This is a genomic window from Streptomyces formicae (genome assembly GCF_002556545.1).
Taxonomy (GTDB): Bacteria; Actinomycetota; Actinomycetes; order Streptomycetales; family Streptomycetaceae; genus Streptomyces; species Streptomyces formicae_A.
The window spans coordinates 114853-170344 of sequence record NZ_CP022685.1 but is presented as its reverse complement, the minus strand read 5'-3'; the positions used below and the strand labels follow the sequence as shown (position 1 = coordinate 170344).

54 protein-coding genes and 2 pseudogenes (2 of these 56 running past the window's edge) are annotated in these 55492 nt (G+C 71.9%); 37 read left to right on the top strand and 19 right to left on the bottom strand.

All coding sequences use genetic code 11. From position 1 onward, the window contains the following. The 4 genes in view from KY5_RS00760 to KY5_RS00745 are tightly spaced (at most 7 nt apart) and all read left to right on the top strand, a layout consistent with a single transcriptional unit that may run on beyond the window. Positions 1 to 782, top strand: the 3' portion of a protein-coding gene (locus KY5_RS00760) for a glycosyltransferase family 2 protein (protein ID WP_098240315.1). The gene continues 166 nt to the left of window position 1, outside the view; the window shows 782 of its 948 coding nt (coding positions 167–948); its start codon lies beyond the left edge, outside the window; its stop codon occupies positions 780 to 782. Next, entirely contained in the window at positions 779 to 2023 is a 1245-nt protein-coding gene (locus tag KY5_RS00755; RefSeq protein ID WP_098240314.1) for a polysaccharide pyruvyl transferase family protein, read from the top strand. Before KY5_RS00760 ends, KY5_RS00755 begins: the two co-directional genes overlap by 4 nt. Beyond that, entirely contained in the window at positions 2020 to 2571 is a 552-nt protein-coding gene (gene rfbC / locus KY5_RS00750) for a dTDP-4-dehydrorhamnose 3,5-epimerase (protein ID WP_098240313.1), read from the top strand. The genes KY5_RS00755 and rfbC overlap by 4 nt, the downstream gene beginning before the upstream one ends. Before the next feature lie 7 nt (positions 2572 to 2578). After that, on the top strand, positions 2579 to 3931 hold the full coding sequence (locus tag KY5_RS00745; protein WP_098240312.1) for a glutamate-1-semialdehyde 2,1-aminomutase: 1353 nt from the start codon (positions 2579 to 2581) through the stop codon (positions 3929 to 3931). Between the two features lie 48 nt (positions 3932 to 3979). Here the strand turns inward: KY5_RS00745 and KY5_RS00740 are convergent, their stop codons facing one another. Beyond that, positions 3980 to 4654 (bottom strand): phosphatase PAP2 family protein, encoded by a 675-nt coding sequence (locus KY5_RS00740; RefSeq protein WP_098240311.1) that lies wholly within the window; start codon positions 4652 to 4654, stop codon positions 3980 to 3982. 239 nt (positions 4655 to 4893) lie between these two features. Here KY5_RS00740 and KY5_RS00735 point away from each other — a divergent pair, with 239 nt between their 5' ends. Genes KY5_RS00735 through KY5_RS00725 form a run of 3 tightly spaced genes read left to right on the top strand, consistent with a single transcriptional unit; the run spans position 4894 to position 6611 of the window. After that, positions 4894 to 5349, top strand: a complete 456-nt coding sequence (locus tag KY5_RS00735) for a hypothetical protein (RefSeq protein WP_098240310.1) — start codon at positions 4894 to 4896, stop codon at positions 5347 to 5349. Further along, complete coding sequence (locus KY5_RS00730; RefSeq protein WP_098240309.1) at positions 5346 to 6128, top strand: 2-phosphosulfolactate phosphatase; 783 nt, start codon at positions 5346 to 5348, stop codon at positions 6126 to 6128. Before KY5_RS00735 ends, KY5_RS00730 begins: the two co-directional genes overlap by 4 nt. A gap of 9 nt (positions 6129 to 6137) precedes the next feature. Further along, complete coding sequence (locus KY5_RS00725; protein ID WP_098240308.1) at positions 6138 to 6611, top strand: NUDIX hydrolase; 474 nt, start codon at positions 6138 to 6140, stop codon at positions 6609 to 6611. Between the two features lie 32 nt (positions 6612 to 6643). On the opposite strand, the gene KY5_RS00720 is transcribed toward KY5_RS00725, so the two are convergent. The 4 genes and pseudogenes from KY5_RS00720 to KY5_RS00710 form a co-directional block, all read right to left on the bottom strand. Continuing rightward, a complete protein-coding gene (locus tag KY5_RS00720; RefSeq protein ID WP_098240307.1) occupies positions 6644 to 7165 on the bottom strand; it encodes a GNAT family N-acetyltransferase in 522 nt (173 codons plus the stop codon). 62 nt (positions 7166 to 7227) lie between these two features. Beyond that, positions 7228 to 8763: pseudogene (locus KY5_RS42395) on the bottom strand (response regulator); the annotation flags it as partial. 66 nt (positions 8764 to 8829) lie between these two features. Further along, positions 8830 to 10614 (bottom strand): annotated as a pseudogene (locus tag KY5_RS43030) (serine protease); the annotation flags it as partial. A 5-nt stretch (positions 10615 to 10619) separates the two neighbouring features. Continuing rightward, positions 10620 to 10940: a CU044_2847 family protein gene (locus tag KY5_RS00710; RefSeq protein ID WP_098240305.1), complete on the bottom strand. Its 321-nt coding sequence runs from the start codon at positions 10938 to 10940 to the stop codon at positions 10620 to 10622. 893 nt (positions 10941 to 11833) lie between these two features. On the opposite strand from KY5_RS00710, the gene KY5_RS00705 reads away from it, so the two are divergent. The 4 genes from KY5_RS00705 to KY5_RS00690 all read left to right on the top strand — a co-directional run bounded on the left by KY5_RS00705 (position 11834) and on the right by KY5_RS00690 (position 15911). Beyond that, positions 11834 to 12694, top strand: a complete 861-nt coding sequence (locus KY5_RS00705; RefSeq protein ID WP_098240304.1) for a helix-turn-helix domain-containing protein — start codon at positions 11834 to 11836, stop codon at positions 12692 to 12694. Next, complete coding sequence (locus KY5_RS00700) at positions 12681 to 13541, top strand: oxidoreductase (RefSeq protein WP_098240303.1); 861 nt, start codon at positions 12681 to 12683, stop codon at positions 13539 to 13541. Before KY5_RS00705 ends, KY5_RS00700 begins: the two co-directional genes overlap by 14 nt. A 173-nt stretch (positions 13542 to 13714) precedes the next feature. Further along, the gene (locus tag KY5_RS00695; RefSeq protein WP_098240302.1) at positions 13715 to 14587 is read left to right on the top strand and encodes an NmrA family NAD(P)-binding protein; all 873 of its coding nucleotides are present in this window, start codon (positions 13715 to 13717) and stop codon (positions 14585 to 14587) included. A 37-nt stretch (positions 14588 to 14624) separates the two neighbouring features. Continuing rightward, entirely contained in the window at positions 14625 to 15911 is a 1287-nt protein-coding gene (locus tag KY5_RS00690) for a cytochrome P450 family protein (protein WP_098246987.1), read from the top strand. 9 nt (positions 15912 to 15920) lie between these two features. Here the strand turns inward: KY5_RS00690 and KY5_RS00685 are convergent, their stop codons facing one another. Beyond that, the gene (locus KY5_RS00685; protein WP_098240301.1) at positions 15921 to 16739 is read right to left on the bottom strand and encodes a maleylpyruvate isomerase family mycothiol-dependent enzyme; all 819 of its coding nucleotides are present in this window, start codon (positions 16737 to 16739) and stop codon (positions 15921 to 15923) included. 40 nt (positions 16740 to 16779) lie between these two features. Here KY5_RS00685 and KY5_RS00680 point away from each other — a divergent pair, with 40 nt between their 5' ends. The 3 genes from KY5_RS00680 (at position 16780) to KY5_RS00670 (ending at position 18860) form a co-directional block, all read left to right on the top strand. Further along, the gene (locus KY5_RS00680; protein WP_234362567.1) at positions 16780 to 17697 is read left to right on the top strand and encodes a MerR family transcriptional regulator; all 918 of its coding nucleotides are present in this window, start codon (positions 16780 to 16782) and stop codon (positions 17695 to 17697) included. A 35-nt stretch (positions 17698 to 17732) separates the two neighbouring features. Continuing rightward, complete coding sequence (locus tag KY5_RS00675; protein WP_098240300.1) at positions 17733 to 18347, top strand: ElyC/SanA/YdcF family protein; 615 nt, start codon at positions 17733 to 17735, stop codon at positions 18345 to 18347. 147 nt (positions 18348 to 18494) lie between these two features. Continuing rightward, the gene (locus tag KY5_RS00670) at positions 18495 to 18860 is read left to right on the top strand and encodes an ANTAR domain-containing protein (RefSeq protein WP_234362566.1); all 366 of its coding nucleotides are present in this window, start codon (positions 18495 to 18497) and stop codon (positions 18858 to 18860) included. 150 nt (positions 18861 to 19010) lie between these two features. On the opposite strand, the gene KY5_RS00665 is transcribed toward KY5_RS00670, so the two are convergent. After that, complete coding sequence (locus KY5_RS00665) at positions 19011 to 19940, bottom strand: MBL fold metallo-hydrolase (RefSeq protein WP_098240299.1); 930 nt, start codon at positions 19938 to 19940, stop codon at positions 19011 to 19013. A 108-nt stretch (positions 19941 to 20048) separates the two neighbouring features. Here KY5_RS00665 and KY5_RS00660 point away from each other — a divergent pair, with 108 nt between their 5' ends. The 5 genes from KY5_RS00660 to KY5_RS00640 all read left to right on the top strand — a co-directional run bounded on the left by KY5_RS00660 (position 20049) and on the right by KY5_RS00640 (position 24213). After that, complete coding sequence (locus KY5_RS00660) at positions 20049 to 20258, top strand: hypothetical protein (protein ID WP_098240298.1); 210 nt, start codon at positions 20049 to 20051, stop codon at positions 20256 to 20258. Beyond that, positions 20245 to 21648: an amidase gene (locus KY5_RS00655; RefSeq protein ID WP_098240297.1), complete on the top strand. Its 1404-nt coding sequence runs from the start codon at positions 20245 to 20247 to the stop codon at positions 21646 to 21648. Before KY5_RS00660 ends, KY5_RS00655 begins: the two co-directional genes overlap by 14 nt. 69 nt (positions 21649 to 21717) lie before the next feature. Further along, positions 21718 to 22281, top strand: a complete 564-nt coding sequence (locus KY5_RS00650) for a TetR/AcrR family transcriptional regulator (RefSeq protein WP_098240296.1) — start codon at positions 21718 to 21720, stop codon at positions 22279 to 22281. A gap of 181 nt (positions 22282 to 22462) precedes the next feature. Further along, positions 22463 to 23404 (top strand): ATP-binding cassette domain-containing protein, encoded by a 942-nt coding sequence (locus KY5_RS00645; RefSeq protein ID WP_234362565.1) that lies wholly within the window; start codon positions 22463 to 22465, stop codon positions 23402 to 23404. Between the two features lie 26 nt (positions 23405 to 23430). Next, on the top strand, positions 23431 to 24213 hold the full coding sequence (locus KY5_RS00640) for an ABC transporter permease (RefSeq protein WP_098246984.1): 783 nt from the start codon (positions 23431 to 23433) through the stop codon (positions 24211 to 24213). On the opposite strand, the gene KY5_RS00635 is transcribed toward KY5_RS00640, so the two are convergent. Next, the gene (locus KY5_RS00635; RefSeq protein ID WP_098240294.1) at positions 24194 to 27415 is read right to left on the bottom strand and encodes an ATP-binding protein; all 3222 of its coding nucleotides are present in this window, start codon (positions 27413 to 27415) and stop codon (positions 24194 to 24196) included. The genes KY5_RS00640 and KY5_RS00635 overlap by 20 nt on opposite strands. 54 nt (positions 27416 to 27469) lie before the next feature. Then, a complete protein-coding gene (locus KY5_RS00630) occupies positions 27470 to 28177 on the bottom strand; it encodes an HPP family protein (protein WP_234362564.1) in 708 nt (235 codons plus the stop codon). 186 nt (positions 28178 to 28363) lie between these two features. On the opposite strand from KY5_RS00630, the gene KY5_RS00625 reads away from it, so the two are divergent. After that, positions 28364 to 29257, top strand: a complete 894-nt coding sequence (locus KY5_RS00625; RefSeq protein ID WP_098240293.1) for a universal stress protein — start codon at positions 28364 to 28366, stop codon at positions 29255 to 29257. Between the two features lie 46 nt (positions 29258 to 29303). Here the strand turns inward: KY5_RS00625 and KY5_RS00620 are convergent, their stop codons facing one another. After that, positions 29304 to 30701, bottom strand: coding sequence for an amino acid permease (locus KY5_RS00620; protein WP_098240292.1), 1398 nt, complete (start codon positions 30699 to 30701; stop codon positions 29304 to 29306). A 278-nt stretch (positions 30702 to 30979) separates the two neighbouring features. Between KY5_RS00620 and KY5_RS00615 the strand changes: the two genes are divergently transcribed. After that, positions 30980 to 31525, top strand: a complete 546-nt coding sequence (locus KY5_RS00615; RefSeq protein ID WP_098240291.1) for a ferritin-like domain-containing protein — start codon at positions 30980 to 30982, stop codon at positions 31523 to 31525. A gap of 74 nt (positions 31526 to 31599) precedes the next feature. Here KY5_RS00615 and KY5_RS00610 read toward each other — a convergent pair whose 3' ends face one another. Next, positions 31600 to 31971, bottom strand: coding sequence for a hypothetical protein (locus KY5_RS00610; protein ID WP_098240290.1), 372 nt, complete (start codon positions 31969 to 31971; stop codon positions 31600 to 31602). 46 nt (positions 31972 to 32017) lie between these two features. Continuing rightward, positions 32018 to 32332 carry a hypothetical protein gene (locus KY5_RS00605; protein ID WP_098240289.1) on the bottom strand — a complete coding sequence of 105 codons (315 nt, stop codon included), beginning with the start codon at positions 32330 to 32332 and terminating at the stop codon, positions 32018 to 32020. A 178-nt stretch (positions 32333 to 32510) separates the two neighbouring features. Between KY5_RS00605 and KY5_RS00600 the strand changes: the two genes are divergently transcribed. The 3 genes from KY5_RS00600 to KY5_RS00590 all read left to right on the top strand — a co-directional run bounded on the left by KY5_RS00600 (position 32511) and on the right by KY5_RS00590 (position 35530). Beyond that, entirely contained in the window at positions 32511 to 33689 is a 1179-nt protein-coding gene (locus KY5_RS00600) for a PP2C family protein-serine/threonine phosphatase (protein WP_234362563.1), read from the top strand. Positions 33690 to 33953: 264 nt separating this feature from the next. Then, positions 33954 to 34361: a YciI family protein gene (locus KY5_RS00595; protein ID WP_098240287.1), complete on the top strand. Its 408-nt coding sequence runs from the start codon at positions 33954 to 33956 to the stop codon at positions 34359 to 34361. Positions 34362 to 34381: 20 nt separating this feature from the next. Beyond that, positions 34382 to 35530, top strand: a complete 1149-nt coding sequence (locus KY5_RS00590; RefSeq protein WP_098246982.1) for an RNA polymerase sigma factor — start codon at positions 34382 to 34384, stop codon at positions 35528 to 35530. 28 nt (positions 35531 to 35558) lie between these two features. On the opposite strand, the gene KY5_RS00585 is transcribed toward KY5_RS00590, so the two are convergent. Next, on the bottom strand, positions 35559 to 36299 hold the full coding sequence (locus KY5_RS00585; RefSeq protein WP_098240286.1) for a class I SAM-dependent methyltransferase: 741 nt from the start codon (positions 36297 to 36299) through the stop codon (positions 35559 to 35561). A gap of 257 nt (positions 36300 to 36556) precedes the next feature. On the opposite strand from KY5_RS00585, the gene KY5_RS00580 reads away from it, so the two are divergent. Both KY5_RS00580 and KY5_RS00575 read left to right on the top strand, forming a co-directional pair. Further along, complete coding sequence (locus KY5_RS00580; protein ID WP_098240285.1) at positions 36557 to 37150, top strand: TetR/AcrR family transcriptional regulator; 594 nt, start codon at positions 36557 to 36559, stop codon at positions 37148 to 37150. Next, positions 37147 to 38103, top strand: coding sequence for an alpha/beta fold hydrolase (locus KY5_RS00575; RefSeq protein WP_098240284.1), 957 nt, complete (start codon positions 37147 to 37149; stop codon positions 38101 to 38103). The genes KY5_RS00580 and KY5_RS00575 overlap by 4 nt, the downstream gene beginning before the upstream one ends. 298 nt (positions 38104 to 38401) lie before the next feature. On the opposite strand, the gene KY5_RS41670 is transcribed toward KY5_RS00575, so the two are convergent. Beyond that, entirely contained in the window at positions 38402 to 38545 is a 144-nt protein-coding gene (locus KY5_RS41670) for a hypothetical protein (protein WP_157877684.1), read from the bottom strand. A 203-nt stretch (positions 38546 to 38748) separates the two neighbouring features. Between KY5_RS41670 and KY5_RS00570 the strand changes: the two genes are divergently transcribed. From KY5_RS00570 to KY5_RS00560, 3 genes are all read left to right on the top strand, one after another. After that, on the top strand, positions 38749 to 41907 hold the full coding sequence (locus tag KY5_RS00570; protein ID WP_159072447.1) for a lantibiotic dehydratase: 3159 nt from the start codon (positions 38749 to 38751) through the stop codon (positions 41905 to 41907). Further along, complete coding sequence (locus KY5_RS00565) at positions 41904 to 43199, top strand: lanthionine synthetase C family protein (protein WP_098240282.1); 1296 nt, start codon at positions 41904 to 41906, stop codon at positions 43197 to 43199. Before KY5_RS00570 ends, KY5_RS00565 begins: the two co-directional genes overlap by 4 nt. A gap of 197 nt (positions 43200 to 43396) precedes the next feature. Next, positions 43397 to 44179 carry a hypothetical protein gene (locus KY5_RS00560; protein WP_098240281.1) on the top strand — a complete coding sequence of 261 codons (783 nt, stop codon included), beginning with the start codon at positions 43397 to 43399 and terminating at the stop codon, positions 44177 to 44179. A gap of 7 nt (positions 44180 to 44186) precedes the next feature. On the opposite strand, the gene KY5_RS00555 is transcribed toward KY5_RS00560, so the two are convergent. After that, positions 44187 to 45344, bottom strand: coding sequence for an FAD-dependent monooxygenase (locus KY5_RS00555; protein WP_098240280.1), 1158 nt, complete (start codon positions 45342 to 45344; stop codon positions 44187 to 44189). Positions 45345 to 45428: 84 nt separating this feature from the next. Between KY5_RS00555 and KY5_RS00550 the strand changes: the two genes are divergently transcribed. Then, on the top strand, positions 45429 to 46001 hold the full coding sequence (locus KY5_RS00550; protein WP_098240279.1) for a TetR/AcrR family transcriptional regulator: 573 nt from the start codon (positions 45429 to 45431) through the stop codon (positions 45999 to 46001). A gap of 80 nt (positions 46002 to 46081) precedes the next feature. On the opposite strand, the gene KY5_RS00545 is transcribed toward KY5_RS00550, so the two are convergent. Continuing rightward, the gene (locus KY5_RS00545; protein ID WP_098240278.1) at positions 46082 to 47044 is read right to left on the bottom strand and encodes a phosphotransferase family protein; all 963 of its coding nucleotides are present in this window, start codon (positions 47042 to 47044) and stop codon (positions 46082 to 46084) included. Positions 47045 to 47162: 118 nt separating this feature from the next. Between KY5_RS00545 and arr the strand changes: the two genes are divergently transcribed. Then, on the top strand, positions 47163 to 47576 hold the full coding sequence (arr, locus tag KY5_RS00540) for an NAD(+)--rifampin ADP-ribosyltransferase (protein ID WP_418952859.1): 414 nt from the start codon (positions 47163 to 47165) through the stop codon (positions 47574 to 47576). 77 nt (positions 47577 to 47653) lie between these two features. On the opposite strand, the gene KY5_RS00535 is transcribed toward arr, so the two are convergent. Next, a complete protein-coding gene (locus KY5_RS00535; protein WP_098240276.1) occupies positions 47654 to 48103 on the bottom strand; it encodes a carboxymuconolactone decarboxylase family protein in 450 nt (149 codons plus the stop codon). Positions 48104 to 48185: 82 nt separating this feature from the next. Between KY5_RS00535 and KY5_RS00530 the strand changes: the two genes are divergently transcribed. Further along, positions 48186 to 49076, top strand: coding sequence for a sigma-70 family RNA polymerase sigma factor (locus tag KY5_RS00530; protein ID WP_098240275.1), 891 nt, complete (start codon positions 48186 to 48188; stop codon positions 49074 to 49076). A gap of 12 nt (positions 49077 to 49088) precedes the next feature. On the opposite strand, the gene KY5_RS00525 is transcribed toward KY5_RS00530, so the two are convergent. Beyond that, positions 49089 to 49319: a DUF7489 domain-containing protein gene (locus KY5_RS00525; RefSeq protein WP_098240274.1), complete on the bottom strand. Its 231-nt coding sequence runs from the start codon at positions 49317 to 49319 to the stop codon at positions 49089 to 49091. Between the two features lie 90 nt (positions 49320 to 49409). On the opposite strand from KY5_RS00525, the gene KY5_RS00520 reads away from it, so the two are divergent. From KY5_RS00520 to KY5_RS00505, 4 genes are all read left to right on the top strand, one after another. Next, a complete protein-coding gene (locus KY5_RS00520; protein WP_199842870.1) occupies positions 49410 to 50021 on the top strand; it encodes a DinB family protein in 612 nt (203 codons plus the stop codon). Positions 50022 to 50095: 74 nt separating this feature from the next. Continuing rightward, positions 50096 to 50359 carry a GlsB/YeaQ/YmgE family stress response membrane protein gene (locus KY5_RS00515; protein WP_098240273.1) on the top strand — a complete coding sequence of 88 codons (264 nt, stop codon included), beginning with the start codon at positions 50096 to 50098 and terminating at the stop codon, positions 50357 to 50359. Between the two features lie 213 nt (positions 50360 to 50572). Next, positions 50573 to 51673 carry an alpha/beta hydrolase gene (locus KY5_RS00510; RefSeq protein ID WP_098240272.1) on the top strand — a complete coding sequence of 367 codons (1101 nt, stop codon included), beginning with the start codon at positions 50573 to 50575 and terminating at the stop codon, positions 51671 to 51673. Between the two features lies 1 nt (position 51674). Then, entirely contained in the window at positions 51675 to 54092 is a 2418-nt protein-coding gene (locus KY5_RS00505; protein WP_098240271.1) for a GMC oxidoreductase, read from the top strand. Positions 54093 to 54127: 35 nt separating this feature from the next. Here KY5_RS00505 and KY5_RS00500 read toward each other — a convergent pair whose 3' ends face one another. After that, the gene (locus tag KY5_RS00500) at positions 54128 to 54823 is read right to left on the bottom strand and encodes a response regulator transcription factor (protein WP_098240270.1); all 696 of its coding nucleotides are present in this window, start codon (positions 54821 to 54823) and stop codon (positions 54128 to 54130) included. A gap of 87 nt (positions 54824 to 54910) precedes the next feature. Here KY5_RS00500 and KY5_RS00495 point away from each other — a divergent pair, with 87 nt between their 5' ends. After that, positions 54911 to 55492 carry the 5' portion of a M15 family metallopeptidase gene (locus tag KY5_RS00495; protein ID WP_098240269.1) on the top strand. 84 nt of this gene lie beyond the right edge of the window, so 582 of the gene's 666 nt are visible here — the first part of the coding sequence; its start codon is at positions 54911 to 54913; the stop codon falls past the right edge of the window.

Genomic DNA, 55492 nt, shown 5'->3' with positions numbered 1-55492 from the left:
CCGCCCAGGACGCACGCGTGCGGTACATCAAGCTGCGCAAGAACATCGGCGCCGCACCGAACCACAACTACGTGTTCACCCAGTGCAGGGGCGAGCTGTTCAAGTGGGCGTCGCACGACGACCTGTACGCCAGGGACCTGCTGCGACGCTGCGTCGAGGCGCTCGACGAGCGTCCCGACGTGGTCCTCGCGCACTCCGGGCAGGCCGTCATCGACGAGGAGGCCCAGGTGAAGGTCCCCTACGAGTACGGGATCGCCACCGACTCGCCCCGCGCGCCCGAGCGCTTCCGCAGCTTCCTCTTCGAGCCCGGTGGCGACGACTTCTACGGGGTGATGCGCTCCGACATGCTGCGCCGGGTGAAGCCGCACGACAGCTACCACCACGCGGACCGCACGTTCGTCGCCGAGATCGTCCTGCACGGGCCCTTCCACCAGGTGCCCGAGCTGCTGTACTTCCGCCGCGACCACCCCACCCGCGCCGAGCGGGCGAACCCCTCCAAGCGCTCCCGGTGCGTCAACCTTGACCCGCGCAGGGCGGGCCCGCTGCACCCGACGCCCCGGCTGCTCGCCGAGTACGTCGGGGGCTTCGTCTCGGCCATCCGCCGGGCGCCGCTGTCCGCCGCCGACCGGCGTGCGTGCTACGGCCACCTCGCCGCCTGGATGACCAGCAGGGCCCGCCCCGGCGCCGGTGAGCGGGTCGAGGACCGGGCCCCGGTCGACCCCGCAGGGCTCGACGTCTCCGTCGACGCCCTCGTCGCCGGACGCGAGGGGAGGCAGGCGTGAGAGCCGCACGCGAAACCCCGGTGCGCGTCGGGGTGTTCGGCCTGCTCGGCTCCGGCAACCTCGGCAACGACGGGTCGCTGGAAGCCGTGCTCGGCTACCTCCGCGCCGAGCATCCGGACGCGGCCGTGGACGCGCTGTGCGGCGGCCCCGAGGCCGTCGCCGCCCGGTACCGGATCCCCGCGACGCGGCTGCACTGGTACCGGGGCGAGTACCGGACCGCGTCGCGTGCGGGCGCGATCGTGGGGAAGGGCCTCGGCAAACTCGTCGACGTCTTCCGCACCGCCGCCTGGGTGCGCCGCCACGACGTGGTGATCGTGCCGGGCATGGGCGTCCTGGAGGCCACGCTGCCGCTGCGGCCGTGGGGCTTCCCGTACGCACTGTTCCTGCTCTGCGCGTCAGGACGCCTGTTCGGCACCCGGGTCGCGCTGGTCGGCGTCGGCGCCGCACCGATCGGCAGCAGGCCGACCAGGGCCCTGGTGCGCCTTTCGGCCCGGCTCGCCACCTACCGCTCGTACCGGGACGCCCTGTCCCGCGATGCCATACGGGCGATGGGCGTGGACACCACGCGCGACGAGGTCTACCCGGACCTCGCGTTCGCCCTGCCGACGCCCTCGGCGAGCGCAGCCTCCGACGCTCAGGGCCTGGTCTGCGTCGGCGTCATGGACTTCCACGGCGGTGACGACGACCGCGCCCGCGCCGACGAGATCCACCGCCGCTACCTCGAAGGGACGACTCGCTTCGTCCGCGCGCTGGTCGACGCGGGCAGGCCCGTCCGGCTGCTCACCGGCGACGAGTGCGACGCCCCTGTGGTCGCCTCGATCCTCGACGCGGTGGACTCGCCCCTGGTCACGGCAGCGGACACGGCCTCGCTCGCCGACCTGATGAAGGAGACGGCGGCCGCCGACTCCGTGGTGGCCACCCGCTACCACAACCTGATCTGCGCGCTGAAGGCCGGCACCCCGACGCTCGCCCTCAGCTACGCGGCCAAGAGCGACGCGCTCATGGAGCGGATGGGTCTCGGCGCGTACCGCCACCCGGCCCGCGAGGTCGACGCCGACCGGCTGCTCGAACAGTTCCGTGAGCTGGAAGGGCGATCGACGGAGCTGCGGGCCACGCTCGCCGAGCGCAACCGGGTCGCCACCCGCCAACTGGAGCACCAGTTCACCGCCTTGACCGCGGCCCTGTTCCCCGCGGCCGCCCACGCCCACGCCCATGACCACGCCCTGCGGGAGATCCGATGAAAGCGACCGAAGTCCCGGCGATCCTCGGCGCGTACCTCTTCGAACCGACGCCGTACGCCGACGAACGCGGCTTCTTCTGCCGCACCTTCGACGCCGACGTGGTCCGCTCGGTGGGCCTCGACCCGGACGCCTTCATCCAGGACAGCCTGTCCCGCTCGGTCCGGGGCGTGGTGCGCGGGCTGCACCTGCGCTCGGGGGCGGGCGAGGCCAAGCTGGTGCGGTGCTCGTACGGCAAGGTCTTCGACGTCGTCGTGGACCTGCGCCAGGACTCGCCGACCTACCGCAACGTGGCCGTCTTCGAGCTGTCCGGCGATACGCAGGTGACCCTGTACATCCCCGCGGGGTGCGCGCACGGCTTCCAGGCACTGACCGAGACCGCCGACACCTCGTACCGGATCGACCGCCCGCACGATCCGGCCGAGGACGTGACGATCGCCTTCGACGACCCGGAGCTCGCCATTCCGTGGCCGCTGCCCGTCACGTCGATGTCCCAGCGGGACCGCGAGGCACCGAGCCTCGCCGAGGTCCTGAAGCACAAGGAGAAGTGAGGTCGCCGTGGACACCGAACACACCCAAGAGGCCGGGGCGGCCGAGGAGTTGGAGCTGCCCCGGTCGCGGACGGCGAACGAGCGGCTGCACGCCCTGATCCCCGGCGGCGCCCACACCTACGCCAAGGGCGACGACCAGTACCCCGAGGACCTCGCCCCGGTCATCAGCCACGGCCGAGGCGCCCACGTGTGGGACGTCGACGGGAACCGGTACGTCGAGTACGGCTCAGGACTCCGCTCCGTCAGCCTCGGCCACGCCCACCCGCGCGTCACCGAGGCGGTGCGGCGGGAGATCGACCGGGGCAGCAACTTCGTCCGGCCCTCCATCGTGGAGGTCGAGGCCGCGGAGCGCTTCCTGGCCACGGTGCCGACCGCCGAGATGGTGAAGTTCGCGAAGAACGGCTCCGACGCCACCACCGCCGCGGTGCGCCTGGCCCGCGCCGTCACCGGACGTCCCCGGGTGGCCGTCTGCGGCGACCACCCCTTCTTCTCCGTCGACGACTGGTTCATCGGCACCACGCCGATGTCCGCCGGTATCCCGGCGGCTACCACCGAGCTCACGGTGGCGTTCCCGTACGGGGACCTGGCCGCCACGGAGGAGTTGCTGAGCCGGTACCAGGACGAGATCGCGTGCCTGATCCTCGAACCGGCCGGGCACACCGAGCCTCCCGCCGGGTACCTCGCCGCGCTGCGCGAACTGGCCGACCGGCACGGCTGCGTGCTGATCTTCGACGAGATGATCACCGGCTTCCGCTGGTCGGAGGCGGGCGCCCAGGGCCTGTACGGCGTCGTCCCCGACCTCTCCACGTTCGGCAAGGCGCTCGGCAACGGGTTCGCCGTCTCCGCCCTCGCGGGGCGCCGAGAGCTGATGGAGCGGGGCGGACTTCGTCACTCCGGCGAGCGGGTGTTCCTGCTGTCCACCACGCACGGAGCGGAGACGCACTCGCTGGCCGCCGCGATGGCCGTGCAGCGCACCTACGCCGAGGAGGGCATCACCGACCGACTGCACGCCCTCGGCGAGCGGTTGGCCGCAGGGGTCCGTGACGTGGCGGCCGGGATGGGCGTCGGCGACCACGTCGTCGTCAGGGGCCGGGCCAGCAACCTGGTCTTCGCCACCCTCGACGAGAACGGGCAGCCGTCGCAGGGGTACCGCACCCTGTTCCTGCGCCGACTCCTCGCGGGCGGCGTGCTCGCCCCGTCGTTCGTGGTGAGCAGCGCGCTCAGCGAGGCCGACATCGACCACACCATTGACGCGGTGGCCCAGGCATGTGCCGTCTACCGGAAGGCGCTGGATGCCGCCGACCCCACGCCGTGGCTGGCGGGGAGGCCGGTGAAGCCGGTGTTCCGCCGCTTGGCGTGAGCCGAGCCCGATACGGGATGGCGCGCCGCGGGCCGACGTGAGGTGACGTCAGCGGCGCTCCGACCGACCGGCGTCGGCCCGGCAGTCGACCAGCCGGTCGACCAGCCATGCGGTCGACGGCACCACCGCGAGCGCGGTGCACCAGCCGCCGAGGACGTCGGTCGGATAGTGCGCGCCCAGGGCGACCTGCGCCCAGCCCATGGCGGCGCCCGCCACCAGCGCCGCACCGAGCACGAGCGAGGCGCCCGCCGTCCTGCCGAGGCCGAGCCGCCCGGTCGCGAGCAGGGCCGCCACCAGGGCGAGCGCGGTGAGGAAGGCGGTGTGCCCGCTCGGGTAGGAGAGGTTGTCGGCGCCGTGGATGGTGCGCCCCACCAGGGACTTGAGGAGCGTCGCCGTCACCACGGTGAGGCCGACCCCGGCAACGACGAACACCGCCGCGCGACGGCCGAGCCACAGCAGACAGCCCGCCACGGCGGCCACGACAAGCGTCGCCGATCCGGCGGGCTCGCCCAGGAAGTCCGTGGCCAGAGCGGGGCGCCGCCACGGCGGCCGCACACTGTCCGCCGTCGGATCGACGAACCACCTGTCGACGGTGCCGGGCTCGCTGTGACCGGCGTACAGGACCCCGAGCGCGACGACCACCAACGCGGCGAGCACGGCGACGAGACCCAGCCACGCGCGCAGGGTTCGGGGGAGCGCCGTGGGCGCGGGTCGGCCGGTCACGCGCCCACCGGACCGTGCGGGACGAGCATCCCGTCGTGCACCAACTGGCGTAAACCGACGCCCGGTTCCGCTCCGGCCAGACGATCCAACGCGAGCCCCTCCACCGTGTCGAACTCCAGCCTCTTCGTGTCACCCTAACCAACAATCCGTCCGTGGTCGCGGGGAACCACCATCACACCCCACCGACAAGACGACGGTGACCAAGGGGAGTTGTGGGAAAGGCGGACTAGAGTGAACCGGTGACCTCCTCCCTGCCAGAAGACCTGCCGACAGCGATCGGCGACGAGGACCGCGACGCGGCGGAGCGAGCTCACCTCGGCGCTGTCGTCGCTCCGGCGGAGAAGCCGGGAACCACGACCACGACCGGCGCCGCCAGCGGTCGGATCAAGCGGCGCGGGGCGTGGCAGGTCCCGCGGACCCTCAAGGTCGCCTCCGCCTACGGACGCGCGCGGCTGGGCCTGTCGCGGGTGGTCATCGAGCACCCGGCGATCGACATCGAGCTGGCGCTCGGCACCGGCAGAGCGAAGATCATCGTGCCGCGCGACGCGATCGTGCTCCTCGACGACCTGCAGACGGGCTGGAAGGACTACCGCTACCGACCTCCGCGACGGTCAAGCGACCCCGGTGGCCCGGAGATCCGCATCTCGGGGACGATGGGCTTCGGACGCCTCACGGCCCGTCACGCGCGCCGATGAGCCACCCACACCTGCAGTCGGGCCACGGCGTCCGCTTCGAATGGGGACCCACCGGCGCGCAGCGGCTGGCACCGCATGTGAGCTGCGTCGTGATCGTCGATGTGCTGTCGTTCACCACCGCAGTGACCGTCGTGGCCGACGCCGGGACACGTGTCTTCCCCTACCGCTGGCGGGACGAGACCGCCGCCGTGTTCGCCGCCGAGCACGAGGCGAGCCTCGCTGTGGGACGCCGGGCGGCGAACGCCGCGTCTCCGTGGTCACTCTCGCCCGCTGCCCTGCGCGATGCCCCCTTCACACCGCGACTCGTCCTTCCTTCCCCCAACGGCTCCGCGATCGCGGCCGGCGCCGGGGGAACGCCGGTGGTCGCGGGTGCCTTGCGGAACGCGACAGCCGTCGGGAACTGGCTGGCCCGCCACGGTTACGGAACGCCTGACCGGCCCGTCGCGCTGATCGCCGCGGGCGAGCGCTGGCCCGACGACAGCCTGCGGCCCGCCCTGGAGGACCTGATCGGATCGGGCGCCATCGTCACCGCTCTCCGCGAACACGTCGGCGACGTGCTGTCTCTCGAGGCCGCCGTCGCCGCGTCCGCGTTCCACACGACGCGGGACGTCGCAGCCGCCGTAGCTGACAGCGCCTCCGGGCGAGAACTCGTCGAGGGCGGATTCGCGCAGGACGTCGTCATCGCCACCGAGTTGGATGCCAGTAGCACGGTCCCCGTCCTGACGGAGGGCGCGTTCCGGGACGGGGTGGCCGGGCGGCCGGGCCGGATGTCCGGATAGCCTCGCGGGATGGATCTGCGACTGGCGGCGTACGCCGTGTGCATCGAGGAGGGGCGGGTGCTGCTCGCGCACTCCGTGAAGCCCGACGGCACGAAGACCTGGACGCTGCCCGGTGGCAGGGTCGAGCACGCGGAGGACCCCTTCGAGGCGGTGATCCGGGAGGTCGCCGAGGAGACCGGGCTTGACGCCGTGGTCGAGCGGCTGCTGGGTGTGGACTCCAGGGTGGTCCCGGCCGAGGAGCGCCGCGTGCCCGGTCGGCCCGAGCTTCAGAACGTCGGCGTCTTCTACCGGGTCCGTATCACCGGCGGTCGGCTCCGCCCCGAACCCAACGGCGAGACCGCCGAGTCGGTCTGGACCCCGATCCCCGACGTCACCCGCCTCGCCCGCTCCTCGCTGCTCGACATCGGCCTGTCCCTGGCCCTGACCACACCGGCGACGGGCCATGTGGCTCCCGTTCCTGTGGGCGGACTGATCCGGCACTGAGAGGGTGCGGATCAGAGCGCGGCGCGCGCGTCTCACATCGGCAAGGAATGCAGCCGCGCCTCGCCCGTCGGCCATCTCGCGCCCTTGCCCAGCGGTGTCCACATCGCGCGCAACGGCATGGGGACCGGGCCGTCGGCAGCGGGCTGTTCGACCCGTATGCCGTCGTCCAGAACGCGCCATCCCATGCGGCCGTAGAGCGCGGTGAGCTTCGGCAGGCAGAAGAGGAGGCCGTGTGCCAAGTCGCCCGCGTCGCGGGCGTGTTCCATGGCCGCCGTCACCACCAGGCGCGCGAGCCCCTGCCCTCTGAGGTCGGGTGCCACGGCGACGCCACCGAGACCGGCCGCGTGCCACCGTTCGGAACCCGCCGAGAGCGGCACCCGCACCCATCCGGCGTGCGCCACGAGACGGCCCTGCCGCCTGAGGCCGAAGTGCACGTCCTTGTCGCGCCACGTCAGCCCGGCCGAAGCCACGCCGAAGGGGTCGGCGCCACCGCCGGTGATCTCATCGCGCTCCGCCAGGGTGTAGTGCGGGAGCCGTACGACTGCGTCTGTCATGGGGATCACTTTCGCACCCCGCCCCCCCCGCCTCACACACCTGTCGTCGGCTGTCGTCGGCGTCACACGAGCCAACGCCGCAGCACGGTGAGCAGTTCCTCGGGCTCCACCGGTTTCGCCACGTAGTCGGAGGCGCCGGACTCCAGCGCCTTCTCGCGGTCGTACCTCATGGCCTTCGCGGTGAGCGCGATGATGGGGAGACCGGCGAACCGCGGCTTCTTGCGGATGGCCGCCGTCGTCTCGTAGCCGTCCATGTCCGGCATCATCGTGTCCATGAGGACGAGTGCAACCTCGGCGTGCTGTTCCAGGACGTCGATGGCCTCGCCGCCGTCCTCCGCGTACAGGACCACCAACCCGCGATGCTCCAGCAGGCTGGTGAGAGCGAACACGTTCCGGATGTCGTCGTCGACCACCAGCACGCACTCGCCGTGGAACATGAGGGACGTGTCGGGGTCGAGAGGGCTGTCCGCGACGGGTTGCGACCAGAGCGGTGGTTCGGGGAGGGGCGCCGCGGCCGGGTGAGGCGCGCCGGGGTGGTGCAGCGGGAGGTAGAGCGTGAAGGCGGATCCCCGGCCCAGTTCGCTCTCCGCGTGGATCTCGCCGCCGAGCAGATGCGCGATCTCCCGGCTGATGGACAGGCCGAGACCGGTACCGCCGTACTTCCTGCTGGTCGTGCCGTCCGCCTGTTTGAACGCGTCGAAGATCACCTGCATCTTGTCGGCAGGGACACCGATGCCGGTGTCCGTCACGGAGAAGGCGAGCAGTTCGGATTCGAGTTGCTGCAACGACCCGGCTTCGTGCAGGTACTCGCGGATCGCGGGCGGCACGCCGGAACCGGCGAGGGCCACGGCAAGTTCGACGGCCCCGGTGTCGGTGAACTTCACGGCGTTGGACAGCAGGTTCCGCAGCACCTGAAGGAGGCGTTGCTCGTCCGTGGGGACGGTAGGGGGCAGGTCGGGGGAGAGGTGGAAGGAGAGGTCGAGGCCCTTCTCCGTCGTGAGCGGACGGAACGTGGCGGCGACGTAGTCGAGGAGTTCCTCCAGGTTCACAGGCCGCGGCGACACGTCCATCTTGCCCGCCTCGACCCGGGAGAGATCGAGGATGTCGTTGATCAACACGAGCAGATCGGACCCCGCGCCGTGAATCGTCTCGGCGAACTGCACCTGCTGCTCCGTGAGATTGGCCTCCGCGTTGTCGGAGAGCATCTTCGAGAGGATCAGCATGGACTGGAGAGGCGTGCGCAGCTCGTGGGACATGTTGGCGAGGAACTCCGCCTTGTAGCTCATGGAGTAGGCGAGCTGCTCGTTGCGTTCCTCCAGCACCTGCCGGGCTTCCTCGATCTCGACCGTCTTGGCCTCGAGTTTCCTGTTGGATTCGCGCAGGGCCTCCTGATGGCGTTCGAGCTCCGCGGAGCGGGCGCGCAGCTGCTCGGTCAACGCCTGTGACTGGCTGAGCTGTTGTTGGGTCTGCTGCTGTTTGACCACCTCCGCGCTGCTGTGCTCGATCAGGTCGGCGACCTCGGAGGGAACGTCGGTCCTGCGTTCGGCGAGCCAGTGCTGCGCCTCCGCCACACGGGTGGCGGACAGCAGGTCCTTCTCCTTGCCCTGCGCCCGCTCCTCCATGAGCGTCAGCCACTGCTGGAAGTCCGCGTCGGCCTCGACCCAGGTGGCCAGGCGGCCCCATTCGCGGATGAGGGCCTCGTGCGCGATCTCGGCCGTGTCCGGCCCCTCGGGACCCAGGATCACCAGGCGACGCTCGGGGTCGGCGAGGAGCTGCGCGATCGACCAGTCGCTGCCCAGGTGGGAGCGGTGGGCCGTGACGCGCACCGCGCTGGAGGCGCCACCGCGGGCCCTGACCATGGTCAACAGGGCCCGCCTGATGCGGGGTTCGTCGAGCCCGAGCTGCTCGGAGAGCCAGATGTAGACCTTCTCCGCATGCTGATTGAGCGCTCCGGAGACACCGCCGAGACCGTGATAGCTGTCGAAGCTGATCCGGCGGTCGTGCTGCATGGGCCACAACTCGGTCAGGGTGAATTCGAGCAGTGGCAGGCTTCCCGCGGCCTTGCTGGCCTCGCAGGCGATCTGCTCGGCGAGCCCCGGAGTGAAGGAGACGCCCGCCAGCTGGGCCGGTTCGACGATGACCCGCGTCAACGCGCCCTCGTCCAGCGGGGAGACGTTCAGCTGACGGTCCTGGAGGCGCGGGCCCAGGTCGGGGAGTTCGAGCAGTTCGGGCAGGAAGTCCGAGCGCAGCGTGCACACCAGTCGTACGCGCGGATCCTGGACGGCGTCCGGCGGCGGCAGCAACTGCTGCAGATACTCCAGCGGCTTCTCGCCGTCCGATCCGACGCTGAGGATCTCCTCGAACTGGTCGCCGATCAGGGCGAGTCGCTGGCCGGTGAGTACCGCGACCCGGGAGGCCACGGGCCAGAAGCCGTTCTCCCGCACCGCTCGTGCCCGGTGCTCCAACTGCTCGAGCGAGTGGTCCCCGCCCGGGTGTTCCAGATCGAGCAGGGCCCGCGCCACCGACTCGTACGGCATCACACCGGGGCGGAAGGACACCACGCTCCAGCCGTCGGCCGACAGGGCGGGTTGCAGACCGGCGGCGACCAGGGAGGACTTCCCGACCCCCGAGGGGCCGGTGACCATGACGAAGGGCTGTGCCTTCACCATGTCGCGCAGCCGGTCGACCTCGCGCTCCCTGCCGACGAACACCCCGGTCCGCGCGTCCGCCGCGGTGAAGGCCCGCAGTCCGCGATAGGGGCAGGGCGGCAGCACGGTACGGCCCAGGATCTCGGGCCAGGCCGCGGCGACCTCGGTCATCGGCACCGCGTACGCGTCCTGAGCGCCACCACCACGACCGGCGACGGCGAGCATGCCGAGGACGGCGTCCCCCCACCGGTCGGTCGCGACGACCGGTGCCCCGCTGTACCCGGGCTGGGCCCGCAGCGCCGACTCCGCGCCGGAGTCCAGCTGGATCAGCCCTCCGCCGACGGCACCGCGCAGCACGCACGTGCTCCAGGCCCCGTTAGCCTTCCGGTCCGGCACGCCCGCGTACCCGAACACCGACACGGGCGCGTCACCCACCAGACCCACCCGCGCGTCCAGCAATCGGGCGGGACCGGCACCGACCGGCAAGGTGTCCCCGCCCACCAGGATCAGACCCGCCACGTCCCGCCCGGGACACCCGGCGTACGGCGGCGGATCCCAGGCGGCGACCCGGCAGTGCCGCAGCGGCGCGCCCTCGGCATCCCCCAGCAGTACGAACTCGACCTGCACGCGCGCCGTGTCGGCGGGCCGGTCGCGCACGGTCCTGTCCCGGCCGAGCGCGGCGTTGACCACGTGGGCGCAGGTGACGATGTGCCGCTCGCCGACGACGAAGCCGACCCCGACGGGGGCGTCCGATGTGGCGACCCGGATCTTGACGATGAGCCCTTCGCGCTGGGCACGCACCGGAATCAGCCGCTCTTCCAGACCACCCGAATCGCGAAGTTGACCTCTGCCGTCCCCTTGGCGATGATCACTCCGGTCTCACCGCCCATCTTGAGACCGAACTGGATCTCCGTCTCGTCGGGCTTCAACTCCCGTACGGTCTGCGCGACATGGGCGAGTGTCGGCCGCACCTGGTCGAGCGCCTCCTGAAGCGTCAAGTGCGCCCTGGCCACGACGCCGTCTCCACCGGCTGCCAGATCCAGATCCGAGCCGAGTTGTTCGCCGTCCACCTCGAAGACGGCGGTCGCCCCGTCGTCGTTCCCCAGCGCCATCACGAGTTCTGCCACGATGCCCCTTGCATCCGCGTCCGCCGGCAGATCACCGGTACTCCCCAATCCTGGAGTACGGCGCGGGCGCGGCGCAGGCGTTCCCGGGGATGTCCGTGCCGCGCCCGCGACTCACCAGGCGTCGTGCTCGCGGCGCAGTAAGTGACCGAGTCTGAAGGGCAGTTGCTGCCCCGTGCCGTCGATCGCCTTGAGCCGCGGCGGGGCCCGGTGGGCCTCGGCCGCGCGGTGGGCGGCACGCGCTTGTTCGAGGAGCCGTTCGCCGGGGCGGCCGCGCAGGAGGTGCTGCGCGGGGCGAGGGGCAGGGAGGTGTGGGCCGGGTTGTCGTCGGGGGACAGCACCGCCCCTACGGCGTCCAGGAGTTCGGAGTGCTCGCTCGGCGTCAGTTGGCTGGCGAGGCTCAGCCGGGTGACCAGACGCACGAGCCGTGAGCGGACCGGGGCCGTGGCGTGCGGATGGGGCAGGAGCGTCAGGGGGGGGCGAGGGAGTGCAGCTTCGGCTGCGGATCGCGTCGGCGCTGCTCCAGGAGGACCAGCAGGAGTCTGCGCTGGCTCGCCGGATGCTCGGCCTTGTGCGAGCCGCGCTGTGCGGGGCGCGGGCGAGGGTGGTCCAGTAGCCCCTTGGCGGTCCAGGTGTTGATCAGCCGCTCGGTGACGTCTGGGTAACCCGCTTCGCGCGCGTCGAGGAGGAGGTCGTCGATGGTGACGGTGTGTGTGCGTCTGTCGAAAGGCCGATGGGCACTGTTGTGAACTACCGGCCAACGCGCCCTGAAATAAAGGTGTTGCCCGTCCGGGTGCTCCTTCCCAGGCCGGTACGCGGGCTTCCGCTCGCGCTCCCGTCAGGGTGGGTGTGACAGGGCCACCCGGACAACGGTGCGGGCCCCTACGTTGACGGGCATGGACAAGAACCGGCTCAGTGACTTCCTGCGGGCCCGACGCGCGCTGGTGCGCCCCGAGGACCACGGCATGCCCGCGGGGACGCGCCGCACTCCTGGCCTGCGCCGGGAGGAGGTCGCCGTCCTCGCCGGGGTCAGCACCGACTACTACGTACGGTTGGAACAGGGGCGCGAACGCAATCCCTCCCCGCAGGTCCAAAGGGCATTGGCGGCCGCGCTCCTGCTGGCGGACGAGGAGGCCGCCTACCTGCGCGCCCTCATCGATCCGCCCCAGCACGGGCGGCCTCCGGCCGCCGCCAGGGAGTACGCGGGCCCGCAACTGGTCGCCTTGCTGGACACCTGGGCGGACACACCGGCTCTGGTCTACGGCCGCTACCTCGACCTGCTGGCCGTCAACTCCCTGGGCGAGGCGCTGTTCTCCTGGCTCGGCGGCGAGACGAGCCTGATCACCGCGATGTTCCTCAACCCCGCCGCACAGGACTTCTACCGCGACTGGGCCGTTGTGGCGCAGGGGTGCGTGGCCGCGCTGCGGGCCGCCAACCCCGCCCCGGACGACAAGCGGTTGCAGAAGCTGGTGGGTGAACTCTCCGTACGCGACCACGACTTCGCCCGCATGTGGGCGCGCCACGAGGTGGGGGCCAAGACGGCCTCGGCCAAACGTTTCCACCACGCGTCGGTCGGCGACCTGACGCTGGACTTCGAGACCTTCTCCGTCAACAGCGCGCCCGGCCAGCACCTGGTGGTCTACCGCGCCGAACCCGGCAGCGCCGCCGAACAGTCGCTCGCCCTGCTGGGCAGCCTCGGCCTCCCCGAACTCCCCGACACCCACGACGAAGGGCACACCTCGCATGACCTCCACTGATTCCCCCGTCTGGTTCATCACCGGCTGCTCCTCAGGCCTCGGCCGGGAACTGGCCCGCACCGTACTGGAACACGGCTGGCGGGCGGTGGTCACGGCCCGGGATCCCGGCAAGGCCGCCGACGTGATCGCCGGGCACGAGGAACGCGCCGTCGTCCTGGCGCTGGACGTCACCGACGCCGAACAGATCGCCGACGCGGTCGCCCGGGCGCAGGCCGCCTTCGGACGGATCGACGTACTGGTCAACAACGCGGGCTACGGCTACCTCGCCGCCGTCGAGGAGGGCGAGGACGACGAGGTCCGTGCCCTGTTCGACACCAACGTCTTCGGTCTGGTGGACACCACCAGGGCCGTCCTGCCCGGCATGCGGGCCCACCGCACCGGCCACATCGTGAACGTGTCCTCCATCGGCGGCCTGGTCGGCTTCGGGGCCACCGGCTACTACCACGCCAGCAAGTTCGCCGTGGAAGGCATCTCCGAGTCCCTCGCCGTCGAGGTCGCTCCGCTCGGCATCAAGGTCACGATCGTCGAACCCGCCGCGTTCCGCACCAACTGGTCCGGGCCCTCGATGCGCCAGTCGCCCACCACCATCGACGACTACGCCGAAACCGCGGGCACGCGACGCGCGAGCACCCTGGCCTCCTACGGGCACCAGCCCGGGGACCCGGCACGCGCGGCCCAGGCCGTCGTCGACGCGGTCACGGCCGAAGACCCCCCGCTCCGGCTGCTGTTGGGCAAGGCCGCGTACGACATCGCCACCGCCAAGCTCGACTCCCTCAGGACCACGTTCGAGGACTGGCGGGAGGTGACGCTCGGCGCCGACTTTCCCCCGGAGCACACCGCGGGCTGACGGCGCGCCGACGTCGACGAACGTCCGGGTTCACCACGCGGTCCCTCGGCCGGGAATCGGCCGGAGCCAGGCGGAGTTGGGGCGGAGGTGAGCCGTGATCGTGACGGTGTTCGTGGCCTTGGCCGTGTCAGTGGCCGTGTCCGTGGCCGTGTCCGTATTCGTGGAGGGGATCTATGACCATCCTGGTCACTACGCCGAACGGAACGGTGGGACGCTTCCTCACCGAAGTGCTGCGCGACCACAGCGATGTGCGGTTCTTCGTTCGCTCCGAGGCCGGCGCCAAGAAGCTCGGCGAGGTCCGCGGTGAGGTCTTCCGCGGGGAGGTCACCGATCCGGCGGACGTCCGGGCCGCGGTCACCGGCGTGGACCGGCTCTATCTCGCGCATCCCTTTGTCGACAACCAGGTCGACGTCGAGACGAACCTCGGTCTTGCCGCCATCGAGGCCGGCACGCGCCGGATCGTCAAACTCGGTGCCCGCGCCTTCTCCGGCAAGGGGATCGTCCCGGACGCCGTCACCGGCGCCCACGACACGATCACCGAGCGCCTGCGACGCGTCGGTGTCCCGGAACTGACTGTTCTCCGGCCCGACCGCTTCCTGCAGAACTTCCTGCCCGCGGCGGCCTCCATCGCCGAGGGCGCACTGGCCGATCCGGCGGGACCAGGCGCCCGGGGCTATGTGGACACCCGGGACATCGCGGACGTCGCGGCCGCTGAACTCCTGGCGGAGCGTCCCATCGGCGGTGACATCGAGATCAGCGGTCCTCGGGCACTGACACTGCAGGAACTCTGCGACCGCTTCGGCGCCGCTCTCGGCAGACCGGTGAGGTACGTCGACGTCCCCCTGGACGACGCCTGGCGGAGCGCGCTCGCGGACCGCGGCGTCACGCCGCAGGTCATCGACGGATTGCACGACCTGTACGCGAACTATCGCCAAGAGGGCGTGGCCGGTCTCGGTGACGGGGTTTCACGCGTACTCGGCCGCCCGCCGCGCTCGGCCGAGGACTTCGCAGCCGAGCTGCTCGCGACGGCCGTCTCCAGTACGTGAGTGCCGTGGTGCCCAGCCGGGCACTACCGTGATGCGCATGAGCCTGGCCACCACGCCCCTCTGTGATCTCTACCGCCTCGACCCCGCAGGACAGGACCACCACACAGAGAGCGCCCGGCTGCGGGCCCGGGGCCCCGTGGTCGCGGTGGAACTGCCGGGCGGGGTCGCCGCGTGGCTGGTCACGCGGCCGGAGGTGGGCCGTCAGGTGCTCGCGGACGCCCGGTTCGTGAAGGATCCGGCCGCGTGGGGTGCCTGGCGGCGCGGCGAGGTCCCGGTCGGCTGGCCGTTGACGCCGCTGGTGACCATCCAGAACATGACCACCGCGACGGGCGCCGACCACCGCCGCCTCAGGGCCCCTCTCGCCCGCGCATTCACCATGCGCCGAGTCCGGGAACTGGAGCCGCGGGTCGCCGCGCTGACCGACCAACTCCTGCGGGAAATAGCGGAGATGCCTGCCCGCGCGGCAGGAGAGCCGGTCGACCTGCGGGCGTGCTTCGCCCACCCGCTCCCCATCCGCGTCATCTGTGAGCTGTTCGGTGTGCCCGCCCGCCGCGCGCCACGGGTGCGCGCGTTGTGCGGTGCGCTGTTCGGCACCGAGCCCTCGCCCACGGAGGCCGCGGCCACGCACGCCGCGCTGCGCGGGGAACTCGCCGCCCTGATCGACGAACGGCGGGCCCACCCGGCCGACGACCTGACGACGGCCCTGATCGACGCACGGGGAGCCACCGGCGGGGAGGCAGCCGACGCTCTCCCTCAGCCCGAACTGAGCACCTCCGAACTCATCGACACCCTCCTCCTGATGCTCGTGGCGGGCCACGAGACCACCGTGAACCTGCTGGTGAACGCGGTACGAGCCCTGCTCACGCACCCCGCGCAACGCGAACTGCTGCGACGCGGGCGAGCGCCTTGGACGGCGGCCGTCGAGGAGACCCTGCGCTGGGACCCGCCCGTCGCCAATCTTCCCTTCCGCTACGCCCGCCGCGACGTGGATCTCGCAGGACGCACGGTGCGCGAGGGCGAACCGGTAGTCCTCGGCTACACCGCCTTCGGCCGGGACAGCGACCAACACGGCCCGAAGGCAGCCGAGTTCGACATCACCCGATGCGGCGACCGGCAACACCTCACCTTCGGCCACGGCATCCACCACTGCCTGGGCGCGCCCCTGGCACGTCTGGAGGCAACCGTGGCCCTGCCCGCGCTGTTCAAGCGCTTCCCGGAACTCGCCTTGGCGCAGGCGGATCCGCCGCCGCTGCGCTCCCTGCTCTTCAACAGCCTGAGCGGCCTTCCGGTCGGTCTGGACGGTGCGCGACGCAGTGCCCTCTAGGGCTCCCGCTTAGAGGAGCGAGTGCTCCAACCAGTGGTGAAGCAGGGCGGCTTGGCCGTCTACGGAGACCCGGGTGGGCGGCAGGCGACGGGCGAGTACGAGCAACAGGTCCTGTGCCGTCCCCGAGACCTCCACGTCGGCGACACCGCCGGTGTCGGATTGCCAGGTGAGGCCCTCGGGGGTGCGGGTGACGAGCCACGCGGTCACTGTGTGAGGGCTGGTTCCGACGTCGGTCGTGACGATCCGCATCGTTTCGCCCTGCCCGCGCAGCTTCGCGGCCGTCGGGCGCAGGCCCTCGGCGGCGGGCAGGGCGAGCAGGCGCAGGAGCTGGAGCAGTTCCGTGATCGCGTCGGCCGCGAGGCGCGGCGGGAGCCGGTAGGGGACGGCGGCGTGCAGGGCGGCGTCGACTCGGTGGAGGGTGGTGTCGTGGGTGGCCCGACGCAGCCAGAAGCGTGCGGGCCGGGGGCCGACGAAGGTCCACACCGGTGTGTCGGCGCCCACCGTCCATACGGCGTCGACGAGGCCCGCAGCGCCGTCGCGCAGCCACCCTCGCCAGTCGGCTGGCGGCTCCGCGTGGTGCGGGTCGGGGACGGGCGAGGCGCCGCCGGTCCTGACGATGTCGGACATCCAACGGTGCTCCTGTCCTATGTGGCCGACGAGCACCCGGAGTTGCCACGCGGGACAGGTGGGGACCGGCGCGTCCCAGTCGGCTCCCGCGACGGCTTCTGTGAACGCCGTGGTCTGTTCGACGAGGGCGGCGGCGAGCTGGTCGGTGTCCAGGTGCTGATCCGTGTCGTCGGCGATGTCATGATCGGGTCGGTGGCTCATGTGCCGAACGGTAGGAGTTCCACCCGGGTGGAGGTTCAAGGTGGATGACGTCACGATGAGCATCGGTGAGCTCGCGCGGCGCTGCGGGGTGCCGGTGCGGACGGTGCGCTTCTACTGCGACGAGGGCGTGCTCCAGTCGCTGCGCAGCGCGGGCGGACACCGACGCTTCGACGCGTCCGCGGTGGAACGGCTCACTCTCGTACGGAGGTTGCGCGCACTGGGCCTCGGGCTGCGGGCCGTCGTCGAGGTCCTCGCGGGGGAGCGGTCCGTCGCGGAGGCCGCCGCCCAGGAACGTGCCGCGCTCGATGTGTCCTTGGCGGCGTTGGCCTGGCGCCGGGCGTCGTTGCGCGCCTTGGAGGGGGTCGCCTCGACCGAAGAGCGCGCCGCACGCCTTGAGTTGCTGGCCGCGGCGAGCGACGGGGCGACCGCTCGTAGCACGCTCGAAGGGTTCTGGAGGCTCGCGTTCGCGCCGACGGTGGTCGCTGACGACCTGGGCATGTTCCTCGCGGTGGGAGTACCGCGGCCGCCGACCGACCCGTCCCCGGAACAGGTCGTCGCGTACGCCGGGATGGTCGGTGTCGTCTCCGAACCCGTCCTGCGCGAGCGGGCGTTCAGGAGGCGCAGAGCCGACGCGGTGGCCGCGTACCAGCACACGGTGTTGCGCGGGGAGATCGGTGTGCTCTGTGACGCGGTGCGCGCGGGCGCGCGGCCTGCCGGGCTGCTCGACGCGTACGTGAGGGTGCACGCGTCCGCACGGGGGGAGAAGGACACGCCGTCGTTCCGGCGCGAGCTTGCCGGGGCCGCGGCACTGGACCGGAGCGCGGGGATGCGGCGCTACTGGCGCCACGTCAGGTCCGTCACCGGGGAGCACCTGACGGTGGGGGAGGCGCACTTCCTGCTGCTGGACGCACTGGACGGGAGTGCGGGGAGCGGGGCTGTGTCGACGACCACGTCGTAGCCGGGTTGCGGGCGACGGTGCCCTAGAGTCGCCGCATGCGACGAAGGACTGGGGTGGCGGTGGTCGGGGTCGTGGCCCTGGCCTGGGGCGAGTGGTTGAACAGGCGCTGGTCTCGCGCTCTCGTGGGAGACGGCGGGCACGCTTCCGGGGTCGGTGGTGGAGCCGGGGTGGAAGCCGTGGTGGTGCTGGGCTTCCGGAATCCCCAGCCGACGGCCAACGCGATCAACCGCTGGCGGGTCCGCGCCGGAATGCGCTCCCTCGCGACAGACGGCGCCCGGGGAACCCGCGTGATCTTCAGTGGCGGTGCGATCGGCGGTGGCGCGGCGGAGGCCCGGTTGATGGCTGACTACGCGAAGTCGCAGCTCGGATTCGACGGCACGCTGCTCCTCGAAGACCGCAGCGCGACGACCTGGGAGAACATCACGCGAGTGATCCCGCTGATCGAGGACGTCGACCGCATCAAGATCGTCTCCCAGCCCGCTCACGCGCTCAAGGCCCGCGCGTACCTGCGGCGTCAACGCCCGGACCTCGCCGCGAGGGTGGTCCGCGCGGAGGACTACCGCGCCGGTGAGTGGATGGCGGTCAAACCGCTGCTTGCGCTCTACGGACTGTGGACGCTCCGTGGCATCGAGGCCGACGAACGGAAGTGACCGCGCACCCGCTTCGGCGTACGGGGCCCACCGCGCCGACGGCCTGACAGAATCGCCTTACCACTCCCAGTTGTTGGGGATTGCGCGCCGACGCAAGGGCCGCAACAGTGAGGGGGTGGTGCCGAAACCTTCACACCGGAGGCTCTATTGACCCAGCACGGCCATGAGCGCCCCGACGGCGCGACCGGCTCCGACGAAGAGGTCGCCGAAGAGGTGGCCGAGCTCAAGGAAGAGGTCGCTCAGCTGCAGCAAGCCGTGCAGTCGCACGCGATCGTCGACCAGGCGATCGGGCTCCTCGTCGGACTCGGGCAGATCACTCCGGCCGAGGCGTGGGACGCCCTGCGCGAAGTCTCCATGAACACCAACACCAAGCTGCGCGAGGTGGCCGAGACACTGATCGACTGGGGGTGCAGCGGGGTGCTGCCGGGCGACATACGTGCGGAACTCGAACATCGTCTGATGCAGCAGCGGCGCAACAGCCAGTGCGCGGACGTGGAACCGCCGACCGGCTGAGCCCCGGGCCCGGCCGCCGTGGCCCGGCGACGGCCGTTCGATGCGTCACTGACTGTCCCATTGCTTCGCCCCTTGCCGCTGGGCAAGGGGCGAAGGGCGGGCTCACTGCCGAACCCGCCCTTGGGGGATGACTCGGTTGCTCCGCCGATATCACGAAGTGCCCCGATTGCGAGCGCTGAAACGGGCGGCACCCGGCTGGGCCCGACGCGTCGGGGGTACGGGCGTCAGGCGATAGGCGCCTTCGTGCGAGGTCACGCGGCCTGACGTGGGCTCGGGGAAGTGCGTGCCGAGAAGGAGGGTGTCTGTGTCGGCGAGCGCGCCGAGCAGCGCGCGGCGAGAGGTCTCGGCCTGTTCCGGGTCGATGTCGACGCAGCTACCGATGTGGGGGTGGGGGAGTTGTACGGGGTGGTGGATCACGTCGCCGGTGATGACCGCCTTCTCGCCCAGGCTGCTCACCTCGACGGTCACCTGGCCGGGCGTGTGGCCGGGGGCCGGCACCAGCCGTAGCCCCGGGGAGAGGTCGGTGCCCTGGGGCGGGACGTCGACGAGATCCAGCAGCCCGGTGTCCTCGACCGGATGCACGGAGTCGCGGAACATCTGCTTGCGGGGCTCGTCCATGTCCTGCGCGGCCCAGAACTCCCGCTCGGCGCGCGAGGTGACGTACCGGGCGCGGGGGAAGGTGGGGACCCACGCGCCGTCCACCTCCCGGGTGTTCCAGCCGACGTGGTCGGTGTGCAGGTGCGTGAGGATCACCAGGTCGACCGAGTCCGGTGTGAACCCGGCGGTGGTGAGTCGCCGCAGGTAGTCGGTGCGCAGGTCGTGCCAGGCGGGGTTGGCCCGCGTCTTTCCGTTGCCGATGCCCGTGTCGACGAGCACGCGGAGGCCGCCCACGGTGAGCGCGAAGCTGTGGCTGTCCAGGCGCGGTACGCCCTCGTGGTCCGCGAAGTCGGGGCGCAGCCAGTCCTGTTGTGAGACGACCTCGGCCGTGGCGTCGGGCAGGAGCCAGGGCCCGGTTCCGGGCGGCAGGGGTGTCTCGTCGATGCGGTGGACGGTGATGTCGCCGACGGTCCAGTACGGCACGGGGGTCTCCCCTTCTCGTAAAAGCTAAGCGTTTGCGTTAGTCGAGCCTAGGTCCTACCGTGGCGCTAAAGCAAACACTTAGCTTTTAGTAGTGCGAGAGGGATTGCCATGCCTGCCCCCGAAGAACTCACCCCGCCGGAGGCCGCCCGCTGGGCAGCCCGTTCCGGCCTCCCGCTGGCGACCGACCGCCACCAGGTGGTGGCGGCCACCGCGAACCACATCCACTCCGTGGTGAGCCGACTGCGGGAACTGGACTTCGCCGAGACTCCGCCCGCCGCGCACCGCGCGGGAGAGGAGCGACACGATGCGGCCGTATGAGCTGACCCTCGCCGTGGCCGCGCAGGAGATGCGCGAACAGCGGCTCTCCCCGGTGGAGTTGGTGGACTCCGTACTGGAGCGGATCGAGCGGACGGAGCCCGGCCTCCAGGCGTACGTCACGGTGACGGCGGAACGGGCGCGTGACGCTGCGCGCGACGCGGAGCGCGAGCTGCGTACCCGAGCCCACCCGAGGTCGCCGCTGCACGGCATCCCCGTAGCGCTCAAGGATCTGATCGACGTCGCCGGTGTGCCGACCACAGCGAGCTCCCGGGTCCGCTCGGAACACCGGGCGGACGCCGACAGCTCGGTCGCGGCGCGACTGGCCGCCGCCGGTACCGCCCTGGTGGGCAAGACCCACACCCACGAGTTCGCGTACGGGCTGACCACGCCGCAGACCCGCAACGCGTGGGACCGGGACCGGGTGGCGGGCGGCTCGAGCGGAGGTTCGGCGGTCGCCGTGGCGGCGGGCGCGGCGACCTTCGCCCTGGGGACCGACACCGGCGGCTCGATCCGCGTGCCCGCCGCGCTGAACGGCGTCGTCGGCCTCAAGCCCACGTACGGCCTCGTCGCGCGGCACGGCGTGACGTCCCTGTCGTGGTCGCTGGACCACGTCGGACCCCTCACCCGCACCGTCGAGGACGCCGCCCTGGTGCTGTCCGTCCTCGCCGGGCACGACGCCCGCGACCCCGCCAGCCTGTCCGTGCCCGCCAAGGACTACCGGCCGGTCCCCGGCGGAAACCTGCGCGGACTGCGCGTCGGCGTCCCCCTGAACTACTACTTCGACCACGTCGACCCCGAGGTCGAAGCCGCGGTACGCGCCGCCCACAGCCACCTGGAAGCCCTCGGGGCGACCCTCGTCGAGGTCGAGATCCCGATGGCCCGCTACGTCCAGGCCACCCAGTGGGGCCTGATGGTCCCGGAGGCCACGGCCTACCACGAGCGGACGCTGCGCTCGGCCCCCGAGCGCTACGGGGACGACATCCGGGTCCTCCTGGAGGCCGGGGAGCTGATGTCGGCCGGGGACTACCTGCGCGCCCAACGGGCCCGCACGCTCATGCGACAGGCGTGGCTGCGCATGCTGGACGAGGTCGACGTGGTCGCCGCCCCGACGGTTCCCACGACCGCGGTGCGCTCGGACCAGGAGACCATCACCTGGCCCGACGGCACGACGGAGAGCGTCTCCGACGCGTACGTCCGCCTGTCGGCCCCGGCCAACATCACCGGGATACCGGCCCTGTCCCTGCCGGTCGGCCGCGACGGTGCGGGCCTGCCGATCGGCATGCAACTGCTCGGCCGTCCGCTCGCCGAGGACGTGGTCCTGCGGGTGGGGCACGCGTACGAGGAGACCGCCGGCGCCCACGGATACGTCCCGGCGGCCGTGGCCCTCTGACCTCGTGAACCAGGGTTCCGAGGCGGCGCCGCGACCGGGCTTTAAGGTGATGTCGTGAGTCGTAGACCGATGGCGCGCCCCGGCGGGCGCAGCGCCCGAGTACAGGAAGCGGTGCACACCGCCGTGCGCGACCTCTCGGCGGAGGTGGGCCGCGACGCACTGACGGTCCCCCTGATCGCGGCCCGCGCCGAGGTCACCCCGTCGACGATCTACCGCCGCTGGGGCGACCTCCAAGCGCTCCTCTCGGACGTCGCGGTCGAGCACCTGCGCCCCGAGGCGCCCCCCGAGGACAGGGGCGACCTGGAATCCGACCTCCAAGCCTGGGCCGAACAGTTCCTCGACGAGATGGCGTCCCCCGCGGGCCGCGCCTACATCCGCGACGCCCTGCTCGGCGACCCGGACGGCAGCAACGCGGGCCGCTGCTCCGCCTACGCGGCGGAGCAGGTCGACGTCATCCTCACCAGGGCGACCGACCGGGGCGAGCCGGGTCCGAACGTGGAGACGGTGCTGGACCACGTCGTCGCCCCGATGATGTACCGCATCCTGTTCCGCCCCGGCGGACATGACTCTGCGTACGCGCGGCAGTTGGTGAGCGGGGTGCTCGACGCGGGGCGTGGGGACCGACAGGGGTAGTTCAGTCATCCAGGGCCTGCCTGAGCCGTGGCGCAGGCGGCAGGCCGTTTCAACGTGGTGAAACCGTGGTGAGTGCGCGCTGAAAGCGGGGCGTCGCAGGCTCTTCGGCATGACGAGAAGAGCAACAGCCACCCGCCCATCCACCCGCGCATCGGCAGTTCACGTCCGAGGGCTGAGGAAGATGTACGAGGGGCGGACGATTCTGGACGGGATCGATCTGACGGTTCCGGTCGGCACCGTTTTCGCCCTGCTCGGGCCGAACGGTGCCGGGAAGACCACCGTCGTGAAGATCCTCTCGACCCTGGTCACCGCCGACGCCGGTGACCTGCGCGTAGGCGGTCACGACCTGGTCGCCGACCCGCGCGCCGTGCGGGAGGCGATCGGTGTCACCGGGCAGTTCTCCGCCGTGGACGGGCTGATCACCGGGGAGGAGAACATGTGGCTAATGGCCGATCTGCACAAGGTGCCCCGCCGCCAAGGCCGCAGCCGTGTCGCCGCGCTCCTGGAGCGTTTCGATCTGGTGGACGCCGCGAAGAAGCCCGCGTCCACGTACTCCGGAGGGATGCGGCGGCGCCTGGACATCGCCATGACCCTGGTCGGCGAGCCGCGGATCATCTTCCTCGACGAGCCGACCACCGGCCTCGATCCGCGCAGCCGCCACGCCATGTGGGAGATCGTCCGTGCACTGGTGGCCGACGGTGTGACCGTCTTCCTCACCACGCAGTACCTCCAGGAAGCCGATGAACTCGCCGACCGCATCGCGGTGTTGAACGGCGGTGGGCTCGTCGCCGAGGGCACCCCCGACGAACTGAAACGGCTCGTCCCCGGCGGCCACGTGCGGCTGCGGTTCGCCGACGCGGACGCACTCGGCAGGGCGCGGCGGCTGTTCCCCGAGGCGGAGCGGGAGCTCGGCCTCGGGACCGGCCACGACGAGGCGCCGACCTTGCAGGTTCCCAGCGACGGCGGCGTGCGGTCGGTCAAGGCGATCCTCGACCGGGTCGACGGCGCGGGCCTCGAGGTCGAGGGACTCACCCTCGAACGACCCGACCTGGACGACGTCTTCTTCGCCGTGACCGGCCACCCCGGCAGCGAGAAGGAGAAGAAGCAGGGGGTGAACCGGTGAGCGGGGCCGTGCGCGACAGCGTCACCATGCTGCGCCGCAACCTCCTGCACGTACGCCGCTACCCCTCACTCACCCTGAACACCCTCCTCACCCCCCTCGTCCTGCTCCTCCTGTTCGTGTACATCTTCGGCGACGTGATGAGCGCCGGCATCGGCACCGAGGCGAGCACCGAGGCGAGCACCGGCCCCGGTGGCGGCGACCGATCCGCGTACGTCGCCTATCTCGTCCCCGGCATCCTCCTGATGACCCTGGGCTGCTCCCTGGTGGGGACCGCCGTGTCGGTCTGCGACGACATGACCGAGGGCATCGTCACGCGCTTCCGCACGATGCCGATCCACCGCGCCTCGGTGCTGGTGGGACACGTGGTGGGCAGCGTGCTGCAGGCGGTCGTCAGCGTGGTCCTGGTCGGGGCCGTCGCGGTGGCCATCGGCTTCCGCTCCGCGAACGCCACGGCGGCGGAGTGGCTCGCGGCCTTCGGGCTCCTCGTCCTCGTGGCCCTGGCGCTCACCTGGATCGCGGTGGGCGTGGGCATGGCCAGCCCGAACGGGGAAGCGGCGGGGAACAACGCGGTGCCGCTGATCGTCCTGCCGTTCATCTCCAGCGCGTTCGTCCCGCTGTCCGCGATGCCCGCCTGGTTCAGGCCGATCGCCGAGTACCAGCCGTTCACCCCGGCCATCGAGACACTGCGCGGCCTGCTGCTCGGCAACGGGATCGGCGGCGACGGCTGGCTCACGGTCGCGTGGTGCCTGGGCCTCGCCGAGCTCGGCTACGCCTGGTCGCTGTCGCTGTTCAACCGCGACCCGAAGTGAGCGCGCGGGCCGCCTGACGCAGCTCGCCCGGTCGCAGGGCGGTGTACGCCGATACCGCTTCGGCGTACACCGCCGCGTCGGCGTCCCGCGCTGCCCGACGGGCGCGGTCCGCCGACATGGTGGGCTGGAACTCCCGCAGCGCCCCCAGCCGTTCGGCCAGCGCGATCATGCGTACGGCGTCGGCGCGGGCGTCGTCTCCATAGGCGGACCGAGCCGCTCCTGACGAGAGCCCAGCCGTGCCCAGCGCGTGCAGCACGGTCCCGAGAACCCGGAGGTCCACGGGCCCGGAGGCCGCGTCGTCGAGCAGCGCGCGCAGCCGTCGGCCGAGCTGTTCGGCCAGTTCCGCGACGGGTTCGAGGTCACCGGCGCTCGCGTGCGCGGTCACCGCCGCGGCCTGGATCTGCAGCGCCCAGGGATCCAGCCAGGGATCACCGCGGTGCTGGGAGCCGGTCCCTGGCATCTGTTGAACCGCGGTGCGCCACAGGCCGAGCCCGGTCCCGGTCAGCCCGCGGGCGAGCGCGATCTCGGCGCGGATGCCGGGCAGGGGACTGTAGAAGGCGTCCTGGTGCGGACTCCGCGAGGCGTCGTCCGCAGGGCCGCTCTCGCCCTCGGCCCGGCGCAGCCACCGCTCGGCCTCGTCCGTACGGCCACGTTGCAGGCAGGCCAGGGCGAGCGCCTGGCGGACACCGAGCACGCCGAGCACGTCGTGCTCCGCACCGGGCCGGTCCATCGTTTCGAGCACCGAGGTGAGGTGCTGATGGGCACGCGCGCCCTGTCCCGTCCGCAGGTACAGATCGCTCACCCGGCCGTGGCCGATGACCCGCAGGGACGGAATGTCGACCGGAGCCAGGGCCGAGATCATCCGCTCGGCGGCGGCGAGTTGGCGTTCGGTGTCGTGCTCGTACTCCCACACGTAGGTGGCCACGAACTCGGCGATCCCCGCGACGAGCGGCTCCCCACCGGCGCGGAGCCGGTGCAACACGTCGTACGCGGGAGGCCGCATCGCCGGAATCGCGGCGAGCACGGTCGCGGCGGCGCGCGGCAGGGTGTCGGCCGGGCCCGGAGGCAGCCGGCGCAGAGCGAGGAGCTGACGCGCGGCGCCCGCGTGCGGACCGAAGCTCATGAACAGCCCCGCCGCGCACAACACCGCGGCGGTACGGGCCGCTTCGACGTGCGCGGAACCGGCGGGCCGAGCCGCGTCCGGGCGGTAGCGGGAGAGGGCGGGACCGGTGTCGGCGGCGAGGGCGGCGAGGCGCGGATAGTGCGAGCCGGTGAACCACAGGGCGGCGAGGACGGCGGTGACGGCCGCGGTGGCCGGGCCGTCCGCGCGGGCCAGGGCGAGCCGCAGGGCCCCGACGAGATTGTCCTGCTCGGCCCGTATCCGCTCGCGGGCGGTCGACGGATCGGCGCCGAAGAGCACATCGTGGTGGGCGAGCCCGAACTCCCGTGCCCAGTCCAGGAACCGGGCCTTCGCCCTCTCGTCCTCACCCGCCTCCGTACGACGGGCCGCGCTGAACTCCCGTACGGTCTCCAGCATCCCGAAGCGGACACCGGCCGGCGTGTCGATGACGGTGACGAGCGACTGGCCTGCCAACTGCTCCAACAGCCCCAACGCGTCCCCGCCGATGACGTGCTCCGCCGCCGGGCCGGAGAATCCGCCGGGGAAGACGGACAGGGTGCGCAGCGCCGCCCGGGCGTCCTGGGTGAGCAGGTTCCAGCTCCAATCCACAACCGCGTGCAGCGTGCGGTGGCGCTCCGGCGCGTCCCTGGCCCCGCCGCGCAGCAGCGCGAACCGGTCGTCGAGACGGCGGGCGATCTCCGTCACCGACAGGACCCGTACCCGTGCCGCGGCCAGCTCCACGGCCAGCGGCAGACCGTCCAGATGACGGCAGAGCACGGCGACCTCCCGATGCGGCACCCGCACACCGGGCCGGGCGGCGCGGGCGCGCTGGGTGAACAACTCGGCGGCCGTGTCGGGAGGGAGCGCGTCCGGTGCGTGCACCGCCTCGGAGGTCAGGCCGAGTGGAGCCCGGCTGGTGGCGAGCACGCGCAGCCGCGCCGAAGAGGAGACCAACGCGTGGACGAGGGAGGCGGCGCCCTCGACGACGTGCTCGCAGTTGTCCAGGACCAGCAGCGCGGGCCCGGCGCCGAGGACGCCGAGGATGGCGGGGACCGGGTCGGCCGGGAGAGCGGGCGATGCGAGGGCGTGCTGGCCCACCGGCCTGTGCGGACCCTGGCCGGCGCCGAGCGCGAAGGCCACCTCCCTGGCCACGTCCCGGTCCTCGCTCACCCCGGCCAGCGGCACGAAGTACACCAGGCGCTGCTCGGCCGCGCGGCCGACGGCGTGCGCGAGCCGGGTCTTGCCGAGGCCACCGGGGCCCACGACGGTGACGGCACGGGACGTGCGCAGCAGCTCCGTCACCGCGGCGATGTCGTCCGCACGGCCGAGGAGCGGGTTCGGCTCATGGGGTACGCCGATCCGGACCGCGCGCGGCTCGTCGTCGAGCAGCTCCTCATGAACCGCCTTGAGGGCGGCGCCCGGATCCGTACCGAGCTGCTCGCGCAGGTCGCGCCGGTACTCCTCGTACCGCGTCAGCGCGGCTGCCGGGCCCGCCGTGGCGGCCAGGCCGCGCAGCAGCTCGGCGAGCACCTCCTCGTCGCGCGGCCGCTCCTCGGCGAGCGTCGCCAGCGGTCCCGCGGCTTCGGCGTGCCGACCCAGCCTCGCCAGCGCGAGGGCCCGTGCGCGGACGAGCCGGTCGCGCACCGGGGCCCGCGCGGCACGCAACTCGCCGAGGGGTCCGCCGAGTTCACCGCCGCCCTCCCAGAGTGCGAGCCCGGCCTCGGCCGCCGCCAGCGAACCGGTGGGGTCCCCGGCCCTGGCCAGCTCCTCGCTCGCGGCGGCACGCACCGGCAACACGGAACTGTCGACCTGCTCATCGGCCAGCGCGAGCCGGTACCCGACCGGCGTACCGACCAGGACACCGGCGCCCAACAGGGCCCGCGCCCTGGACACCAGAACCTGCAACGCCTTGTCCGGGTGCTGCGGCAACGCGTCGGGCCACAGCCCCTCGATGAGCCGTTCGGTGCCGCAGCCGGTGTGCGGCTCGCTCGCCAGGAGTGCCAGGAGTCCACGCAGCCGGGGCGCGGTGACCTCCTGTCCGCGCCAGGCGACCCGTGCCAGCAAGGTCAGTTCGGTGCTCACCCGTGCAGGCTAGACGCCGCACGTCGTGCTCGGCCGCCCGGAGCGGACGTCACCTCACCACCAGTACGCGGGATAGCGCGCTGCCCCCGGACGGGCGTACGAGAGGGCCCAGCCCGCGAGGACGAGCAGCACCGTGGAGCCCACCAGGAGGGGGACGAAGGAGGCGGGCTGCGGGGTGTGCAGGACGATGACGACGGACGTGGCGCACGCCGGTGAGTGCGGGGTACGGGCGACGGTCATCACCGCGAGGCCGATCCCTGCCGCGAGCGCCGCAGCCCACGGCGTGGTGCCGAGCGAGGCGGCGACCGCGTAGCCGACGGCGGTGCACAGCAGATGGCCCGCGATCACGCTGCGCGGCTGGGCGAGCGGCAGCCCGGGCACGCTGTGGATGATCGCGGCGGACGCGGCCAGCGGGGGTATGAGCACGGGCTCGTGGATGAGCGAGCCGATGGCGACCAAGGCCAGCAGGACGGCGGTGGCGGCGCTGACGGCGTGCAGCGCGGTGCCCGGTGACGGTGGGGCGGGCGCGCGGCCCGCGAGACGGGTGCGGATGCGGGGGCGGACGGGCGCGGGCGAGACCTCGACGGTCTCGTCGGTGTTCAGGACGTCGGTGCTCAAGACAGGGGAGTTCCGGGACTGGGCGGCCGGGGGACCGGACGGCGGGGACGGCAGGGCAGGAGTCGGCGCGGCCTCCTCGCGGTCGGCGGGAGAGGTCGGGTGCCGGCGGCCTTCCAGGGTCAGGACGTCCGCGTACTCGTCCAAGATTCTACGAAGTGATTTCGAGTTGCCGCAGGTCAGGGTCACGTCGCCCGCCGCGGAGGACGCGGGGCGAGGGGGCGGGCCCGCCGACCGAGGTGCGCCGCGTGCCGGTGGAGCGGGCGGCGATGCGCATCCGTTCGGGCCCTTCGTCCCTGCCGTACGGCCTTCGCCGGGCGCAGGATGGAGATCATGAACAGTCTTCCGGTCATCACCGCCGTCGACGGATCAGACCACAGCCTCAAGGCCCTCGAGTGGGCGCTGGACGCCGCGCGGCGCCGCAGTGCGGAACTGCTCGTCGTGCACATCAGGGCCGACTACGTGAAGGCCCTTCCCCTGCCGGGCGCGCTGCCCGCCATGCCACCCGTGGACGAGGTCCCCGTCCTCGCCTCGGTGCGGGAGGCGATCGAGGGCCGAGCGGACCTGCCGCCCGTCCGCTACTCCGCGGTCGACGGGAGCCCCGCCCCGGCGCTGATCGAACTCGCCGACGAGGCACAGCTCCTGGTGCTCGGTTCGCGGGGGCGCGGCGGCTTCGCGAGTCTGCTGCTCGGCTCCGTCAGCCGCGCGTGCGCCGCGCGCGCCGCCTGTCCCGTGGTCGTCGTCCCGCATGCCGCGAGGACCGAGTCGGTCGAGGCGGCGGGCACGTTCGGCAGGGTCGCGCTCGGCCTCGCGCCGGAGGAGACGAGCGATGCCACGGTGGAGTTCGCGTTCGAGGAGGCCGGGCGCAGGGGCGCCGGGCTCCAGGTGATCACCACGTACCCGGTGCCGTTCTCGACCTTGGCGCTCATGGGCGGATACCTGGACGCGGCGGGGACGCCCGAGAGCCCGCGCGAGGAGAAGGCGTTGTCGGAGGCGCAGGACGAACGGCTCGGCGCCTTCATCGAGCGCTACCCCGATGTGGCCGTCGAGAAGGTGGTCACCGCGGCCGACGCCGCGGGCCGTCTCGTCGTGGCCTCGCAGACCGCCGACCTGCTGGTCGTCGGCCGTCACCGGCGCCGCGTGAACGCCGACTCGTTCCTCGTCGGCTCGGCCGCCAACGCGGTCCTGCTGCACGCCCAGTGCCCGGTCGCGGTGGTGCCCGCCTAGCACCGCGCCCCCGCCGGGACCTCCCGGCGGGGGCACGAAGCGCGGCTCAACGACGTCCGCGGGCCGTTCGCTGCCGTACGTATCCGGCGATCACGAGCGCGAGGGTGAGGCCGCTCGTCCACGCGAGCTGCCCCCGGGTGGTCGGCTCCAGCGCCATCAGGACGAACACGGCCGCCATGCCCGCCAGCGCCACCCAGGTCAGATACGGATACGCCCACATCCGCACCGCGAGCTTCCCGGGCTCCTCCTGTTCGGTGCGGCGGCGCAGGATCAGCTGGGAGACGGCGGTGAACGTCCAGACGACGAGGATCACCGCGCCGATCATGTTCAGCAGCCACTGGAAGATGTCGTCGGGCCGCCAGTAGCTCAGCAGGACGCAGAGGAAGCCGAAGGCGGACGAGGCGATGACCGAGCGGCGCGGCACTCCGGAGACGGTGCGGCCGAGCGCGGCGGGCCCCTGGCCGCGGGAGACCAGCGAACAGGCCATGCGCGAGGAGCCGTAGATGTTGGCGTTCATCGCCGACAGGAGTGCGATCAGGACGACTACGTTCATGATCTGGCCCGCACCGGGGATCCCCAGCTGGTCGAGAGCGGCGACGTAGGGGCCCTTCTCCACGACCTCCTTGTCGTCCCACGGCACCAGCGCCACGATCACCAGCATCGAGCCGATGTAGAAGACCGCGATCCGCCACATCGCCGTGCGCACGGCCCCGGCGACGCCGCGCACCGGGTCGTCCGACTCGGCGGCGGCGATGGTCACGGTCTCCAGGCCGCCGTACGCGAGGACCGAGGCGAGCAAGCCGATGATCAGCCCCTCGGTGCCGTTGGGCAGGAAGCCCCCGTGCCCGACGAGGTTGGCGGTGCCGGGCGCGTCCGTGCCGGGCAGCACCCCGGCGATGGCGAGTCCGCCGACGGCGAGGAAGAGGACGATCGCGCCGACCTTCAGCGCGGCGAACCAGAACTCGAACTCGCCGAAGTTCTTCACCGCCGCCAGGTTCGCGCCGCAGAACACCGCCATGAACAGCGCCACCCACGCCCACTCGGGCGTGCCGGGCAGCCAGCCGGTCATGATGTGGGCGGCGCCGATGCCCTCCAGGCCCACGCCCATGCACAGCATGAACCAGAACGACCAGCCCGAGGTGAAGCCCGCCCACGGTCCGATCGCGCGTTCGGCGTGCACGGAGAAGGAGCCGGAGGCCGGATGGGCGGCCGACATCTCGCCGAGCATCCGCATCACCAGCATGACGAGCAGGCCGGAAGCGGTGTAGGCGAGGACGATCGAGGGTCCCGCGGCGGCGATGCCCGCTCCGGACCCCACGAAGAGCCCGGCGCCGATGACTCCGCCGAGCGCGATCATCGACAAGTGCCGCTGCTTGAGCCCCTTGGCGAGCTGTGGCTCCGGGGTGAGCGCGGGCTTGGGAGGTGTGCTTGTCGAGGAAGGCATGCGGGCAAGTCTGGATTTCTTGCCCGCATGGTGAGAGCGGTGTCCGATATCCGAACACCGTGACTACCGCGGGTGACAGCGAGAACACGCCATGACCCTGTTTGGGCGGGTCGGTCGGTGGTTACGCGATGTGCACCCGGCGCGTGGGGTGGCACGCGGGATGAAACGCCTTGTGAGGCGCCTTCGGGATAAATGCGGAGAAATGGGTACGGTCCACGGTGGCGGCCCGCAGGACGGTCCGCCACCGCACGTCGTTCACCAAGGAGGGATCAGTTGTCATGGCCGAGTTCCTGACCGACATCAAGACCATCCGCGAGCGGGCCCGCCAGCAGATCGAGAAGGGTCCGGTGACGGACGCCTACGGGGCGGACCTGGAGCGCGTTCTCGGCGTACTCAACGAGGCCCTTGCCACGGAGATCGTCTGCACGCTGCGCTACAAGCGGCACTACTACACCGCCTCCGGGCTCTACTCCGAGCCGGTGGCCGCGGAGTTCCTGGAACACGCGCAGGAGGAGCAGGAGCACGCCGACAAGCTGGCGCAGCGGATCGTGCAGCTGGGCGGCGAGCCCGACTTCAACCCCGACACCCTCACGTCACGGGCCCACGCGGAGTACGACGCCAGCACCGACCTGATCGAGATGATCAAGGAGGACCTGGTGGCCGAGCGCGTCGCCGTGGCCGCCTACACCGAGATCGCCAAGTGGCTGGGGGACGGCGACCCCACCACGCGCCGCGTCTTCGAGGAACTCCTCGCACAGGAGGAGGAGCACGCCGACGACCTGCGCGGTCTGCTGGAGCGCATTCCGGGTGGGCAACGGGGGTGAGAAGCCCGCTCCAGGCGGCCCGGCTGGGACGCCCCGGCCGGGCGGGACGCCCCGGCCGGGCCCCCGGGGCAGCGTCACGCGCCTTCCAGCCGCAGGTTCACGTCCTTCTCCTGGTCGCCCGAAGCGGAGCCCTCCTCGGTGACGGTGAACGCCGCCGAGAGCACCGTGACGACCCGGTCGACCGCCACGTAGCCGCCTTGCACGCTGGCGGTCACCGGGCCGCTCAGGGACGGTGACCCGCTCGGCCCGCCGCCCGCGGGACGCGCGGTGTCGAAGACGCCGCTCCACACGGTCGGTCCACCGGACTCCGCCGCCCGCGGCGCGGGACCATCGGCCCGGTCCGAGGCGAAAGCCGCCCCCAGCAGGGCGAACACGCTCCCGGCGTCGTCCGCGCCACCGCTCAGTTCCACCGACACCTGCGCCGGGGCATCTCCCGTACCACTCACGGCCGTTCCCTTTCCCTCGCGTTGTCTCGTGTCGTCCCGCTTCGCCTCATCCGGAAGGCTCCTCGGGCTCCGGGTTGTCGGTCGGGGCGCTCGCATCGTGCCCGTCCTCCGCGTCCCGTCCGCCCTGGTCGCCTCCGGATTCACCGCGCCGACCGGTGCCTGCCTCGTCGGTGTCGGGCACGTCGTCCGCGGCCCCGCCATCGCCGTCCTCGGCCGCGCCGGTCCTGCCGCTCTTGGCGTCCTTGCCGTCCTCGGCCAGCTCCCAGGGGTCCTGTCCGCCGTCCGCCTGCTGATCGGGCAGGTCCCTGGGTACGGGCGTGCTGCCGTCCGCGCCGGGGGACGCCGGTACCTGTTCACTCACGATGGCTCCTCTCTGCCGCGCCGGTCCGTCCGGGGCTGGGGTGCAGGTACCCGCACGCGGCGGGACAACTCGTACTGATCACCGTGGACCAGTCGCGCGGGATCTGCGACACGGGCACGGGCGGATCGGGCACGGGGGTGTGAGACTGCTCCTGCTGCCGCAGGTGGAGGGAGACGACGTGTCGACATCGGACCCGCCGAGCGGACTCGTGGATTTCCTCGCGGACCGCGACAACGCCGTACTGGACCTCTCCACCGCGGTGGCCCGCTGCGCGAGCGCCCTGGGCGTGCCCGAGGCGACGGTCTACCTCGTCGACCTCCAGCAGCGCCTCCTGGTCCCCCTGGACGAATCGGCGGCGGCCGTCGCGGTGGACGGCTCGGCCGCGGGCTGGGCCTACCGCACGTTGTCCCTGCGCGCGGGGGAGTCCGCGACCGGTGGCATGACCGCCTGGCTGCCCCTTCTGGACGGGGCCGAGCGGCTGGGCGTGCTCGCCGTCCACGCGCCGTACCTGGACGCCGCCCTGCTGCGGCGCGGCCGGGCCCTGGCAGCGCTGGCCGCGATGATGATCACCTCGAAGCGCGCCTACAAGGACAACGTCGTCCAGTGCACCCGCGCCGAACCCATGCGGCTCCCCGCCGAGATGCTCCGCGCCTTCCTGCCGCCGCGCACCATCGGCAACCACCACGTGATCTCGACCGCAGTGCTCGAACCCGCGTACGAGATCGGGGGTGATGCCTTCGATCACTGCCTCACCCGGACGGCCCTGCACGCCACGATCGTCGACGCCATGGGCCACAACCTGCTCTCCGGGCTCACCACGGCGGTGGCTCTCGCCGCCTGCCGCAACGGCCGACGCACCGGGTCGGACCTGCCGGAGCTCATGGAGGCCGTGGACGCGGCGCTCGGCCAATGGCTGCCCGACCAGTTCTGCACGGGCGTCCTGCTCCGGCTCGACCTCGCGAGCGGGGCCCTGCGCTGGAGCAACTGCGGACACCCGGCACCCCTGCTGATCCGCGGCAACCGGCTCGTCGAGGGGGCCCTGGAACGTGAACCCGACTCGCCCATGGGCTTCTCCGCGTCGTTCCGCAGCGCGGAGCGCCAAGTGCACGAGACGGCGCTGGAACCCGGCGACCGCGTGCTCCTCTACACCGACGGACTGACCGAGGCGCGGCTAGCCGACGGCACGGAATTCGGCCTCGAACGGTTCGCCGACTCGGTGATCCGTGCCTCGACCGCCGGGGAAGTGGCGCCCGAGACCCTGCGCAGGCTCATCCACTCGGTCCTGGACACGCAGTCCCAGTCGCTCAGGGACGACGCGACCATCCTCATGATCGAGTGGCAGCCGCCGGGCCGCTGACCCGTCGGCCCAGCCATGTCCCGCGCGATCGGCACGTCCCTCACGATCGGCATGTCCCTCACGATCGGGGGGAGGTGAAGACCATGAAGATCCTCATCATCCTCGTCCTCATCGGCATCGCCGCCGCCTGGTACATGAAGTCACGCAAGGGGTAGCGAAAGTCGGCAGAAAAATCCGGTCGCCGATGTCGAGAACCCGTGATCGGCTCCGTCCCCGGTACGAACGCGACCACAATGGGCCGCACCAGCACCAAGGAGAGCCACCATGGCCAAGTACCTGCTGCTCAAGCACTACCGAGGCGCCCCGGCATCGGTCAACGACGTCCCCATGGACCAGTGGACGCCCGAGGAGGTCTCGGACCACATGCGGTACATGAACGACTTCGCGGACCGGCTCAAGGAGACTGGCGAGTTCGTCGACAGCCAGGCGCTCGCCCCCGGGGGATCCTTCGTCCGCTACGACGGCGAAGGCCGCCCGCCGGTCACCGACGGCCCCTTCGCCGAGACGAAGGACCTCATCGCGGGCTGGATGATCATCGACGTCGACAGCCAGGAGCGGGCCGTCGAGCTCGCCGGGGAGCTGTCGGCCGCGCCCGGCGCGGGCGGCAAGCCGATCCACGAGTGGCTGGAAGTACGCCCGTTCATGGGCGCGAAGCCCACCATCACCGAGTGACCTCCTCGGTGACCTCCTCGATGAACGAGACCCTGCTCCGGAGCCTCACCCCGAGCGTGCTCGCCGTCCTCGTCCGCCGCGGAGCCGACTTCGCGGCGGCCGAGGACGCGGTGCAGGACGCGCTGGTGGAGGCGGTGCGCGTCTGGCCCGCCGACCCGCCGCGCGACCCGAAGGGCTGGCTGGTCACGGTGGCGTGGCGCCGCTTCCTGGACGCGCGGCGGGCGGACACCGCCCGCCGTCGGCGGGAGGACCTCATCGAGGAGGAACCGGCCCCGGGCCCCGCACCCGCGGTGGACGACACCCTCCAGCTGTACTTCCTGTGCGCCCACCCGTCCCTGACCCCGTCGTCCGCCGTGGCGCTCACCCTGCGCGCCGTCGGCGGGCTGACCACCCGCCAGATCGCCCGCGCCTACCTGGTCCCCGAGGCGACCATGGCGCAGCGCATCAGCCGCGCCAAACGCACCGTGTCCGGCGTGCGCCTCGACCGGCACGGCGACGTCGCCACCGTGCTGCGCGTCCTCTACCTGGTCTTCAACGAGGGGTACTCGACCGACGCCGATGTCGACCTGACCGCCGAGGCCATCCGCCTCACCCGCCAGCTCGCGGCCGTCATCGACCACCCGGAGGTGGTGGGGCTGCTCGCCCTCATGCTGCTGCACCACGCCCGGCGCGCGGCCAGGACAGGGCCCGACAGTGCCCTGGTGCCGCTCGCCGAGCAGGACCGGGGCCGCTGGGACACCGAACTGATCACCGAGGGCATCGGCATCCTGCAGACGGCCCTCGCCCGCGACCGGCTGGGGGAGTTCCAGGCCCAGGCCGCCATCGCCGCCCTGCACGCCGACGCGCAGAGGGCCGAGGAGACCGACTGGGTGCAGATCGTGGAGTGGTACGACGAGCTCGTACGTCTGACCGGCAGCCCGGTCGTCCGTCTCAACCGCGCGGTGGCCGTGGGCGAGGCCGACGGAGCGCGCGCGGGTCTGGCGGAGCTCGCGGAGCTGGACGACACGCTGCCCCGTCACACGGCGGTGGCGGCCTACCTCCACGAGCGCGACGGAGACCTGGGGACGGCGGCGCGGCTGTACGCCGATGCGGCCGGGAAGGCAGCCAACCTCGCCGAGCGCGACCACCTGACACGCCAGGCGGCCCGGCTCAACGCCCGCCGCCAGTGACGGGCCGGGACGCCCAGCCCGGCGGTGATCAGACACGGCAACGCAGCATCTCCAGCGGGGGATTGGCGTGGTAGTCCGCCCAGTGATCCGCGCCGAACTCGCGCACCCCGGCCTCCGACACCGTCAGGGGGACCCAGGTCAACTCGCTGAACCCGGCGGCCCGCAGGCACGTCTCGTAGACCTCGCGGCGCGGGAGGTTGGCGACGAACGAGACGGGCGGGTCGAGCAGGGCGGTGGTCCGCACCTTCGGCCCGGTCTCGACCTGCTCGCCGGTGAGCACGCTGCGGAACCCGTACTTCTCCGGCGTCGGCCCGTCGAAATCGAAGTCGGGTGACTGGTTGAGCAGGAAGAACTCGCCGCCGGGCTTGAGGCTGCGGTGCACGTTGCGGCACATCCGCTCCGTGGTGGCGATGTCCTCGGCGTAGTTGAGCAGCTGCACCGCCAGGCCGACGTCGAACCGCTCGTCGAACGCGCGGAGTTCGGACGCGTCGCCCACCTCGTAGCGCACGCCCAGCGGGTCGCGCTCCTCCAACGCCTGTGCCACGGCGACCATTTCGCCGGAGATGTCGATCCCGAGCAGCTCCGTGGCGCCGCGCCGCTTGAACTCCCTGCTGTAGAAACCGGTGCCACAGGCCAGATCGAGGACCGACTTGCCACGCACGTCGCCGACCAGCGCCAGGAACCCGGGCACCACCGAGTACTGCTCCAGCGGCAGAGCCTTGAACCCCTCGTACGCCTCACCGATCTCGTCGTACTGCTGCGCGCTCATCGTGCTGTTCTCCCCTGGTGCGTGGCCGTGTCCTGGCGCGCAGTCTTCCCGCCCCTCGACGAGGGGACGTACTGGCTGAAGCCACAAAGATCAGGCCCGCGTCCCGGTGTCCTGTACGGGCTGAGGGCCCGGCTGCCGCGTCAACCAGCGCGGTAGCGCTCTGCGGAGATCCCTTCTCTGTTGCGTTCCTAGGACCTCAAAGTGCATCCTAGGGGTCCTAGGAAACGCCTAGGAGGGCAAGCTTGCAGGGAGTGCACATGGTGCGGGCCGGGCTGACGGCGGAGCGAGTGACGGTCGCGGGCGCCGAGCTCGCGGACGAGGTCGGGTTCGAGCAGGTGACGATGTCGCGGGTGGCGCGGCGGCTCGGCGTGAAGGACGCGAGTCTCTACACGCACGTACGGAACCTGGTGGACCTGCGAGGACGGATCGCGCTCCTCGCGGCGGACGAGAAGACCATCCGCATTGCCGAGGCGACGGTCGGCCTCGCGGGCAAGGACGCGCTGGTCGCGTTCGCCACCGCCTGGCGGGAGTACGCCCACGAGCACCCGGGCCGCTACACGGCGACGCAGACCCCGATCGACATCGACCCCGAACTGGCCGCGCACGCGCCGGGGCCGCGCCGCGCGGTCGAGCTGACCTACGGCATGCTGCGCGGCTACGGCCTCGCCGAGCCCGACCTGACCGACGCGGTACGGCTGCTGCGCAGCACTTTCCACGGGTTCGTCGCCCTGGAAGCCATGGGCGGCTTCGCGCACCAGCGCGCGCCGCAGCAGTCCTGGGTCCGCGCCCTCGACGCCCTGCACGCCCTTCTGGAGCACTGGCCCCCGCTCGGAGACGGAGAATCCGCATGACCACGCCGACCACGCCGACCACGCCGACCACGCCGACCACGCCGACCACGCCGACCACGCCGACCACGCCCCCGACTGGTACGGCCTCGGCCGCCCCGACCACCGGCACCCTCCGCGTGCCGGGCGCGACCCTGCACTACGAAGTGCGCGGCGAAGGGCCGCTCCTGCTGCTGATACCCGGTGGGGCGGGCGGCGCGGCCGCCTTCGACGACCTCGCCGACGGTCTGGCCGCCGAGTACACCGTCGCCACCTACGACCCGCGTGGCATTTCCCGGAGCGCGCTCGACGACCCCGAGGCCGCGCAGCGGGTGGCCGAACACGCCGACGACGCCTTCCGGCTCCTGGAACTGCTCTCGCCCGGCGAACCCGCCAGGGTGTTCGGTATGAGCTCGGGCGCGATCGCGGCCCTGCACCTGCTCACCACGCACCCCGAACGCGTCGAGCGTCTCGTGGCGCATGAGCCGCCCGTGGTGGAGGTCCTGCCGGACGCCGCCGAACACCGCGCGCTCCTCGCGCGCGTGCAGGAGACGTTCCGCACGCAAGGGCTCATGCCCGCGGTGTCCGTGTTCGCCGAGGGGGCGAAGAGGAAGGGGGATGCCGGGAACGACGACGCCGGAAAGGGCGCACCCGCCGCGCCGAAGCCCGAGTTGACGCTTCCGCCCCAGGCGGCGGCACGGGCCGAGCGGACGATGGCGAACCTGCCGTACTTCTTCGGACGCGTGATCCCCAGCTTCATGGCCTACGCCCCGGACGTCGCCCGCCTGCAAGAACTCGCGGACCGCGTCGTGTTCGCCGGTGGACAGGACTCCCACGGTGAACTGCCCTACCGCCCGGCGGCCTTCCTGGCCGAGCGATGCGGCACGGAACTCCGTCACTTCCCCGGCGGGCACACCGGCCTGACCACCCACCCCGACGAGTTCGGCGAACTCCTTCGCCAGGTGTTCCGCGCCTAGCGGTCCTCTGCGTAGCGGGCTCAGAAATTACCCGTACGCATGTTTATATACGGGCGCGAAATGCGTTCTCGGCCGCCCGCGGAAAAGTGCGTCACGAAAGAAAAGGTCGCCGATAATCCCTCGCTGTGTCAACGGTGAAGTGCAGAGCACGGAAACCCTGCCCAGCAGGTCGACGGTGTGTGCCCTGAAGGGCAATGCGCATTGCCCTTCAGTGTTCTCGCGCCCGTGAAACGGGTGCGACCGGGCCGGTTCCGGCCATGCGAGGCGTCGCCGGAACCGGCCCTTCACATGGCCTGCGTCAGCAGAGCGAGCAGGTCGTACACGTGCGGAAGCAGGACTCTTCGCCGGAGATCGCGCCCGCGGCGCTGTCCTGCGCGACGTCCTGGATGGAGGTCTCGGTGAGGTCGATGTCGAAGAGGTCCTGCGTCATGCTCTCGGGCATGGGAATTCCTTCCATGGAACCTTTGAAACCGAACGAATCGCCGCCCTTTGGCGACGAGAACGGAATCTAGGTACGGATAGCGGACGGAGTCAAGGGGTGACGGGTGAAGTGCGCCTGGGTTAGTGTGACCGCATTCCTCGGGTAGGGAATTGGGGATTCTTAACTTCTTTTTATGGGGCATGGAGTAAGGGGGAGTGGCGCAGATGCGGCAGGTCCAAAGCGCGGAAACGGTGTTCCACTGCGCGGACGGAGTGCTTTTGAGGGCGCCGCTCCTGGCACGGCCGAGAGCTCGCGCGACCTGGCAGGACGGCGTGCGGGAGAGCCAGGACGGGACCGGCGCGGAGTCGCCGGATTCCACGGACCTCGAAGGCCGACGGGCCCAACTCGAAGAGCTGCTCGCCGACGCCCGCTTTCGCGAGGCGGTGGAGGTCTCCAGCCCCTCGCTCGCCCGCACCGTCGACGCCGTCCTCGCGAACGCGCCGGTAACCCCGGCCGATCTGCGCAAGGCCCACCGGGCGGTGACCCGCTATCTGCTCAGGGCCGCGTCGAGGCCCACCCCCTTCGGTCTGCTCGCGGGCGTCCTGTGGGGCTCCTTCGGCGCGGCGACCAAGGGCGAACTCACCGGCGAGGGACACAAGGCGGCACGGCTCGACGCCGGTCTGCTGGCCCGGCTGGTCGCCGAGTGGGAGCGCGACCCCGCCGTGCACCAGGGACTGAGCGTGGTGGTCAACGGACTGTGCTTCGTACGCGGCGGGCGCCTGGTCCTGCCCTTCGCGCCCGCCGGACCCGGCCCGGACACCGCCTCGTCGGACGCGAGCCGCCCCAAGTCACGTACGCTGCGCCACACCCCGGTCGTACGCGCCGTTCTCGAGGCCGCCGCCCGCCCCGTCCGCTGCGACGAACTGGTCCGCGACGTCGAAGCACGTTTCCCCGGGGCTCCCGAGGGCGCGGTCGCCCGGCTCGTCGCCCAGCTCATCGGCGCGGAAGTGCTCCTGACGGAACTGCGTCCGCCGCTGGACGCCCCCGACCCGCTGGCACACGTCGAGGCGCTGCTCCCGGCCGACACCCCCGCCGCCCGACGCATCGCCGAGCTGCGCACGTCCCTCACCGACTACCTCCGTACCCCGCTCGGCGAGGGAAGGGCCGCCTGGCGCACGGCACTGGGAGCCGCCACAGGTGCCACCGAGGACGCCCCGGCGAGCGGGCACGCCGTCCAGGTGGACCTGCGCCTGGACGGCTCCGTCGTGCTCTCGCACGAGGTGGCCCGCGAACTGGAGCACGCCGCCGCCGCGCTGTGGCGCCTCGCGCCCCAGGGCAGGGGCCGGTTGACCGCCTACCACCAGGACTTCGTCGAGCGGTACGGCCTCGGGCGCTACGTCCCCGTCAAGGAACTCCTCGATCCCGACATCGGTCTCGGTGCCCCTGCCGGATACCGGCTGCCGCCCAGCCACCGCTCCGACCCGGGGCCCGCGCCCCTGGGCGCCGTACGCCAGCGGCTGCTGCTGGGTCTCGCGGCCGAGGCGCAGGCGCGCGGGTCGCGCGAGGTCGTCCTGGACGAGCAGTGGCTGCGCAAGCTGGAGTCCGCCGACCGCGCCGAGTCCGCCGACCGGGACGCGCCCGCCGTGCGACCGCCCGCCCTCGAACTCGTCGTGCAGATCGCGGCGACATCGGCCGACGCGGTGGACAGGGGCGACTACACGCTCGTCCTCAACGGCGCGGCCACCGCGTCCGGCGGCCTCATGGGCAGGTTCGCCCACCTCTTCGAGCCCGCGCAGGCCGAGGCGATCCGGCACACGGTGCGGGACGCGCGCGAGGACACCGGGCGCCTCCCCGTCCAGGTCCACCACCAGGCCTCGCACCACCGGCACGCCAATGTCGCGCAGGTGCCCACCTGGCTGGACGGACGCCTGGTCATCGGCGTGCATCCCGGTCCCGCGGCGCCGGGCGTCACCGACCTCACGCTCGACGACATCGCCGTCTGCGCCGACTCCGAGGGCTTCCGGATCGTGTCGCTCGCACTCGGCCGCGAGCTGACCCCCTCGGCGCTGCACGTGCTCAACCGCGAACTGACCGCGCCCAACGCGGTGCGCTTCCTCATCGAGGCCGCCGCGTTCAGCCGCAGGCAGTGGCGGCTGTGGGAATGGGGCGCCGCGGAGGACCTGCCGTTCCTGCCCGCCGTACGCGTCGGCCGCACCGTCCTGGCCCCGGCCCGCTGGCGCCTGGAGGCGACGGGCCCGTCCCTGGCGGAGTGGCGCGCGCTCTGGCACGTGCCGGACCACGTCCAGCTCACCCTCGGCGACCACCGCATCCCCCTGAACCTCTCCGTTCCCGCGCACCAGGAGATCCTGCGCCGCGAGTGCGAGCGGACCGGCGCGGCCGTGGTGCACGAGCCGCCGCTGGGCCAGGACCCCGACAGCGGTTGGCTGCACGGGCCCGGCGGCGCCCACGAAGCGGAAGCCGTCGTGACGCTGACGCCCCGTCAGCGGAACGCCGAACCGAGGCCCGCGAAGCCCGCGCGCATCGCGCTCCCCGCGAGCCGACGCGGCACCGGCGAGATCCCGCCCGGCGGCCCCTGGCTCTACGCGACGCTCTACACCTCCGCCGAGCGTCAGGACGAACTCCTGACCGGGCCGTTGCGGCGCTTCCTGACCGAGCTGCCCGCCCCGCAGGACGAACCGGGCGGCGTCGACCGGTGGTTCTTCATCCGGTACGCCGACCCGGACCCGCACCTGCGCCTCCGGCTGCACGGCGACCCGGCCCTGCTCAACGGCGTCGTGCTGCCCGGACTCCACGACCTGGCCGGGGAACTGGCCGCCGACGGGCTCGCCCGAGGGCTGCGCCTCGACAGCTACGCCCCCGAGACCGAGCGCTACGGCGGCCCGGTCGTGCTCGGCGCGGCCGAAGAGGTGTTCCACGCGGACAGCCGACTGGTGATCGAGCGGCTCGCGACCCCGACGGACGACCGGATCCTGTCCACCGCGTACGACGTGGCCGGGCTCGTCCGCGCCTTCCACCGGGGCTACGGCGGGGACTGGCGGCAGTGGATCACCACCACGTACCCCAAGCGGGAGAAGCACCACAAGGCGTTCGCGGCCCGACGGCGCGAAGCCCTCGCGCGCATCACGCCGGACGGTCCCGAGGCCCACGCGCACCACGCGGCGCCCGAGCGCTTCGGGCACCTGATGCGCGAGGAACAGCGGCGCGGCACACTGAGCGTCTCCCCGGACGCGGTGCTCGCCTCCCTCGTCCACATGCACTGCAACCGGCGCCTCGGCACCGACCGTACGGCCGAGGCGCAGGCCCTGGCCGTGGCCCGGGGCGCGGTCCAGGCACACCTCGACCGGGAAAGGGCCGGATCATGACCGAGAACCCCGTGGCGCTGCTCGCCGAGCGCCTCACCGATCCGGTCGCCCTGGCCGCACAGGTGACCGAGGCGCAGACCCCCGAACTGGCCGAGACCCGGTCCCTGTGGCACCCCCAGTCCCTCGCGGACGGCCACGCGGGCGTCGCCCTGCTGCTCGGGGCGCTCGCCCACACCGACGCCGGGTACGCGCGAGCCGCGCACGCCCACCTGACGAGCGCCGTCACCGGGGTGCGCAGGCCCGCGCGCGAAGGGCTGTACGCGGGCCTGCCCGCGGTCGCCTTCGCCGCCCGCACGGCCGTCACCCGGCCCGGTGAGTACGCCGGGCTGCTCACCAAGCTGGACGACCAAGTCGCCCTGCTCGCCCGCAGGATCGTGGCGGAGGACGCCCCGCGGGTGGCGGCAGGGACGGCCGGGGCCCGGATGGCCGGGTACGACGTGGTGGCGGGCCTCACCGGTCTGGGGCGGCTGCTCCTCGCGGCCGGACCCGACCACCGGGACACCACCGAGCTCGTCCTCGGTCACCTCGTCGCGCTCACCCGCCCGGTCGTGGAACCGGGCGGCAGGACCGTGCCCGGCTGGTGGACCAGCGACCCGATCCTGCTCAGCGAGCCCGAGGGAGTCCCCGGTGGACACTTCAACGCGGGTCTCGCCCACGGCATCCCCGGGCCGCTCGCGCTGCTCTCCCTCGCCCACCGCGCGGGCGTCCGCGTGCCGGGGCAGGAGCGGGCGATCCGCACCATCGCCGACTGGCTCCTCGCGCGCCGCAGCCCGGACGGTGCGGGGTGGCCCAACATCGTGCCGCTGGGCGCCGAGCTGACGGCGGCTTCCGGCGCCCGCCCCGACCTGGCGGAGGCGCGCACCGGCTGGTGCTACGGCACGCCCGGCGTCGCCCGCTCCCTCCAACTGGCCGCGCTGGCACTCAAGGAGCCGGAGTGGAACCGGCAGGCCGTGGCCGCGGTCGCCGCCGCCTGCGACCGCAGGGACTTCCCCGACCCCACGCTCTGCCACGGCCTGGCGGGGCTCACCACGATCGTGACCCTCATGTCCAAGGAGCCCGGGGGAGACGAACTGGCCGCTCTCGTACCGAGGTTGACCGACGCGCTGGCGGCCGCGGCGGACCCGGGGTACCCCTTCCTGTGGCCCGCCGCCGCACCCGGCGAGCGCACGGTCGTGCACCGGCCCGGCTTCCTGGACGGAGCGGTGGGCGCCGCGCTCGCCCTGCGCCACGCGACGCACCCGGAGGCGCCGCTCGGTGAACTGCCCTGGCAGGCCGCTCTGTTGCTGTGCTGAGCCGCTGCCGCCGTGCCGTGCTCCGCTGACGCGGTGCGGGCGCGCCGCGCGGGATAGTCCAAGCCCGGACCGCGAATGTCCATGGCGTGCTTGTGGGGTCGGGGGACGACACTGAGCTCCGTCACCTGGCCATGCGCGGTGCCCCCGCCAGTGCGCGCGAGCACCGTTCTCTGCCCCACACAGAGGAGGACCAGCACATGACTGGAGTCAAGACCTGGCGGCGGTGCGGCACGGCCGCCGCGTCCATCGGGCTGATGCTGGCGCTGTCCGACCCCGCGGCCGCTTCGGTCGGCGGCGGGAACGTGTCGATCGGCTGGTCGATCCCCGGCACCCCCGCCGGGGGCCTGCGCGACATCACCTTCCCCCTCACCGTCAACCAGGCCACGGCCCACAAGGACGGCATCTACTTCGCCCAGCAGTTCGGCTTCACGAACGCGTCGGACGTCGGATACACGGGCCTGCAGCCGCGCGCGAACAGCGGCGGGAAAGAGCGACTCTCCGCCCGCTTCTCCACCTTCGTCGCGGGCTCGACCACCACCGACCCGCTCTGCCACACGGGAGCCGACGGTGGCCCCGGCGTCACCTGCGCGGTCGACTTCGACGCCGTGTACGGCAACCGGTACGACCTCAAGGTCGAGCGCACGGGAACCGACACCTGGACCGGCACGGCCAGGGATACGGTCACCGGCAAGGAAACCCACCTCGGCAGCTACACGCTGCCGACGGGCAGCGGCAACCTCCGGGGCTCCCAGGGCGGTTTCGTCGAGTACTACGCGGGAATCCCCAGCTGCGCCGAGATGCCCAGGTCCGACGCCGTCTTCGGCGGCCCCACCACCACCGAAGGGGGCGGCCTGAGCGGCACGTCCCGGGCCAACTACGAGTACAGCGACTGCGTCGGCGAGTCCAACTACCAGGCCCAGAACGCCGGATCGGGCACACACGTCACCCGCGGCTTCGTCTCGGGCAGGGCCGCCGACTGAGACCGGATCAGTTCAGCGACGGTGGCGTCCAGGCGTGGTGACGGAGGAGCATACGTATGGCGAGGCGGGAGGGCGTGAGCCGCATCGCCGTGTTCCGCAGGGTGACCGCCAGGGGATGGGAGAGCTGCTGGCCCATCCTCCCGGCCTGCCGGGCGGCCCGTGCGACGGCCTGACTGCGCGGTCGGCGTTCGGCGTCGTAGCGGGCGAGCGCGGCGTCGACGGTGGATTCGGCGCGGAGGGCGGCGGCCAGGGTGACCGCGTCCTCCAGGGCCTGGCAGGCACCCTGCCCGAGATGGGGGGTCATCGCGTGGGCCGCGTCGCCGAGCAACGCGATCCGGCCGACCACGAAGGAAGGCAGGGGCGTCCGGAGTTCGTTCACGTCGTGATGCAGCACGGCCTGCGGCCGGGTCGCGTCGAGCAGGGCGGGGATCGGCTCGTGCCAGGTGCGGAACCGTCGGCGCAGCTCGGCCAGCGGGTCGGCGAACCGCGTACCGGCGGGGAGGTTGAGGACGGCATGCCACTCGGCCCTCACGTCCTGGAGGGCGATGTGTCCGAACTCCGCGCCACGGCCCCAGGTCAGTTCGAAGTCGCCGCGCAGGTCGACGACGTGCTCGGTGAGGGCGCGCAGCACCGTCGAGCCGCTGTGCACAGGGCCGGGGTGGTCCGGGAAGAGGCGGCCGCGGACTCTGCTGCCGATGCCGTCGGCCGCCACCACCAGATCGGCGTCGAGGACCCTGGTGTCGCAGCCGACGTGGACGGTCCCCGGGACGACCTCCTCGACCCGGTCCACCTCGGATCCGATCACCAGTGACGCGGTGGGCAGCGCGTCGCGGAGCAGTCGGTGCAACGTGGCGCGGGGGATGCCCATGATCGGTGTGCCCACCGCCTCTTCCAGCGCCGAGCCGTCCATCCGCGCCAGCCACCTGCCCTCGGGCGTCCGGGTGCCACCGGTGTACTGGCCCCGCGACGCCTCCCGAACCGCCTCGCCGACGCCGAGTGCGTCCAGGGCCCGCAGACCGTTGGCGGCCAGGGAGATGCCCGCGCCCGCGTCCTCGAGCACGTCCGCGCGTTCAAGGACCGTCACGTCCCATCCGACGCGGTCCAGGCCGATCGCGGCGGCCAGTCCGCCGATGCCTCCGCCGACCACCACTGCCGTGTTCCCCATGCCGATGCCCCTCCTTCTACATCTGTAGAAAGGGACCTTACCCCGTGCTTCTACGGGTGTAGAAGGCGGGTGTAGAAAGGTGCCATGACCTCGGATCGGCGCACCCTGCTGGCAGACGCGGCCCTCGACGTACTCGCCGACGACGGCATGCGCGGCCTGACCCACCGCGCCGTCGACCGGAAGGCCGCCATGCCGCCCGGCACCACCTCGGCCTACTTCCGCACCCGCGCGGCCCTGCTGACCGGACTCGTCACCCGCCTCGTCCAACGCGACCAGGCGGAACTTCACGCGATGGCCGAAGCGCTCCCACCCCTGCGTACCGCCGAGGAGTTGGTGGAGGGCATGGCGGCGCTCACCCGGAAGCGACTCACCGGCGAGGGCCGCCGCCGCTCGCTCGCCCGCTATGCCTGCACCGTCGAGAGCGTGCGCGACGCGGAGCTGCGCGAGATCCTCGTGCCCCGGGACAACCCCGGCCGCGAGGCCGTCCGGCTCTTTCTCGCCGCGCACGGCGTCACGGACGTCGAGAACCGCACGCACACGTTGCTGACCTGCATCGACGGACTGGTCTTCGACGGGCTGGTGAGCGGCGGCGAAGTACGGCGCGAGGCCCTCGAAGGGCTGGTCGCCGCGGCGCTGCGCCAGGCACCTGGCAGGTAGTGGCGACCTAGGCCCCTGCTGGAACCACCGGTCCGCCGTGTGCCGTCACTTCCCGCCCGTCGCGCCCGGGGCCGCTCGGCTCAGCCCAGCGCATCCATCACGGAGATGACATACGCGTCGAGCCGCTCCTCCACGGCCCGCGTCGTCAGCTCCGTCCTCCCCGACTCACGCCACGCCCGCGCCACCAACGCCACTTCTTCCGAAGCGGCGAGCGCGTCCCGCACCTGCCAGTACAGCCGCTCGCCCGAGGCCGCCGCCAGCACCCCGCCGGCCTTCTCGTACGCATCGGCGAACCGCAGGCCCCATGCCGGGCCGTGCAGCAGCGCGAGAGTGGTGGAGCAGTGCGCCACATCGAGATCGGTGGGGCCCCAAGAGGCGCCCGCCCAGTCGATGACGCCAGTGACGGACGCGCCCGCCGCCCCCTCGGGCAGCACGTCGAACAGCACGTTGCCGGGCTGGAAGTCCCGATGCAGGAAGCGCCCCTCGTAGGGCGGCGCGGGCCTGCGTATCACCTCGATCGCCGCGGCCCACGCCGCCGCGTCGGCGCCCCGCGGAGTCACGACGGTGTCGGGGGTCGTCAACGCCTCGTACGTCTTGGGCCGTTCGGCGGGGCGCAACGCGTGGATCGCCACGAGTTGACCGGCCAGCGCGGGGACGCGCGCCTCCAGCCCTTCGTCGTCGAGGGTCGTCCGGCCCGCCAGATGTGTCTTGAGGAGCGCCGGATACTCGCAGTGCGCGGCGGTCGGATCAACCGCGACCAGCGCGGGGGCCGGTACGCCGGTCCCCGCGAGCAGGGTCAGGGCGAGGGCCTCCCTGTTCAGCCAGTCCTCGGCGGCCGCCTCGTAGGTCATGTCGACGAAGGTCCGCAGGACCAGGTCGCGAGTGGCGCCGTCCGGCGAACCGATGGTCAGCCGCCGCACTTCGGCGGTGATGCCGCCGTGCAGGGCCTCGACCCCGATGATCCGTTCACCCTCGTCCAGATGCCGTTCCACCCAGGCCCGTGCCAACGGCCGGACATCCGCGGCCTCATCGCGGTCGGTCACCGTGCCACCTCATCCCTCTTCCCGGCGCGCCAACGAGGCTGTCACCGTTCTCCGGAATGATCCACCGAGTTACCGTTGCCGGACCATCAACGTTCAAGGGGCGCATGTGAGCGAGCCGATCCGGTGGGGCAGCGAAGACCCCGGTCCCTTCTTCCACGGCACGAAGGCGGAGATCGCCGTCGGGGCCCTCCTGGAGCCGGGCTACGGCTCCAACTACGGCAAGGGCAGTACGGCGAACTTCGTCTACCTGACGGCCACGCTGGACGCCGCCGTCTGGGGAGCCGAACTCGCGGCCGGTGACGGGCGCGAGCGGATCTACCTCGTCGAGCCCACCGGCTCCTTCGAGGACGACCCGAATCTGACGGACAAGAAGTTCCCCGGCAACCCGACCCGGTCCTATCGCACGCGCCAGGCACTGCGCGTCCTCGCCGAGGTCAGAGACTGGCAAGGGCATTCGCCCGAGGTTCTCCAGCACATGCGGGATCACCTCGAAGCGCTCAAGGCCCAGGGCATCGAGGCCATCAACGACTGATCAGGCCGCCCCGCCCCCCGGAGCCCCTCCGGGCCGGCCGCACGCATGCACCCGGCCCGGACGGCGCCCGCGTCAACTCACCAGGTCTTGCCGGCCTGTTCCCTGATCGTGCGGTTGATCCGGTTGAAGAAGTTGGTCGTCGCGATCTCCAGGATGATCGCCGAGAGCTGATCCTCGTCGAAGTGGTCGGCCGCGGCGTCCCAGATCTCGTCGGTCACCCCCGCCGCACCGTCCTGGAGCCGGGTGGCGGCCTCGGTCAGCTCCAGCGCGGCCCGCTCCTCGTCGGAGAAGAAGGGCGTATCGCGCCACGTCACCACGTTGTGCAGCCGCTCCTCCGTCTCACCGGCCTTCTTCGCCGAGTCGATCGAGGCGAAGACGCACGGGCTGCAGCCGTTGATCTGGCTGGCCCGCAGGTGGACAAGGGCCAGCAGGCGGTGGTCGACGCCCCCGGCGGCTATCGCCTTGAAGATGTGCTGGATCGCGGTGCCCAGATCGGGGTCCAACGTGCCCTTCATACGTGCTTCCATCGGCTTCGCTCCTTCATCGGTTACCTGTGCCCTTTCGGGCTCGTCATCCCCATGACGGAGCGATGCCGAGGAAGGTAACAACATGCACGAGACCAGCCCGACGAATCCGGTGGCCGAGGCGTTCGAATCCCAGCGCGGCCGACTGCTCGCGGTCGCCCACCGCATGCTCGGCTCACACGCCGATGCCGAGGACGCGGTCCAGGAGGCGTGGCTGCGTCTGTCCCGCCAGGACGCGGCGGCCATCGCCAACCTCGGGGGCTGGCTGACCACGGTGGTGGGGCGGATCAGTCTCGACGTCCTGCGATCGCGCCAGGCCCGTCCCGAAGCGCCCTACGACCATCGGCTGCCCGAGCTCGTCGTGACGCTCGACGACGGTCCGGCTCCCGAGGACGACGCGGTGCTCGCCGACTCCCTGGGGCTCGCGCTGCTCGTCGTACTCGACTCGCTCGGACCGAACGAGCGGCTGGCGTTCGTGCTCCACGACCTGTTCGCGGTCCCGTTCGACGAGATCGGCAGGATCCTCGACAAGTCGACCGCCGCTGCCAAGATGCTCGCCAGTCGCGCTCGCAAGAAGGTGCGCGCGACCGAGCGGCCGACGGATGCGGGACGGGACCAGCGCAAGGTGGTTCAGGCCTTCTTGGCGGCGGCTCGCAGCGGCGACTTCCAGGAGTTGCTGCGGGTGCTCGACCCCGACGTACGCATGAGCATCGACACTCCCGCCGGGATGGTCGTCACCCTCGGAGCCACCAAGATCGCCGCAGGCGCGCAGTTGGCCGCGGGCGCCGCCTCGCTGGGTCACGCGGTGTTCGTCAACGGGCTGCCGGGGGTCATCTCCTGGCACGAGGACGGCACCCCGCTCTCCCTTCTCGCGTTCACCGTCAGGGACGGCCGGATCACCGGCATCACGGCCGTGGTCGATCCGGCGAAGCTCGCGCTGATGGACCTTCCGGCTCCTGGAGCGGGGAGGGGATGACGGGTGTGGCGTCTACTGAGGCGCCTTGGTCGGAGCCGTCGTGCCCTCCTCCTTGACGAGACGGTCACCCGTCGTCAGCGACTCCCACAGGGCCTTCTCGATACGGGCCTTCTTGGACGTGCCGTCGTCGAGGCGGACCTCGACGTAGTGGTAGAGGTTGGAGCCGTCGGGCATCGAGCGGGTCTTGTCGACGACGACGCCGTTCCAGACGTCCCCTGCTCGTACTTTGCGAGAGTTGAACATGTCGCCAGAGTATCGGCCCTGGCCATCGGCCCGATTCCGGCACGCGCCGCCGAGGAGCGCGCCGAGCGCCCCCGTCCTAGCGTGGAGCCCATGGCACTGGACTGGAACGGACTCCTCGTCGACCAGCTCGACTGGCACTGGCAGCACCAGCTGCGCGCGCGCCTTGACGGCCTCACCGACGACGAATACTTCTGGGAACCCGTACCGGACTGCTGGACCGTGCGCCCGAGCGGCACCGGCACGGCCCCGGTGCGGGCAGGATCCGGAGGCTTCACGATCGACTGGGCCTATCCGGAACCGGTTCCCGCGCCGGTCACGACGATCGCCTGGCGCCTCGGGCACATCCTCGTCGGCGTCCTGGGCGCGCGCAGCGCCGCACACTTCGGCGGGCCGCCCGTGGACTACATGACGTACGCGTATCCGGGGACAGGGGCGGCGGCGCTGGAGCAGCTCGACGCGGCGTACGCACGATGGATCGCCGGGGTACGGGGGCTCGGCGATGAGGGCTTGGCACGGCCGTGCGGCGAGGCCGAGGGAGCGTTCGCGCAGGAGCCGATGGCGACGCTCGTGCTGCACATCCACCGCGAGATGATCCACCACGGAGCGGAGATCGCTCTGCTCAGGGACCTGTACGCGCACCGGACGAGCCAGGGCGCGGCCGGCGTCGAGGGGACTGGGTCCCCGATGCCAGGGAACACGTGAATCGACAGCCGTGTCGAAGCTGCTGAATCGACGCGGCTGTGTCGAAGTTCCCGAGCGACGAAAGGCGAGAAGGCATGGAGATCTCCGGCATCTTCACCGCGATCGTGATCGGCATCGTGATCGGCGTCCTGGGCCGCCTGGTCATCCCCGGCCGCCAGCGCATCGGCATCGGCTGGACGATCCTGGTCGGCATCGTCGCGGCACTCGTCGGAACGGGCCTCGCCGGTGCCTTGGACGTCGCCGACACCAAGGGCATCGACTGGATCGAACTGGCCATCCAGGTCGGCCTCGCCGCACTCGGTGTCGTGGGTGTGGAGCGGCTCAAGGGCCGCCGATGAGGTGATGGCGGCGGGCCTCATACCAGCGCGGTACACCTCGTACCTCACTGGTGGGAACCGTCATCTCACTACAGTCCTGGGTCCAGTGGCAGGTCAACCCCCCGTCGGTTGTGCGTACTTGATCAGTGCGTCTACCGTTTCCACTCCGCCGCGGTGCGACGCGAAGACACGGGATCGCGAGGACGGCGCAACGCGGAGACGGGGGGATGAGCCATGCGGGACGGTATTGCGCGGCACACGTGGGAGGGGGTGCGTGACGCGCGGGTTTCGACACACCCGTTCACCACCGCGGACGGTCTCGCCCTGAACCTGACCCGCTTTCGGCGGGGCGAGGGCGAGGGCGACGACGTCGTGCTCCTGATGCACGGCCTGACCGCGTCGAGCGACCTGTTCATCATGCCCGAGCACTACAACATGGCGACCTACCTCCTGGACCACGGTTTCCCCGACGTGTGGGCGGTCGACCTGCGCATCAGCAGCCGGTACCCGTACAACACCGAACCCGGGGACTCCTCGCTGGACGACGTCGTCCACTACGACCATCCGGCCATGCTGGCCGAACTGCGTCGGCACGTAGGAGAGCGGCGCATCCACGTCGTCGCCCACTGCATGGGCTCCACGGCGTTGTCGATGAGCCTGGCCGCGGGCACGGTCACGGGGATCACCAGCATGGTCGCGCAGAGCGTGGGCCTGGTCGTCAAGGTGCCGGGCTGGTCCCGGTGGAAGATCGAATTCGCCCCGCCGCTGCTGGAACACGTGTTGGGGATGTCGGCCATCGATCCCAGGATGGGGAACTCGGCTCGCTTCACACGTTCCTGGGCGCTGTCGAAACTCGTGTCTCTCGCGCACCCGGAGTGTGACAACTCCGCGTGCCACCTCGTGAGCCTGATGTGGGGAGCCGGTTGGCCCGCCCTCTACAGCCACGCCAACCTGGAGCCGGAGACCCACGACCGGATCGGCGACCTCCTCGGCCCCACCGGCCTGCACTACTACCGGCACATCCGCAAGATGGTGCGGGCCGGACACGCGGTCAAGTACGCCACCGACGATCGCCGCCACGCGGCGCTGCCCGACGACTACCTCGCGCACGCGGCCGACATCAGCACCCCGATCCTCTTCATGACGGGGCAGGACAACCACGTCTTCGGCGACTCCAACGTCATCGGTCACCAGAAGCTCACGCAACTCGCCCCGGATCGGCACGAGTTGGCGGTCCTGCCCGGCTACGGATACCTCGACCCGATCATCGGCAAGAGGGCACACCTGGACGTCTTCCCGCGGATCCTGGACTTCCTCCAGCGGCAGGCGGTCTGACATGGGCAGGGACGGGACCGCGACAGAACACACCGCGACCGAACACGTCGACGTCCTGGTCGTCGGTTCGGGGTTCGGCGGCTCGGTCGCCGCCGAGCGCCTGGCGCAGGCAGGGCTCGGTGTGGTGGTGATGGAACGCGGCAGGGACTACCCGCCGGGCAGCTTCGCCCGCACACCCGCTCAGGCGGCGCGCGCGTTCTGGGCGCCCGAGACCGGTTCGTACGGCCTGTTCGACGTGTGGAGCTTCCGCCACTTCGACTCGGTCGTCGCCAGCGGCCTCGGCGGCGGTTCGCTCATCTACGCCAACGTACTGCTGCGCAAGGACGAGCACTGGTTCGTCGAACGGCAGCAACTGCCTGGCGGCGGCTACGAGTCCTGGCCGGTGACCCGCGCGGACCTCGACCCCCACTACGATGCGGTCGAGCGCGTGCTGAACCCCACGCCCTACCCGCTGGAGCACCCTGGATACGACGACGTCCCCAAGGCCCGCGCGATGCGCACCGCCGCCGACCGGCTCGGCCTCGAACACTTCCTCCCGCCCCTCGCCGTCAGCTTCGCGCCCGAGCCCGGCGCTCGGCCCGGCATCGGCCTGCCGATCGTCGAACCGGACCACGGAAACCTGCACGGGGCCACCCGCCGGACGTGTCGACTCTGCGGGGAGTGCAACATCGGCTGCAACGAGGGAGCCAAGAACAGCCTCGACTTCACCTACCTCTCGGCCGCGCGAGGACACGGCGCCGATCTGCGCACGGGGCACGAGGTACGCACGATCCGCCCCTCCGCGCGCGGCGGGTACGAGGTCGACTACCTGCGACGCGACCCCGCTCCGGACGGCCCGCCCGCCGACTGTGTCCCGGTCCGCACCCTCCACTGCGATCGCCTGGTCCTCGCCGCCGGTACCTACGGCACCTCCGGCCTCCTGCTGCGCAGCCGCCGACACCTCCCGGGGATCGGAGCGGCGCTCGGAACGCGCTTCTCCGGCAACGGAGACATCCTGTCGTTCGCCGTCCGCACCAAGGACGCTCACGACGCCCGCCCCTCCAGCGTGGCCCCGAGCCGAGGCCCGGTCATCACCAGCACCATCCGGCTGCCCGACGACCTCGACGGGCAGGACCACTCCGGATGCGTGCCACCGGGCAGGGGCGGCTACCTCCAGGACGGGGGTTACCCGGCCTTCGTCGGCTGGCTGGTCGAGGCGGCCGCGCTGCCCCGTGACGCGGGGCGGGCCGGACGCTTCCTGCTCCGGCAACTCGCCGCGCACGCCGTGGGCGACCCGGACGCCACGGCCGCCTCGCTGACGGGCCTCCTCGACGACGGCGTCCTGTCGGACACCTCCCTGCCGCTGCTCGGCATGGGCCGGGACACGCCGGACGGGGTACTGGTACTGCGGCGCGGCACCCTGGACGCCGAGTGGTCCACCGCAGGCAGCGCCCAGCACTACGCACGGGTGCGCGCGGCCCTGCGCGCCGTGTCCGAGGCCCTGGGCGGACGGTACGCGGACAGCCCTCACTGGCTGCTCAAGCGCGTCATCACCGTCCACCCCTGCGGCGGCGCTCCCATGGGCAGGAACCAAAGGGAGGGCGTCTGCGACGCGTTCGGAGAGGTCTACGGACATCCGGGCCTGTACGTCATGGACGCCGCGGCCATGCCGGGCCCTGTCGGCACCAACCCCGCCCTGACCGTGGCCGCACTGGCCGACCGGGCGTGCACCCGGCTGCTGGAGAAGCGTGCTTCGGGCGAGGCAGCCTCCCCTGACGCACCCGTCCCGTCGGACGCACCCGTACGCGTCCTGGACACCTACACCCAGCACAGCTCGGTGCAGTTCACCGAGACGATGACGGGTGACTGCGTGATGGGGGCGAGCGATCCGCGCGCGGCCCGGCGCTCCCCGGCGCGCGAACCGCTCCGCGCCCGGCTCACCCTCACCATCGACGACATCGACGAATTCCTGGCACGGCCCGACCACCCCGCCCGGGCCGACGGCTGGATAGAGGCGCGCGGCCTGGGCGGACGGCGTCCGGTGACCGACGGCGAGGTCCACGTCTTCGGCAGGGGCCGGACACCGGACCATCGTGAGCTGCGCTACCGGCTGTTCCTCACCGACGACACGGGGACCGCCCGCACCCTGATCGGCGTCAAGGACCTCGCTCCCGCAGGGCTCGGCAGACTGTGGCCCGCGACCACCACGCTTCCCTGCGTCCTGCTGGAAGGACACCTGAGCGCGAACGAGGACCGTACGGAAGGCATGGCGGACATCGTCGCCGCCGGTACCCTGCGCATCTCGCCACCCGCGTTCCTGCGCCAGCTCACCACCTTCCGTACGACGGGGCCACGAGCCGCCGCGACGCTCGCGCGTTTCCACGGGTTCTTCCTGGACGAGCTGCGCCGGATCTACGGACCGGCCAGGCTGTTGGGCTGAGGGGGCGTGGCACGCGCACGCTGAGCCCCGGTGCTCTACTCGCGGTCCGCTCCCGGACGCCCCGGCTGCGGCGGCGGGGCGATGCGGTATCCGGCGCCCGGCACGGTGGCGATGATCGAGGGTTCGCCGAGCCTTTTTCGCAGGGCGGAGACGGTGATGCGTACGGCGTTGGTGAACGGATCCGCGTTCTCGTCCCACGCGCGTTCCAGGAGCTCCTCGGCGCTGACGACACCGCCTTCGGCCGAGGCGAGGACTTCGAGCACGGCGAACTGCTTCCGGGTGAGCGCGATGTAGCGGTCGCCCCGGTAGACCTCCCTGCGGAAGGGATCCACCCGCAGCCCCGCGAACTCCCGGACGGGGGGTCTGATGTGGGCGCGTCGGCGATCGAGCGCTCTGAGCCTGAGCACGAGCTCGCGCAGGTCGAACGGCTTGGTGAGGTAATCGTCGGCACCGAGTTCGAACCCGGATGCCTTGTCGTCGAGACGGTCGGCCGCGGTGAGCATGAGGATCGGCATGCCGCTGCCGGAGGCGACGATGTGCGCGGCGATCTCGTCACCGGACCGGCCGGGGACGTCGCGGTCGAGGACGGCGATGTCGTAGACGTTGACGCTCAGGAGTTCCAGGGCGGTGTCACCGTCGCCCGCGATGTCGGCCGCGATGGCTTCCAGGCGCAGGCCGTCGCGGACGGCTTCTGCGAGATAGGGCTCGTCCTCGACGATCAGCACACGCATGCTCTCGATGCTACGAGCGGGCGCATATCGTCGCCGTATCGAAAACCGCATACGCGCTGACAACACGGCGCTGCCTTGACTGGCGGCATGAATCGAACCGCACCGTCAGCAGACTCGACGACCCGCCGGATCCGGTGGCTCGCGGTGTTCGGCCTGATAGCCGCCGTCGCTGTGCTCGCCGGGGCCTTCGGCCTTCGGCTGCCGACGTCCTCGTCCACTTCCGGAGCCCCGCCCTCCTCGGCCCGATCGCCCGGAGCGTCCGCACCGGCCGGGGCACGCGAGCCGTCTCGCGGGGAGCTCGGCGCGGCCGACGGTGTCGTACCCGACGGCGTGACGGTCTTCGACGACACGGTTCCCGCGGTGTCCCGCCTCGATCCGGAGCTGCTCCGGGCTCTGCGCCGGGCCGCGACATCCGCCGCGGACGACGGCGCCGAATTCCACGTCAACAGCGGCTGGCGTTCCCCCAAGTACCAGGAACAACTCTTCCGCCAGGCCGTCGCCAAGTACGGATCCGAGGACGAGGCCGCCCGCTGGGTGGCCACCACGGCGACGTCGCCCCACGTCGCGGGGGACGCGGCCGACATCGGGGAGTCCGACGCGGCCGACTGGCTGTCCGAGCACGGTGCCGATTACGGGCTGTGTCAGATCTACCGGAACGAACCCTGGCAC

What these genes read in the sequence shown, in the direction of transcription:
- KY5_RS00580 (WP_098240285.1), top strand. Translation starts at nt 36,557, where the DNA reads ATGGTGCGGGCCGGGCTGACGGCGGAGCGAGTGACGGTCGCGGGCGCC.
- KY5_RS00690 (WP_098246987.1), top strand. Translation starts at nt 14,625, where the DNA reads ATGAGCCTGGCCACCACGCCCCTCTGTGATCTCTACCGCCTCGACCCC.
- KY5_RS00660 (WP_098240298.1), top strand. Translation starts at nt 20,049, where the DNA reads ATGCCTGCCCCCGAAGAACTCACCCCGCCGGAGGCCGCCCGCTGGGCA.
- KY5_RS00640 (WP_098246984.1), top strand. Translation starts at nt 23,431, where the DNA reads ATGCTGCGCCGCAACCTCCTGCACGTACGCCGCTACCCCTCACTCACC.
- KY5_RS00675 (WP_098240300.1), top strand. Translation starts at nt 17,733, where the DNA reads ATGCGACGAAGGACTGGGGTGGCGGTGGTCGGGGTCGTGGCCCTGGCC.
- KY5_RS00550 (WP_098240279.1), top strand. Translation starts at nt 45,429, where the DNA reads ATGACCTCGGATCGGCGCACCCTGCTGGCAGACGCGGCCCTCGACGTA.
- KY5_RS00720 (WP_098240307.1), bottom strand. Translation starts at nt 7,165, where the DNA reads ATGACAGACGCAGTCGTACGGCTCCCGCACTACACCCTGGCGGAGCGC.
- KY5_RS00570 (WP_159072447.1), top strand. Translation starts at nt 38,749, where the DNA reads ATGCGGCAGGTCCAAAGCGCGGAAACGGTGTTCCACTGCGCGGACGGA.
- KY5_RS00625 (WP_098240293.1), top strand. Translation starts at nt 28,364, where the DNA reads ATGAACAGTCTTCCGGTCATCACCGCCGTCGACGGATCAGACCACAGC.
- KY5_RS00555 (WP_098240280.1), bottom strand. Translation starts at nt 45,344, where the DNA reads ATGGGGAACACGGCAGTGGTGGTCGGCGGAGGCATCGGCGGACTGGCC.
- KY5_RS00725 (WP_098240308.1), top strand. Translation starts at nt 6,138, where the DNA reads ATGGATCTGCGACTGGCGGCGTACGCCGTGTGCATCGAGGAGGGGCGG.
- KY5_RS00650 (WP_098240296.1), top strand. Translation starts at nt 21,718, where the DNA reads ATGGCGCGCCCCGGCGGGCGCAGCGCCCGAGTACAGGAAGCGGTGCAC.
- KY5_RS00620 (WP_098240292.1), bottom strand. Translation starts at nt 30,701, where the DNA reads ATGCCTTCCTCGACAAGCACACCTCCCAAGCCCGCGCTCACCCCGGAG.
- KY5_RS00595 (WP_098240287.1), top strand. Translation starts at nt 33,954, where the DNA reads ATGGCCAAGTACCTGCTGCTCAAGCACTACCGAGGCGCCCCGGCATCG.
- rfbC (WP_098240313.1), top strand. Translation starts at nt 2,020, where the DNA reads ATGAAAGCGACCGAAGTCCCGGCGATCCTCGGCGCGTACCTCTTCGAA.
- KY5_RS00685 (WP_098240301.1), bottom strand. Translation starts at nt 16,739, where the DNA reads ATGAGCCACCGACCCGATCATGACATCGCCGACGACACGGATCAGCAC.
- KY5_RS00585 (WP_098240286.1), bottom strand. Translation starts at nt 36,299, where the DNA reads ATGAGCGCGCAGCAGTACGACGAGATCGGTGAGGCGTACGAGGGGTTC.
- KY5_RS00500 (WP_098240270.1), bottom strand. Translation starts at nt 54,823, where the DNA reads ATGCGTGTGCTGATCGTCGAGGACGAGCCCTATCTCGCAGAAGCCGTC.
- KY5_RS00655 (WP_098240297.1), top strand. Translation starts at nt 20,245, where the DNA reads ATGCGGCCGTATGAGCTGACCCTCGCCGTGGCCGCGCAGGAGATGCGC.
- KY5_RS00705 (WP_098240304.1), top strand. Translation starts at nt 11,834, where the DNA reads ATGGACAAGAACCGGCTCAGTGACTTCCTGCGGGCCCGACGCGCGCTG.
- KY5_RS00565 (WP_098240282.1), top strand. Translation starts at nt 41,904, where the DNA reads ATGACCGAGAACCCCGTGGCGCTGCTCGCCGAGCGCCTCACCGATCCG.
- KY5_RS00535 (WP_098240276.1), bottom strand. Translation starts at nt 48,103, where the DNA reads ATGGAAGCACGTATGAAGGGCACGTTGGACCCCGATCTGGGCACCGCG.
- KY5_RS00515 (WP_098240273.1), top strand. Translation starts at nt 50,096, where the DNA reads ATGGAGATCTCCGGCATCTTCACCGCGATCGTGATCGGCATCGTGATC.
- KY5_RS00560 (WP_098240281.1), top strand. Translation starts at nt 43,397, where the DNA reads ATGACTGGAGTCAAGACCTGGCGGCGGTGCGGCACGGCCGCCGCGTCC.
- KY5_RS00645 (WP_234362565.1), top strand. Translation starts at nt 22,463, where the DNA reads ATGTACGAGGGGCGGACGATTCTGGACGGGATCGATCTGACGGTTCCG.
- KY5_RS41670 (WP_157877684.1), bottom strand. Translation starts at nt 38,545, where the DNA reads ATGCCCGAGAGCATGACGCAGGACCTCTTCGACATCGACCTCACCGAG.
- KY5_RS00510 (WP_098240272.1), top strand. Translation starts at nt 50,573, where the DNA reads ATGCGGGACGGTATTGCGCGGCACACGTGGGAGGGGGTGCGTGACGCG.
- KY5_RS00505 (WP_098240271.1), top strand. Translation starts at nt 51,675, where the DNA reads ATGGGCAGGGACGGGACCGCGACAGAACACACCGCGACCGAACACGTC.
- KY5_RS00530 (WP_098240275.1), top strand. Translation starts at nt 48,186, where the DNA reads ATGCACGAGACCAGCCCGACGAATCCGGTGGCCGAGGCGTTCGAATCC.
- KY5_RS00575 (WP_098240284.1), top strand. Translation starts at nt 37,147, where the DNA reads ATGACCACGCCGACCACGCCGACCACGCCGACCACGCCGACCACGCCG.
- KY5_RS00525 (WP_098240274.1), bottom strand. Translation starts at nt 49,319, where the DNA reads ATGTTCAACTCTCGCAAAGTACGAGCAGGGGACGTCTGGAACGGCGTC.
- KY5_RS00730 (WP_098240309.1), top strand. Translation starts at nt 5,346, where the DNA reads ATGAGCCACCCACACCTGCAGTCGGGCCACGGCGTCCGCTTCGAATGG.
- KY5_RS00615 (WP_098240291.1), top strand. Translation starts at nt 30,980, where the DNA reads ATGGCCGAGTTCCTGACCGACATCAAGACCATCCGCGAGCGGGCCCGC.
- KY5_RS00700 (WP_098240303.1), top strand. Translation starts at nt 12,681, where the DNA reads ATGACCTCCACTGATTCCCCCGTCTGGTTCATCACCGGCTGCTCCTCA.
- KY5_RS00520 (WP_199842870.1), top strand. Translation starts at nt 49,410, where the DNA reads ATGGCACTGGACTGGAACGGACTCCTCGTCGACCAGCTCGACTGGCAC.
- KY5_RS00695 (WP_098240302.1), top strand. Translation starts at nt 13,715, where the DNA reads ATGACCATCCTGGTCACTACGCCGAACGGAACGGTGGGACGCTTCCTC.
- KY5_RS00590 (WP_098246982.1), top strand. Translation starts at nt 34,382, where the DNA reads ATGAACGAGACCCTGCTCCGGAGCCTCACCCCGAGCGTGCTCGCCGTC.